The following is a 57,671-nucleotide window of genomic DNA, read 5'->3' as shown; positions in this document are numbered from 1 at the left end:
GGCCAAAATCCTTCGGTGGCACGGGCAGAGGTTTCAGACCCGACTTGCGACAAAGAGCTTCGCTTTGCAAGGCGCTGGGGGTTCACGCGCTATGTGAAAACCAACATGCTGGATTGGCGCGCAACCCATCCAAAAGATGTGCCGCATGATCCTGCAATCGCCTGCAGCCCCGATAATCTGCCAGCCATCCTGCGCGACGCAGCGCGCGCCCATGAGATTCTGCTGGCCTTTGGCAAACTTCACAAGCGGCACGCCCAGATCGTCGAACGCACGTTACGGGCGCTGCGCGAAACGGGTAAGCCCCTTAGCTGTCTCAAGCTCAACAAGGACGGCTCTGCCCAGCATCCGCTTTACATCCGCAACGATACCGAAAGGTTTCCATTTCCCGACGCGCTGATACCCTAAAGCATTGTGTTGTAGTTAATTATTCCGCAGTGCTACCAATTAAGCCGCAAAAGGGCTGACAGTAGCGGCTGTTAGGTGGAATCAGCTAGTAATTGACGGTTAGGGCCGATTGGGGAGACCGCTTTCGCCACCATCTTTGAAGGGAAGAGATGCTTATTTGGCGCTCGGGCGGGAAGCTTTTGGCGACATCTGACACCACTTCCTTATAGGTCTTATGCTCAATCCGGGCCAGAACAAAGGCCTGCAATTCGGGGTCCGTGTTCAGGCGTGACGGTGTGCCGCGCCGGTGCATATCACGGTGCTGATCCGCGATTAAAGGGCTGTTTAATGCCCCTTCAACAGTCCCTTCAAGGGTCATTAAAAGGCGGTCGCTTGCGGCCTTTGCGCGGTCCAGCATTTGCGCGGTTTGCTGCGCTTGGATAATGGCGGTGCGTAAGTCACTCATTCGGACCGTCCTTCTGTGTCGCCCTCAACCAGCCTCGCACTGATACATCCGTTGTGCGCAGGGTGCGGGCGATATGCGCGATGGAATGGCCCTGCCAATCCAGCATTTGCGCCAACCACTTCTTTGCCAGCGGAACGCGTCGCTGCAAGCGATGATCTTGTGCCGCAAGGGCGCGGGCGTTGTCCAAGCCGATCACGGCTTCCACTTGGCCCTTTCCCTTTGGGTTTTGGGCAAGGTGCAGTTCCGCCCCGCCAAAGGCCAGAAGGAACGTGACGGCAAGATCAACCCCCAGAATTTCAACATAGACGGCAACTTGGGCGGTCGGTTTTGGCATTGGTCTTGCAGGTAGGTTCATGAGCAGCCTTTCCGTATTTGTCGAAAACGCCCCGGCCTGACGGGGACACATCAGGCCGGGGCGCTGTTTGCCGCGCGCACAGGAGAAGCCGCGCGGCTTAAGAGCGGGTTCATCACGCCCGCCCCAACCTCATGAATTGAGTGAACCCGGTTTCAGGCCAAGCTGGGAACAAATCGCCGCCGCTTCATTCGAGTCGTTGCCCATGGCCGCAATCGTTTCAAACGGCGCACGCGGCAGCGGTTTGAAGAAGTTGGCAAAGGGCCGGGGTGACTTTGCCAGGAAGGTGCGGAAACTATCCGGATCCTCCTTTGCAAGCGATGTGGCCCAACCGCGCATTGCGGGTGTCAGATAGCCATCATCAAAGGCCTTTTCTACCAGGTCATGTGCTGCCTGCTCATTCATCGTGGCAATGCGGCTGTTGCGGTCTTGCAGCAGCTCGGCCACGGCCTCGACGGGAACGAATTTGCGCGGGTCCGGTGTCGCCTCGGCAGCGGTAGAGAGCTTGGGCGCAAGCGCTTCAATTACATCGTCTTCGCTGGCATCCGGGCCAAGGCCAAGCAGCTTGGCCAGGCGCTGGGGAAAGCCTGTAGGGTTCTGGTCTTTTGTGGTAGGTGCATCGGGCGGCATTGTGTCTTCCTCACTGGCAAGAGCTTTAAGGTGAAGGGCGGGCCGATGAACAAGGCCCGCGCCTTTGAGCCGCATGACTTGGCCCGCTTTGTTGTGCAGAATGGACGGGCTTAGATAGCGGTATTCCTTGCGCCGGATCATGTCGCGCGCGGTTGCCGTCCATTCGACTTTGCCCCACAGGCCGCTCTCATTGGCAGCAAGTGCCGTGATCCATCCCGCAGCCGGAACCGGCCCATTGAGATTGGCTTCTGCTCTGTCGGATTGGTGCTCATAGTCAATCGGCAGGTCAGCCCCGTTTTCTTCAAAGGCCAGAATGACGGCGGCAGGATCCCCAAGATCAAATTTGCGCCCGTCCCGCGCGACGGTGGGACCATTCGGCAGAAGGTGAACCCACTCCGGCGCGTCACCTTCAGGTGGTAAGGCCCCGCCCATTGGCAAAGCAACGTCGCAGGTTGCCAGTTTCAAACCGTTCATCACGCGCCCCGCGTCACAGCTTCGTCAAAGCGAACCCAAACGCCCCAATCGTCCAGCGCCTCGACAAATCCCGCAGGCGACCGGGTGCCAGTGCCATCGCTTGCGGCAACGGTCTGATCATTCACAATGTAGCAGAGCTTGCCCATATCGGCCTGATCAATCAAATCCGCGCCAAGATTGGCAAAGAGGAAAATACCAGGACGATATTTGACTTGGGCCGCGCCATTGGCCCCGCCCGTGTTGTCTACCGCCTCTTCGGCACGGCCAACGCCTGTGCAGCCGGTTGCGGTTGCCCCTTTCACCAGGAAGCCCGCGGCGTTGCGCATAAGCAGCGCCCCGGTAAAGATGCGGGTGGATGCGGCCACGCCGTCCACCTTGAAATCCCCATCACGTTTCGGGGTATTGCGATCTTTGGTCAAAGCCGACATTCTCAAGAACCTTTCAGAGATCAGGCAACGTAAGGGGTAACGATAAGCTCAACGGTGTTCTTCCAAGGGTTGGAGCCGCCGCCGTTATTGGTTTCGGTGTTCAGTAAGTGGAGCGCAAAGTTTTCCAATTCGGGCGGTACAACCATGACAGTCGGCTTCACGCCAAGAATGCGCCCACCATCGCTTTTAAAGCTCATCATGGCAGCACGGGCGTTCATATAGGCCGCCTCGGTCAAGGGTTGCTTTGAACCAAAGGCAAGTTGCCACAGGCCAAAGCCCGCATTCACCCGCGCCCGGACCCCATAGACATACTCATCATTCATGAAAACGTGGCTGTCGTTGGGGTCGACAATCGACTGAAATTCATATTTCTCGCGCTCTTGCCAGATAATGGGCCGAACGCCTCGCGACAGGTCCAGCAAGAACCATGCCGGGTCTGTGCCGTCTTGCATGTTGCTGACGCTGACAGGGTCCGCGCCGGGCGTCAGTTCAATCGGGTGATCTTCGTCAAAGAAATTCTTCCCGTCAAAACAGTTTGCCTCGAAGCCTCTTTTGAGAAGGTCGAAGATCAGCTCGTCGGGATGAGTGGCGGCATCGCGGCCCATTTCGGAAAACATCGGGGCAAAGATGCCAAGACGATCATCCGCAATATCATTACGCGGCACGGCAACGGTCAATTCAAAGTTGATGTTCTTGATCGTGAAACCATGCGCCTTGAGGTTGTTAATATGGCGCGGGCCAATCCATTCGCGAATGCGCGGGAACTGCCCAAGCCAGCCATAGCTTTCATCACGGCTGGAACTGGGAACCATCATCGCGACCTTGCTGGCATGAGATTCGGCTGCAAGCTGCGCTTCATTGTAGATGGTCTGAAATCCTTTGAAGGCAAGGTTCAGGGTTTGGCCGTTGATGATCATTGAAAGATGCCTTTTCCGGGGTGACGCGCAATCGCGCTAACTCTGGGAAAAGGTCTAACATCGCGGGAAAAGCCAAATTACCCACAAGCGTTTGTGGGTGGAGGTGGGGCGGTACAGACGGCAAGGCCCCGCACCCGGTTTCCCGGAAACCCTGCATTGCGCTCCGATCAATTGATCGTGCTACGGCCGCGAGAATATTACCGTGTCACGCCTGCCCAACAATTTTGCATCAGACTTTAAGGGGTCGCAAGCCTGTTTTGTCAGGGACGTTGCTTCTACTCCACCCAATTTCGATTATTAAACGGGTATGCGGCGAATTTAAACGGGTTGAGCAGTTTTTATAGGGTAAGGGGGCCAAGGCGCTGCAAGCGGCCTCTACGGGCAAAATTCAGGGCAATGAAAAAGGGCGGCACAATCGCGCCGCCCTCTTGCCGTTCTTTGTGTCCTGTCACGCCGCGCGTAGTTTCATGGCCTTCAAGGCCGTGATCACTTTTGGCGCGGTGTCTTTCTTCAAAAATCGCAGGCTGGAAACCTTGAAGCAGCGCTCAAGCCATTTATTCAGCTCATCCTGTCCCGGATAGGCCCTATGGGTGTATTCGGCCCAAAGATTGCGGATCAGCTCAATCTGGGCAAAGGACGCCATGCCGGGGCGTTGCCCATAAGACGGGCCTTTGGCCTGCAATGGCTCGAAGCCGCAATATTCAAAATAGCCAAATAGCGCCTCAAACCCGGTCTTGTCCAAATCTGTCGACGTGGTGACGCCCCCGATCTGGGCCAAGGCGGAACGGTAAGTATCATCGCTCCATCCAAGCGTCTTGACGGCAACTTTGATCAGGCCGATTTGTCTGCGTGAAATCGTCATGCTGCGTCCTCCTGTTGGGGGTGCTGGTAGGATTTGGCTTTGCGAAGACTGTCGCCCAGCCGCGTCATGGCTTCGCCCTCATGTTCCGCCGCGCTCATCATCGCGCGCCGCGCAAGCTCCAGCACAGCCAAGACGCCGGGTGCCTCTGGGTCCAGATGCCGAGACGCAAGCCCGGTGTGCAAAAGCTCAAAGACGTGGGCCGCTTGGGTGAACAGATGTTCTACTTCGCTTGTCACGACTTCGGCCTGATTTGCCTCTTGCTCTGTCAGGGTCAAGGTAACGTCAGCGCTGGCGCTGCGCGTGGCCCTGATCTGTTTCAAGCGTACCGTCATATCGTGTGCATTCGCCTTTGTACCGAAAATATGGCCAAAGATATCGCCGTGGTTATAGTTGAACTGGTCGCGTATCAGATCAGCCGCCGCGTCCAAGGGCGCGCCGATGGTCGCGGTATAGGCCTCAAACAGGTCCAGCAGCTCGTCGAACGAAACAGGGTTCCGGGTAAGTAAATCGCGGCGCTGCATCATTTGGCCCCCATCATCATGCGGATGATCTGACGCAGTAGCGCCAAATTGACTGGTTCATCTTTAGCCGATTGACGTGATCGCCTTGCCGCTGTCGCTAATGTTCGAAGATTCCCAGTGGCCGCACCAAGTTCTTTCAGTTCTTCGATCAAGTCAGATTGCGTTGGAAATAATGAAGTCGCCAATGCCGCGACCTCTTTCTTATTCGGGCGTGGCAGTTGGACATTGTGAGTGACTCGCGACATCAGCGGGCGGAAGCTCGCAACCCGCAGATTGCCTCCCTTACCCATGAACATTTCATTACCGACTAAGACGCACCCGAAAGCCGGGGTGCTTGCGTCGCCCAAGCGGGCTTGGTCCCCACGGTCCCAGAGTGATCGGATTGTTTCAAGGACAGCGGGTTTCAACTCTTGCGCTTCATCAACGATGAAAACAGTTTGCGGACCAATGTCGCGGAATGGATAGCCGCGAAGCAATTCGGCCATCGCCTCCACTCCGTCAGCAGTAGACCCGGTTTCTATTCTGTATTGAGCCAGCACAGCCCGTGTGAACGAGCTGATTGATCCACCCGTTGCCGGAGATACTGTGATACGCACCACCATTGCCCCGAGGGCTTCTAGTTCCTCTGTGATAAGGTCCAAGGCAAAGCTTTTGCCAATACCGGCTGGACCGCGCAGGATGCCTAGTCCAGCCCCTTCCAGAATATCTTGAGTGACGTCTCGCAAGATTGATCCTGTCACGGTTTCGATGTTATTAAGTTCCATGTGTGATGCCCCTTCTAAGGTCACGTTGCACTAGAGGGGCCAATGCGGTTGCCGCCGCTGGCCTCTCGCTTATTCCCGCGTTTTACGGCGAGATAATCTTCAATTTCTTTTCTATTTCGGGCGTCTTCTGCGTCCTCTGCTTCTACTTCCGTCATTGGGCCGCAAAGAACTCCAGCCTTGTCGATCGTCCCAAAGGTCCATTCATCGGGTGAGTTAAACACCACTGGCCCCGCGTCTGCGCTTTCAGTTAAAAGCCGCTGCACGTCCACGTTAGAGTCAGCCGTTGCAATGCGGCGCTTCATTTCGTCTTTTTGCAGCTTGACGGCGGTGCCTTTGCGTTTTGCCCCACCTCGGTCATTTAGGGCAAATTTTTCTGAATGTAGCCAATGGATTACGCCTTCGTGGAAACAAATCACTGGCCCTTCTGGATCACGCATTGGCACGAGGAACTCTACTTGCTTCGCTCCGGTCAGCTTTGCTAGGACGTCGCCTTGATAAACGCGGTTGTCGAACTCGACGCCGCCCTGTCTAATGTCGCGTTCAATCGACTTGCTGAACACAAGATCAAACAGTTCGCTGGACGGCTTCTGCGCTGTCCAGCCCGTTTGCTCGATCTTGGCGTTCATCATCCCCTTCGGTGACAACCCGCCAAGGTTGCCGTGTTGCGCCGTGCCGTTGAATTGATCAACCGCCTGATATATATCGGAAATCAACCGTCTTGGCCCATGCGGATACGGATCCACGAGCTTACCCTTGGACTTTGTAGGCGAGTTCATCCTGTCGCCGCCAATGTAACCCGGAAGTGCGCTCAAAAACCGCTTTTCAAGTATACCAAAAGCACCCTCAATCCGACCCTTGCCCTCTGGTGAATAGGGCCGGGATTTAATCACACCAAGCCCTGACATTTCTGACATAGCGCAGAACCTCATCACGGCTTCTGCTAAAGCTTTGTATTCGCTACCATTATCAATCATAAACTCGCTGGGAATTCCGCCCCAAGGGCAGGTCATTACATCATAAAGAGATTTTGCCACATCTTGCTGCGTGACCCCTTGCCCTGCCCCCAAGATGACAATGGTTGCCCAAAGGTAATGACTGGAACCATCCATCCATCCTATGATTGCGACTCGGATCGTCAAACGTCCCGTTTTCGCCGCCTCCTTAGCGGACATCACAAGGTTAGGAATACCCGACTGGATGGCGTCTTTGATATTCATGTCTACTTTATGAACATCGCCCATCAGAACTTCCATTGGCCGTTCCGTCAGATCGCGCAATATCCTGTGCTCATGCTTGTCCGAAAAGTGTTTGTGATCAGATTGAAAGTCGCGCGCTGCCTTCATTTCGACAAAGCGGGAGACCCACGCATCAGTTAGCGCGCACAGCGTGGCAAGCTTCTTTTTTGGCATGTTAATTCCCGCCTCAACCGCCAGTCTTTGCAGTTCTGTTGATGCCAATCGGCGCGTGTCACGATCTGACCGCTTTCCTAAAATCAAGCCTCGCGCTATACGCTCTAGCTCGGCTGCAATGCTTTCCTGCACATCATCTGGCAATCCACATTCATTCTGCCATCGCCGAGTGATCAGCACCCGCTTTTTGCCTCGGTCGCAGCGTGCCTTAGGCAAAAGTGAAGCAGTGCCCCCACTTTCGCAAGCCTGCACCCAATCCCGCAATGTTCGCTCACTAAACACCGACCAATTAGACCCAATTTGATGACGCTGTTCTGCCGCCGCACGAAACGCCGCCGCCCGTCCGGAAGACCCTTTAGGATGCGCAAGAATAGGCGTGATAACCCGTTGTTTATCGACCGCAGCAGTAACTCGGATGTTGTCTGGCCTAGATTTAATTGGTGTTTGAAGGTTTGTTGAAGACAGGCTTTCCGGCAAATTTAACAAGGCTAAGAGTTGGGACGAAGCCTTCGTAAGATCAATGCCCCATGCTACGCCCGATGCCCCTCCGCGTTGGCCTGATAGGGTGACAACGGGCAGAGCATGGCCGCGCCAACGCTTGCTCTTTACCGCCGAGGCCAGCACTTTTCGTGCCGCTCTATCAGTAATTCCGGCCAATTCTGCAAACTCACCGACGTCAACACTGAAGTCAGAAAAGGCAACTCTGATGCTGAACATATGGCATTCATCGTCTATTTCTCACTTGTTGCAAGCAACCTAAAAAAGGCATACACTAATTATGTAATACCGTAAAAGATTACGGTATGCAATATCTATATGAGGATATGCGCATGACTGATGCCAAACAAGTCTACTTTCAGGAACTCGACATCTCGGATCGTTTGCGTTTCCTAATGACTTCCGAAAAGCTGACGGTCGGCGAATTGGCGACGGCGGCGGGAGTATCCAAGAGTGCAATGGAAAAATATTTGTCTGGGCCAAGCTCGCCGCGCGCGACCGCGTTGGCATCTCTTGCGGCAAACCTTGGCCTAAGTTTGGAATGGTTGTTCTTTGGCTATTCGGATAACGACCGACAGCGGATTGGTAACCTTGCAATGAACGCGCTTTTTCAGTTGATGCAGGACATCAAGCAGGAAGGTCCTTTTCGCGATGAGTTTGCTAGATTCGAGTTTGGCACGCGCGACTACACGACATTTGCCCTTACGGTTGCGAATGAACGAGCGGAAGAATTAGGTCAAAAGTTATGGGATGCAAGACGCAAATCCATGCGCGAATATGCTAATGGTTTGCGGCAAGTCGCCCTTCCTGCAATACCGCTTTGGCCGGAAAATCCCGAAAAGGATTGACGGCATCAATGCGAAAAACAGGTTCCGCAATCAGTTCCGCAACATAAACACGCTTCAATAAAATCAATACCTTACCGCACACCTTACCTGTCGGTAAATATTCCGCACTGGTATTTCTATCACCAGTTAAATATACACGTAATTTCAAAAGAGTAAGGGAATTTGAACGCGGTCTAATCGCGGTTTAATTCCCGATATGGATTGCAGAATAATTTGCGGCGGTTCAGCATGCAGCCCAAAAACTGGGTCGCGGCCTCCTGCGCATACGCCCCTGCCCCGGCAGCCTTGGGGTGGATATGTACGCATCACCCACGGGCTAACAGATTGAGGGCCACGCCCATGCATTTTCATTGCCGCCGCCAAATCCCTGACGATCACATTGATCGGGCCAGCAAAGCCCTGACGGATAGCTGCCGCGCAGTCTATTGTATCGGCAGTTTTTATTGACCCCTACTTGCGGCCCCGTTTTTCTGGAAATCCAGGCAACCCGCCGCGTCTGGCGTTCGATGTGGGCCGGGGGCCCTAACCGGCCCCGATCAACATCCCGACCCCCAGCACCAAGGCCCCGCCCAGCACCACTTGAAATGTCGCGCGCATGAAGGGTGTTTCCATAAAGCGGTTTTGAATCCACACGATCGCCCATAGCTCCACGAATACAATTGCAATCGCAATCACAGTGGCCGTCCAGAAATCCGGGATCAGATAGGGCAAGGCATGGCCAAGCCCGCCCAAGGTCGTCATCACCCCTGCCGAAATTCCGCGTTTCCACGGCGAGCCCCGCCCCGAAAGCTGCCCGTCATCCGATGCGGCCTCGGTAAACCCCATCGAGATCCCTGCCCCGATGGCTGCAGCAAGCCCCACAAGCAGGGTCGTGTGGTTGTCATAGGTCGCAAAGGCAACCGCAAAAATCGGCGCAAGGGTTGAAACGGAGCCATCCATCAACCCCGCCAGCCCCGGCTGTACCCAGGTCAGCACCAATTGCCGATGCGCGGTGCGATCTTCCTCGCTGCGGGCGTCAACGCCCAGATGTTCGGCCTCCAATGCAAAGGCGCGGTTTTCATGTGCAGCTTCGGCGGCGGCCAGATCGCCCAGCAATTTGCGGGTTGCCGCATCGGTGGTCTTGGCGGCCGCGCGCAGATAGAAATCATGCGCGTCCTTTTCCATCGCGGCCGCCTCACCCCGGATTTTCTCCAGCCCAAGGTTTTCTGTCAGCCACACCGGGCGGCGGGCGTAAAACCCGGCGACATGTTCGCGGCGGATCAGCGGGATCACCTTGCCGAACCGCGTCAGGTGCAGGTCAATCAACCGGGTTCGGTGCTCATCCTCTTCCTCGGCCATGCCGTCAAACACTGCCGCCGAATTCGGGAAATCACTGCGCAGCGTTTCTGCGTAGCTGCGATAAATACGGGCATCATCCTCCTCAGAGGATATGGCCAGCGCCAAAATCTCTTGCTCGCTTAGATCGGAAAAGCGGCGGCGATTTGAAAAACCGGGGATCATAGACACCTCTAACTTAGAACAGTTCTAACTTATGGCACAACGATAGCAAGCGCAATCCCAGGCTGCGACAAAATTTCCGAACTAAACAGTACAGTTTACTCTTGCGCGCCGCTGCGATTCGCGGCATGAATAACTGAACTGATCGGTTCAGTTGAAAAAATGGAAACAGGAAAATGAATGCTCTGCGTATCGCACTTGTCCTTGGTTTGATGGCCGCCCCGGCCTTTGCCCAAAGCTTTGACCTTCCGCGCCTCACATGGCCCACACAACCCGACGCGCCCGTTACCCAAGGCTGCGCAACGCCGGCCCAGCAGGGCAAAACAGTGCCTTGCCCCGGCAAATAACCCGCCCGATGCTTGCTTGCCCCGATCGCTCTGGTCTATGCTTCCCCCAATCAGGGAGGCATGGACATGGGCGCGCCACCGCAGGCCCCCCGTAAGGGGCGTAAATATGATGACGTGCTGGCTGGCGCGCGCGAGGTTTTTCTGGCGCAAGGCTTTGAAGGGGCCAGCGTTGATGATATCGCCCGCGCGTCGGGTGTATCCAAGGCTACGCTTTACAGCTATTTCCCGGATAAACGTCTGATGTTTCTGGAGGTGGCAAAGGCAGAGTGTTGCCGTCAGGTCTTGGGTGCCGAAAGCAAAATCTCGCCGCATGTCAAATTGCAGCAGGCGCTGTTAATCGCCGCCGTGACCTTGGTAGAATTTTTCACCTCTGATTTCTATCTGAGGATGTTTCGTGTTGTGGTGGCGGAAAGTGAACGCTTTCCGGAACTGGGCCGTCAGTTTTATGAAACCGGCCCCGCCATGGCCCGTGATCGCATGGTCGAATATCTGAAAGAAGCCGAAGCACGCGGCGAGGTTCAGATTGAAGATAAGGCGCTTGCTGCCGATATGTTTGGCGAAATGTGCCGCGCCGATCTGTTTAATCGCCTGCTGTTTGGCATCTCTGATACGGTCAGCCAGGCGCAAAAAGATCGTATCGCCAACGGTGCGGTTGCGATGTTTCTTGCACGGTATCGCCCGGAAAAACCCTGCCACGTTTCGCCTTGAACCCGGCTCATAGATCGCAGCCTGAAATAAAGGATTTCAACGCGTTATGTGATAGGTGTCTTTCAAGTCAAAGACGAAATGCGATGGCACAACTTTGGGCGATTTATCTATTCTGACAGCTGTTTGCAGCACGGCGTCACAGCGCAAACCGCAACGGGTCGAGCCGCAAGATCAGGTTCGGGTCAGGGCAAATCTGTGACCACACATTCCACAGCCCGGCATGCCCAACGCCAAAAAAGTTACCCTTTGTCTGTTCCAGCAAAGAGGCCATGATCTGAAAATGCAGATGCGCGGCCCAGCCGCCGTTTTCATGCCAATCGCCCAGATGCGCGATAAGCTGGCCGGGGGTAACCGTGTCACCCACCTGCAAAAGACTGGGCAAGCTGCCGCCCAAATGGCCGTAAAGCGTGAAAAACGGCACCGGCCCCTCATGTTCCAAAATCAGCGTATGGCCGTAATCCAGCGGGTCGGCGTTATAGGTCAGATGCCGCACCTTGCCTGCAAAGGGGGCATGAACCGGGGTGCCGGCGGGCGCAAACACGTCAATCCCCAGATGGACGGTGCGGCGCTCAACGCTGGCCTGGTCGGCGAATTGATCGGTTGCATAGACCGAGCGGTTTTCGCCATAAAGCCCGATGCCATAGGGCACGCCCTGCGCGGTGAACCACGCATCAAACGCGCGGTCCGAAAAGGCGGGCATATCGGGGCGCTGCCCTGATGTCGGCAGGGGAATGCTGCGGCTTGCGTTGATTTCCGGCATAAACACCGGCGCAGGCGTTGCTGTCGCAAGATGCGCGACAATCTCGCTGGCGCCTGGCACCGCTTCGTGCCCGGCACCCACCCGCAAAATCGCCCGCAACAGCCCTTGATCGACAGACCGAAGCCGCGCCGCCACTTCTGCATCGCAGGCTGCCAGCAGCGGAGCCAGCTCTGTTACACCCTCGGCGGCGGCCTGGTACAACAGCGCATAAAGGTCTGGCTGCCCGGAAAGCCGGGCGGCGATGGCGGTGTAATCGGGCATGCAATCAGTCCTTTGGTTTGGCCCGTCGGGCCGGAATGGCGGGGCAGGCAAAGCCCGGAAGCGGCGGAAAGCCATCTTGGCAGGTGCTGCGGCTTTGCAAATTCTGAATAGGTTTGACGCCCGCTGCAAGCAGTTTCCCCGTTCCGGCGGCACAAAGCAATTCGCCCTGAACCTCGCATAGCTATCGCTGTCTGAAGTCAGGGGTTTCAACGCGTTATGTGATTGGCTGTGTTTCAAGCCAAAACTGAAACGCTATGGGCCGCCAGATGGACGCGCATCGTTTCACAGGAAATGCGCCCGGGCCGTCACTGTTTGGCTGTCTGGTCGGGCGGGGACACATCTCGGTAGGTCCAGCGCCGACCGTCTGTATTGATGATATAGCCGCGAATGACCAGTTCGCGCAGGGCGCGGTGATAGGTAGGCTGGCTCATCGATTCAATCAGCCCATGCTGGCGCAACTCTGCCGATGGCACGGCCCGCCCATTGCCAGAAAGCGCCCTGATTGCATAAAGGATGTCGCGTTCAAAACGTGAAAGCCCATCAAGGCCCAGCTCGCCCTCCATACGCGCCAGAAGTTCGCGCAATTGTGCAAGACGTTCAAGTTTAGTCGTCATACATACGCCACAGGTTTCGGGCCCCACACAGGCAAAAAGGGCAGATCATATTTGTACGACAAGGATTACAAACCCTGAAGTCACACACTTTCTGTGTGCGCAATCCCAATGATGTATGCCCCGGCAAGGGTCTCTGGCGCATGGTCAAGATAACCCTTTTCTACCAAGGATCTAAGCGCCCGATGGTAAGTTGGGTGTGTCATTGTCGCAACAAGTGGGTGCGCGCGGATGGCCTCGGAACGCGCTGACGCCCGCCCCTCAGTCAGCCTGCGAACGGCGTAAAGCACGTCGCGCTCCTTGTTTGACAAGACTTCTAGGCCAACCTCAACCTCCATAGCGCGCAAAAGCTGCCTGACTTCTATAGCATAGTCCAGCAATTGCGACATAACTTATTATTCCCCCAGCACTATTATTAACCACCTTGCCCCAAAACCCACCGGCACCAAACTATCAAGTGTGCCAGGGTGAAATTACGACGTCATATGACATAGCGAGCCCTTTTACGGTTAGCCGAAGCTGAATATGATTGCAAGACTTTAGCCATCATAGCGCCTTTATCCCTATGGATTGCGCGTTCGCTCAGTCGGTTTGGCCCCCACCCCGTTTGGTCGCGCGGCATCTAACCGCTGCGCGTGCCGTTTCCCGGCGACAAGGCCCAAACCGTTTTGTTCAGGCCTCACTCATTTCATGTCGTAGGCCTAAAGTGTTTCGCCTTGAAGCCTTCCTTCATATCGCTGCCTGAAATCAAAGGCTTCAACGCGGAATGTGCCGGGCCTTGTTTCAAGTCAAAGGCGAAACGCTGTAGGCGCCGGGCTATTTGGTCGATTCGGTATAATTCGCCGCCATGAATGCGCGCACATGGGGGCCGTATTCGGGGTGGCGCAGCGCATGTGCAAGGGTTGCTTCGATATAGCCAAGCTTGGAACCGCAGTCATACCGGCATCCGTTGTATCGAAACGCATCAACACCCGTTGTTTCGATCAAGGCGCGAATTCCATCGGTCAACTGGATTTCGCCGCCACGCCCCGGCGTCTGGTCTTTCAGAACCTGCATGATGGAACCGTCCAGAATATACCGGCCGACAACAGCAAGATTAGAGGGGGCCTCATCCGGGGTCGGTTTTTCAACCATGCTGCGCACGCGCGACGACTGCCCCACCAAGGGCAGATCGGCATCGACAATCCCATAGCTACCGGTTTCCGATGGGTCAACCGACTGCACCGCGACAAGGGGGCGCCCGGTTTGTTGATAGGCCGCAACCATCTGCGACAGAACAGGCGTCTCGCCTTCCAAAAGGTCATCTGCCAGCAATACGGCAAAGGGTTCATCGGGCTCGATCAGCGGCGCGGCGCAAGCAACGGCATGGCCAAGCCCCAGGGCCTCGGCCTGGCGCAAATAGATGGCACAGGCCGATTTCGGGATGATCGTGCTCAGATAATCCGCCATTTCCGATTTTCCCTTGGCGCGCAGAATGGCATCCAGTTCGGGATTGGAATCAAAGTGATCTGCAATGGCGCGCTTGGTGCGGCCGATCACAAGAATAAGATGTGTGATGCCCGCATCCAGCGCCTCTTCGACGGCGAATTGAATCAACGGCTTGTCGATGATAGGCAACATTTCTTTTGGCTGCGCCTTGGTCGCGGGCAAAAAGCGGGTGCCCAGACCCGCCACGGGAAAGATGGCTTTGCGTACTGGTTTCATAGTCTGGCCTTTCAGTTGGTTCAAATAGTTGCGGGCGTTGCTATTGCGAGGCAGCCATGCCGCGTCTGGTTTCATCGGTTGCAAGCTGGCGGTGTAGCGCCGAGAACAGCCCCTTTGCCGTGCCGCGTTCGCCGAGTTCCAGATAGCTATAGGCCCGCAAAATTGCCAAATCCCGACGCAGCGTGCCTTGCAGCCCCTCCAGCGCGTCAAAAAAGGCAATCGCCCGTTTGAACTCTTGGCGTTGATAGGCCCGTACACCGCGCTGATCAAGAATTATCGCCTCGATATCCTGGCGCTGTTCGGCGGTGAAGGGCGTTGCAGCCGATAGCCGGGCCGCGTCTTCGGTCATGCCAAGTTTGGTATAGGCCAACGCCATCCCGAACCGGGCATCGCGCACAACAGTTGCATCGCGCATGCCAGACGCTACTGCGCCAAACAGGGCCAGCGCCTCCATCGTGCGATCAAGGTTATAGACGCACCAGGCGCGTTCATAGGCAACCTCTAGCGATTTTGGGCGAACCGATTTTGCGACGCAATCAGTAAAGCTGCCTGCCTTGGCCGCAGCACGAACTGCGGACAGGCGGCCATCGCCTGACCGGGCCAGCACGCCCAGCCCGGTTGCCACGGGCGGAACGACAGCCATCGGCACGGCTACCGATGCCGCGGGGGCTGGCGCAGGCCGAGACGGCGTGGGGGGCGCCGCAGACGCTTTTGGTGGCGCTGCCGGCGTTGGGGCCGCCGGGACTGTTGGTGAGGCTGTCGGTGAAACGCTACTTTGATTCAACAGCTTTGCACCCAGGGCATTCAGCGCAGCGGCTTGATTTGGAAACCTTTGGCGCGCGGCGTTCAGCAAAACCGAAAACTCGGCATCCGACGCGGCCAGACGGGCCTTTTCCAAGGTCGACGTTACATCTGCAAAGGCCGGGCAGGTTGCGACGACCGCGCGGTAGGTGCCCAAGGCCGCCGCCGGATTGCCAGCACTGATCTGAAGTTCGGCCAAGCGCCAGGCGTTGTTGATCCGGTTGCACCGCAGCAGCTCTGAATTGGCGCGTATCAGGTCAAGCGCTTGCCCCAGATTGCCTTGCGAAAGTGTGGTATCAAGGGCGATCTGATCCTCGGTCGTGCGCAAGAGGCGCTGCAATTCATCGGGGGGGGACCAACTCGGAAAACTGCTTTGGGCGGCGGCAATCGCGGCCCGCGCGCCGGCGACATCCCCGGCCTCGATACGCCGATAGATTTGGTCCAGCTGTGGGCCGCCGCCTGTCGCGCGCAGGGTCGAAAGATCGGCAGGGGGGGTCCATTGCGGAAACTGCGCCCGCAAGCGCCGCAGTTCCGCGTCGGTCGCAGCGGTGTCGCTGGCGTCAAAATAATAAAGCAAGGCGCGCAGATCATCTGCGCCGGGCGCCGTCTGCGCCCACGCCAAAGGTGCGGGTAAAAGCATGAGCAATGCGAGTGCGACCCTCAGGCACAAGGGTAACCACAAATCGCAGCATATTCTGCGGGTCAAAGTGGCAGACATCCGGGGTATCCTTCCAATTCGGCCAACAGGGCCATAAGATGCAACGTGGCCGGGTAATACGGCTGCCCTGCAGTAAATGGGGGTATTGCTGCGCCATCCATACCACCTGCCGCCACACAATCGACCAAGGCCGCAACAGCCGCATAGCCAGGGTCGCTGCTGGATTCCAGCGTCACGCCGGACAGGCGATCAATCACGGTTGGTATGCCCGACCCCGATAACGCCGCGCGGCCCGCCTGCAGGGCCGCCGCATGCCGCCGCACAGCCGGATGGGCTGGGTTGCCTGACCAGAGCAGGAACAAGGGAACGCGCAGCGCCTCATAGCCTGTGCGATCTGAAAATTCAGAGGCAATCTCAGGGCCTGAAGGCCCCAGCGCAAACCAGTCGGGCATTGTTCCAACAGCTGCAAGCTGGGCCATCGCCCCTTCGGCGTCGTCGGCCGCGCGGCGCAGAGCGTCAACGCCCGTCGCTGCAGCAACCTGCCGCAAGGCAAGGGGCATCGCGTAAGACAGGTTCACGATCAGGCTGCCCTCGCGCCGGTACCCGTCGGCAGCAGGCAATAACGCTGTTCTGCCGCTGCCATCGGGCCAAGGTGCCAGGCAAAGCCGGGCCAGATCCTGCGCTATCTCTGTAGCGCGCCGCGCGTAGGAGTCGTCGCCAAATCGTTCTGCGGCCAAACCCAGCGCCCAGGCAAAGAACAAGTCGCCATCGCTTGCGTTGTTCAGGTCGGGCACCCGCACAGGCGCATCGGGCAACCAACGCCAGGCCAAAAGACTGTCTTGGCGCAGCCCAAGATTGATCTGCGTCCAGGCCAGAATACGCGAGAAACTTTCGGCGTCGCCCAGCGCCACCGCCAGTGTCAGACCATAGGCCTGACTTTCGGAATGGCTGGCCCCGCCTTGCGCCGTGTCGATCACCCGCCCCTCGGGCGACAGAAAGGCCGTCTTCCACAGCGACCAGGCCGCATCAAGCGGATGCGCAGACGGGTCACTTGCCAAAAGCAGCCCGGATGCACCCGCCCTTCCGGCTGTTGCAAACAAGGATGTCGCGGCAAGCATGAATTTGCGTCGGTTCATTGTTTGCGCCTTCCACGGGTCGTCATGACAAAGATGATCGCAATCACGATGGTTACGGCTGCCAGCCCCAGAATGGCCAGCATGAACAAGACCGGCGACCAGGACGCATAGGTTCCAAGGATGAACCGGGTGTTTTGCAAGGTAAGCGGCTCTAACAGGGTTGGGGGTGTTGCTGCCGGTTGCCAACTTTGCCAATTCCCGTCTTCATCAAGGACCGCCAGCCGCCCGGCGGGGCCCTGCGCGGTTTTGCGCGCGACCAAAAGGGCAGCGATGGCATCCGCCTCGGTCACGTTGGGGGCCAGCACCAACCACAGATCAAAGGGCGCTTCCGGGTTTGGCTGGATAAGCACCATCTGGCCGGTCAGGCCCAAGGTCCAAGCCTGCAACGCCACATCGCCGGGGCGTATGATTCCCTTCAGAAAGGGGCCAACACCAGATAGCCACCGCGTCAGCCGCCCAAAATCGACCAGCGGCACGGATACGGGGGGTGCCGCCTCTGGGTCAACGGTGGCAGGCATGATCACGGCTTCGACAAGGCCGCGGGGCAGATCAAAATCAACCGGGCGGATCATGTTGACATCCGCCGCCGATACCAGCCGCACGTTCAGCGTGGTCTGCGCCCCAACACCCGACGCAGCTTGCAGCGGGGTGAACGCTATGGGCAAAAACGGCAGATCGGCCGTGCCGCCCCCAACGCCACCACCCATGCCACGCGATACCTGCGCGCCAGTGGCGGTGGACAAGGCCAGATCAATCCCCGGAAACTGCATGCTGGGCGTAGGGGGAACAAGCAATGTCGATGCCCCGCCGATGCTTAGCACCGGGCCATCGTTGCCAACGCAAGGCAAATCCGGGGGATCACCCGGAATGATCGCCTCAAGCGTCAAGGCATTGACGCCGGGATGCAGCAGCGACGCCTTGAACCCAATGGTCAAGGGCGGCTGCGCATCGCCACCGCTGATATCCAAAGGCAGCAGCCGCACCGTTGTGCCGTTTACCTTGACAAACAGCAGCGCCCCCTTGGCCAGCCGGTTTGCAAAACTGTAGGCCAGTGTAAAGCGGCTGGTTTGCGGCCCAAGCACCAGCCAATCCGAAGGCAACCGAAAGGCAATGTCATGCCGAATGTAATGCCCACGATCTGCGGTGTCGTTGCGGCCAAGGTCGTGCAGCGCGGTGGGCACGCCGGGCTCAAGCGCGGCGACATCCGGCATGGCCTGCGCCATCGGCGGCAAGATGGCCGCCAGATCGGCCCCCGAATCAGGCAGCCGAACCCGCAGCACCGCCACGCCGTCACCACCAGTGACAAGATCAGCCGCCGCTGTATCGCCCGGCAACACCGTCACCCGCAAAAGATCCGGCGCGCCCGCCGCTGTCGGCGCATAGGCCGAGACGACACTCACGCTGCGCCCCAACGCGCCCATCATATGCCCCGCAAGCTGGTTCAAAGCCTGTGATGCCAAGTTTGGTGCCGCGCGCAGGCCAAGCCCTTTTGGCAGCGCCGATTGCGCAACCATCAAATGCGGCACATCTGCGATTTCAGGGACATAAGCGGCAGGCAAGATCAGCCCGCTGTTTGCGGTATCAACCTCAACCCACAGGGCAAAACTTGCCTCGGGCCCGCAATAGATGCGGTGGTACAGGTGGCTTTCTATCCGCACACGGTTTTCGCCGGGCTTCAACAGGCCGCTTTCCAGCACCACCGGCGTAAAACCATCAAAGGAATCCGCGCGAATTGGCGGCAATGCCTCGTCGTTGATGATAACCGTCACAAAGGAACGCTCTGGCAGGGCGTGGATGCTGGTGCGCAAGGAAAGCTGAAAGCCGGTGGCTGCCACAGAGGGCGGCAAATAAAGGGTCGTATCTACCGCCGCCGATTCGCCTGAAAGACGCATGATCGGGGTGCTGCCCAGCGGGCCAACAAGCGGCATACGCCGCTCGGCTGGCGGGGCAGGTGCGGCGCTCTCGGCACGGCGCTCGCTAAAGGCCAAAAGCGCGCTTGGGTCGGGCACCCCCGACGGCATCTCTGACGGCCCCCCTGACGGCAGCTCATCTTCGAAATGCGGCAAGGTGATCGTGGGCGACTCTGGTGTTTGCGCAGCGGCGGGCAGTGCCGCAAAGGCAGCGCACAGCACCCAGAACCCTATTGCCCGTGCCCCTTTCATGCCGGCACCTTCAACGGTGTAAGCTCTGCCTGCTCGCCAAACGGATCGTCTTTGTCGATATCTTCCAGATATACCCGATCAAGATCCTCTGCTTCCAATCCAAAGGCCAATAGATGCGCAGGTTTTGGCTTGTCATCCTCTCTCATGGCCCAGCGGGCGCGGCGGGCCGGTTCACGCGCAAAGTCTGCCAACAGGCGCGGCAAGCGGGTAACCAATAGCAACATTACATAGCCAAAGCCGAACAAAAGCCCGCGAGGGCGCCGTGACCGCGCCCGTATCTTCTCCCATATCTCGCTGTCACCAAAAATCAGAAAGGCAATAGCCTCACGGGTGGCGATGGGTTGATCCGGGTGCAAGATGATGCCCAAAAGCGTGCCCGATGCGGTGCGCCGCACGCTGCGAACCGACCCAAGCACCGCCGTTTCAAGATGGGGGGCATCGGGGAAAAACGGCGTAAAGGAACATGACTGCCCCACCATCAAGGCCGCGTTGGTGTTTTCGGTCGCCTCAACCAGAATCTGAACGCCATTGGTAGAGGCATCAAGAATTGTGGCAGGAACATCCGACAGCCCCTTGCCCAACCGCAAAGTCGACGGAACCCGGATACTGACACGCGGCGACACCCGGCGCTGCTGCTTTTCCGAAACAGAGCACCAGGCGATTGCCACCAGAATCAAATTGAACACCGCCCAGCCGCCAACCACCACCAGCACCGGCCGGTCGCCCGGAAACATTACCCACCGCAAACCCAACGCCACGACCCCGGCCAGCATAAGGCAAAACAGCATCGTCAGCGGGCCATGAATTGGCGAGATGTAATTCTCGGCCAAAGTTTCGTCCTTGGCCGTCACATTGAACTTGGCCGCGCGGGGCCGCAAGAACGTCTTGATCACCGCGCCCGCCAGATAGGGGGTCTGCGCGATTTCATAGATTTCCGAGATAAGCGGCCAGCGTACCCGCGCATAAAGCCCATTTTGCACCAGAAACACGGTGGCAAGATAGCTGAGCATATAGGCCAGAACTTCGTCATAGGTTGATACGAAAATTTCGGTGCCGAAAAACAGATAGACAAGCGGGGCCAGCAAAAAGATCATCCGTATCAATGGGAAAAGCCAAAAGCTCATTGAATTGATGTAACAAAGCCGCTGCGAGATGCGAAGCCCGCGACGGAACAGCGGGTTTTTCAGCAACAACATCTGCATCATGCCGGTGGCCCAACGCCCGCGTTGCTCGATAAACGACGAAAAGGTTTCGGGTTGCAGGCCCGCGATCATGGCACGGTCAATATACAGGCTTTTCCAGCCTGCGGCGTGCATTTCAAGCGCGGTTTCGGCGTCTTCGGTGATCGTCTCGCCGGCGAAGCCACCGACGCTGTCCAATGCCGCCCGCCGCAAAACCGCCGCCGAGCCGCAAAAGAACGCCCCGCCCCAACGGTCAAGCCCGCGGTGGATCTGGCTATAGAACATCTCGTTCTCGGGGGGGCACATGATCGAAAGGCCAAGGTTGCGCTGAATCGGGTCGTTGTTGATGAAGAAATGCGGGGTCTGAACCAGAAACAGCTTGGGGTCTTCGACCATATAGCCGACCGTCCGGGCCAGAAAATCACGGCTGGGCACATGGTCGGCATCAAACACAACCACAAGATCGCCCGACAGCTTTTCCAGTGCCGCGCTCATATTACCCGCTTTGGCATGTTCATTGCGTGCCCGCGTCGAATAGCGCACACCCAGTTCGCGGCAAAGGGCCTGCAGGGTGCTACGGCGGGCCCGAGACTGGGCGGCAAGGGTTGCATCCGGGGAATTGCAGCGCTGATCCGTACCGCCATCATCGCACAGCACCACCGTCACCAGATGGCGCGGATAGATCATGTTCTTGGCGGCGGCCAAGGTGACGCTCAGCATTTCGGGGGGCTCATTATAGGATGGAATCAACACATCCACGGTCGGCAGATTTTCGGGGGCCACCTTTGCCGGAAATTGACGGCGGGTCGGGTCGGCGCTGACAAAGGCATTCAGAAAGAAAATCAGGATCGAATAGGTTTCGACCGCAAACAACAGCAGCGCAGAGATAAAGGAAGCCGTGATACCTGGGTCAGGCAAGGTTTCGAGCAATCGCCAGATCCAATAGCGCATGACAATCACGCTGGCCGTGCCCAGCATGAAAAAGCGCACGATAAGATTGGTTGCAAATGGCTTCAATGCCACGACAATCGTAACGGCAACCAACCCCAGCAACGCCTGCGCCGTTGTGGATGTCGGCACCGACGCCAACACCAATACTGGCACCATGACAACCGCCCACAACACCAGCATCGGTGTGTTGGACGTGCCCGCGCCCCGCAGGCGGCCGGGCATCATGGCACCACTGCCACACAACAAGGCAAGACCGCGCGCGCCTTCACAGCGTCGGTCCCGCCAATGGCGACATCAGCCTTGGCCCGCTTGGGTTACCCCCTACCGAGGAGCCAATCCGATCTGCCAGAATAGGTGCCAGCGCCAATTCTATCGGGCCAAGCACGCAATTTCTCAGCATGACGTCAAGGGATTTGGCGCGGGCTGGCAAGATACGGCTGCCAAGGCCCAGCCTGCGAATAGCCAAGACACAATTGGTCTGCGCCCCGCTGCGATATTCCAGCCAGAAATAGGTGCCCAAAGCATCCGAACCGCTGCGCAGGTCGCTGTCAGAGACGCGCGAGAATGGCGAAGGTGCGCCGCCGACGCGCTCGACAAATGATTTCAGTTGAAAAGCCGGAAGATCGGCACCGCCCTGAGACCCCGCCAGCATCAACAGAAAATTATCGCCCTTCAGGGTAGTGTCATTCACAAGGCCAAGGATCTGCTCATCCTCTCGGCCCAGATCGCGCTGGATGCCCACCAGCGCCAGCGGCTCTCGTACCCAATAGGCCGAGGTGGAAACCGCCACATGCGGCACGCTGGACCGCGGCGCAGGCACGCCTTCGCCAAGGCTAAGGGTGCCCGGATCACAGGCGACAAGCCCCGTCATGGCAAGCGCTGCACAAACGGCAGCAGCCGACCGTAGGTTGCGGTCAAACCAAGAGGCGGGCCAGAAAGGGGATGCTTTGTTTTCCATCCCTAATTTGTATCATTTTGATTATATTTGTAAACTGAGGACAGCAGGCTGGAAATAATGGTTCGAATTTTGAAGCAAAAAAACAACATGTATCAAGCCGCTGCCGCTGCGACCACCACAGATTACTGTATCATCCTGATCACTTTTTATTCAGAAAATCAGGCGAAATACCGCAAAAATACCAAGCCAGAGCGCCAGCCCCACCACGATTGCAGATCCTATCCACCAGCCAGCCGATGCCTGCATCTCCTCGCAGTCTTGCGCAGGAGGTGTCAAAGCTCTGGGATAGGACAAGCCACCAACGGGGCGATTCCGCACCATGGCTTGCATTGATTGGCGCAGGATTGCAGCTTGTACGACCGCGAAAAACTCTGGCGATGAGGCCGCTTGTGGCAACCGCCCGTCGCATAGCGACATACGCTCTGCCGTGGGGTCACGCGCCATCCCCGCATCGTCCAGCAAGATGATCGGCACATGCGGGGCGCTGTTCTTTATGCGCATGCACAGATCAAGCGTCGAATCGGTATCGCCCGCAAAATCGGCGTCTATCAGGCAATAGTCAAACCGGGTGGCATTTGTCACGCACCACGCCTGATCCGCCTCATCGGGGTCTGGCACCACAGCGATGGCACCTGCGCGGCGGACCCTTGCCTGAAAATGCGCCCGGTCCCGCGCTTCATGGCACAATATCAGCGCGGAAGAGCCAGAGGCAGTGCGCGGCAACAGGCCTGATGCAGGATCGGCGGCGGGCGCGCTGGGGGTGGTGACAACCTCCGCCTCGGGGGGGCGGCGACCTGTGGCTGGGGCATCTGCGTGAAAACCAGATGGGGCGCCGGGGGTTGCGAGGTCTGTCTCTTGAGCCATGATCGCAACTCCCTACCGCCGCGCGCCTGAAATGCCGCCCCTCACTTTAATTCAATATGATATTTTATGCCTGCCGCGTCAGGATTGCATCTCTGGCTGCGTGGCGCTTAGATACTTGACGTGGTTTTCCAAAGCCGCTTCAAGACCCAACCGGAAAGCCGTAAGCGTTACCGGGTTCTTAAGCGTTGCATCGCAAATCATCATCCGCGCCGAGGAAAAGTCGTTGCGGCGAACCTGTGAGGATAACATGATGATCGGCGCATTCGGCGCCTGACGACGCAGGGCAAAACCGAAATCCACAACATCATCAGCATCGCCTATGTCGTCAGCATCGAAGATAACAAAGCTTTGCCCGCTATCTTGCCGTTGCAGCCATTGCAGGGCAGAGTCGCCGTGCTGGACATTGAAACCCAAACCGCCAAACTGATCCACCCAGATACTGAATTGCCGCAACTCGGGGCTGCCACGGCCCACAATCAGAACAGTTCGCCCCGCAAGCGAGGGCAGGCCATAGACACTGTGCCCAGGATCAACAGGGCGGGCGGCATGCGGTTGGGTTGCTGCGCCTGCGCTGATACCATCTGTGCCTTTACGTTCTTCCGTAGCCATCGCTGCCCTCGATTCATACAGAAAATGCTTACATTTTCCTTAACCGTTTCTACCTAGGCGAGCATATATCTTTGAGACAATAAAAGTCAAATTGATATTTTTTAGAGTCAACTCATTTTGCAAGCACGCTTTTATGGTCAGATCGCACCTGCCCAGCCAGGTAGCGCGCTTCGAATTCGTCCGGATCTCGGGGTCGGCCGCTTTTGAATCCCTGAACGTGGTCGCATCCTTCGGCATAAAGCCAGGTCATCTGCGCCAGCGTTTCAACACCCTCGGCCACGCTCTTTATCCCCATCGCGCGGGCCATGGCAATTATCGCACGCACAATCGCCTCACTACCCGAGGGTGATATCCCGCTGCCGACGGTATTCAGAAAGCTGCGGTCGATCTTGACCTCGTCGATCGTCAGGCGCTGAAGATAGGTAAAGGATGAATGCCCGGTGCCGAAGTCGTCAACCGAAAGCGAGATGCCCAAAGCGTGTATACGGCTGATGTTGTCCATCGCCATATCGGTCATACTGACCAGGCTGCCTTCGGTAATTTCGATCGTCACCAATTCGGGTGGAATACGGTAATAGGCCAGCAAGCGTGCCAGACGGTCCGCCAGCACTGGGTTTTCAAATGTCTGCGCCGAGAGGTTAAGGCTTGCCGCCGGCATATAGCCCGCCTCAATCCATTGGCCCAATTGCGCCGTAAACATGACGATCACCAAAAAGTCGATGTCCAGAATGATGGCGGATGCTTCGGCCACAGGGATGAATTCGGCCGGGCTAACCTCACCCAATACTGGCGATGTCCAGCGTAAAAGCGCCTCGGCACCGACAAGCTGCTGCGATGGGCCCAATGAGAACTTGGGCTGAAATACCAGCCGGAAATGGTCTTCCTTCAGGCTGTGGCGCAAGGCCTGCAATATTTCGCTGCGCCGAATGACCTTGTTGCCTTGTTCCGCGGTGAAAAGCTGATGCCGGTTTCGGCCTGCCCCCTTGGCAACATACATCGCCTGATCGGCATTTTTGATCAGGGTATCCACGTCTTTGCCATCTTCGGGATACAGGCTGATTCCCACGCTTGCCGTCGTATAAAGCCGCATGTCATTGACCAGCATTGGCGGTGCAATCACATTTCGCAGACCCCTCGCAAAGCATTCAGCGGCATCGGCACCAGCGTTTGGCAACAAAACAGTGAACTCATCGCCACCGCTGCGCGACAGCGTGGCCCCCGCAGGAACAAAATCCGAGATCCGCTTTGCGACCTGAAGCAACACCGCGTCACCGACCGAATGGCCAAAACTGTCATTGATTGATTTAAAATTATCCAGATCAAAGGCGACGATGGCAAGCCGTGTGTTGTCTGGGTTTGCGGCCCTGATGTGATCAAGGAAGATCCGCTTGAAGTGCCGCCGATTCGCAAGCCCGGTCGCATCGTCGTGATTGGCCTGATGCCGCGCATGCGTGATCGAGTGGCGCAACGCCTCTTGTGTGATCACAAGCTCGGTGATGTCGGTAAAGGCACAAAGCACCTGTGTCTCTTTGCCAACTTCCGAGACCGTCGCCGCGTTCACGGAAAGGATACGGCGATCACCCCTGCGGTCGGTCACTGTGCAGCGCATATCGCGAACCGGCTTGCCAGTCCGCAAAACCATGTCAAGCGGCGTCTCTTCTTTGCCATCCTGCGCATGTTCAAACCGTGCCGAGTCGATGGTTCGTGCCATCGCGGCCATATCGTCCGGATCACAATTCAAGACGCGCGCTGCTTCGGCATTGGCAAAGGTTGGTGTGCCATCAACCCCAAAGGCAACCACCGCCGAGATACTGGTTTCCATGATCGCAGCCAGAAAATCACGCTCTTTTTGCAAGGATTTTGCCAACGCTTTTTCTTCGGTCGTTACCGTTTCCACCGAAACATAACCAAGGCTGGTGCCATCCATCTCTGGCAAGGGGTGAATGCTGAAACTGATGGAATACGGCTTTCCCCAGCGATCATAATTGATGTTTTCGCCCACATAAGCCGCACCGATTGCCATCGCCGCCCTAACATTTTTTTCAATCTCGGTGTTGCTTGCAGGGCCAGTTACCAACTCGCCAAAGTATTTCCCCACAATCTCGGACAAGGCATAGCCGGTTTGCCGTTCGAATGCTGGGTTGGCCCAGACAATGCGGGTGAACTCGTCAACCACAATGACAAGATTGGTCATGATCTCGGCGATCTTGCCCAATTGCCGCAGTTGCACTTGCGAGTCGATTCGCGCCGTCACATCACGCACAACCAGCAGGTAGCCGGGCTGGTTGCCGGGCTGGGCCGGCGGGCAGATAGAGCCTGAAAGCTCGTACCAACGGGGGCCGTCGGGCGTTTGCAATTGATAGGTAAAGCCGTTGATACGGCCCATTTCCGATATCTCTTTCAGAACGCGGCGAAAACCAGCGGCCTTATCGGCAGGAAAGACATCTTCAAGCAGCCGCCCGATCAGTTTTGTCTGGTCAAGATAGAATCGTTCTGGCTCGACCGCATGCGCGTTGACGTATCTGCCATCAGCATCAAGTTCGAGCAGCATTTCGGGCATCGCGTTCAAGATGGCGGCCAGCCGTTCCGCCGACAAGCGCAAGGAGATTTGCGTCTGTGCCACAGCAGTTTCGGCATCGCGGCGCAACATGACCGAGCCAATGGCGTTGGCGATGGCCTGCAATAGATAGACAATATATGTATTGAACACGACAGGTGCCTTGACCGCATCAAACCCGGCAAAGCCGATCAGCCTGTTGTCAAAGGTCATGGGAACCACCACCAGCGAGTGGATTCCCTGCATCATCAGCAGGGATCGCAAGGGGTCGCCCTCGTCAAGCGCGGCGACATCGGGGACGTGAATTGCTTTGCTGGCTTCAAGATCCGGGCGCCACGCCGCCAAAATATCAGCCGGCATATCTTGCAGCTGCGCAATCATCGGCTCAATCCCGTCGGCCACCCATTCATGCGTATTATCAAGTCGTTCCCGTGGATTCAGCCGAAACACATAGGCACGGTCAACGCCGCAAAACTGACCAATCTCGCCCAAGCCTTCGGTGATCGTCGCGTCGATCGTGTCCATAGCACCGTGCAAAAGACGCTGAAGCACGGCAGAAAAAAGCACATGGCCTTCTGTCAGGCGTTTTTCCGAGACAGGGACTTCTATTTCAGAAGATATCACTGACATGGAAGGCTTCCTTTCTTAGGCGCATCGGCACAGGGACCCTTTGGCAGGTGCAACGCGTACGGGGCAGCTTGGACACGCGCGCACAAAATAAACAAGCTCAACTGCTGCCCTCATTTGAAACGACGAGGCGCAGCAGCTCACTGCGCGAAACGGTACGGCCCCGCCCCGCCAATTTAGCCTGATACAACCGATCATCGGCACATTTCATCACCGCATCCAAATCTGCGCCATCGTTCGGCCACTGGGCAAGGCCCGCCGAAAAGCCGACTTGCTCGGGCTCACGAACCCGGACGAATTTGCCGTCTTCCAGCGAGGCGCGAATGGAGTCGATAAACTCTTCGATCTCGGGCAATGTGGCCTTGGGGAATATTATAAGAAACTCTTCTCCGCCCACGCGAAAGACGGGCAGGCCGGGCCGCACATGTACCCGCAAGGCGCGGGCAAAATCGCGCAACACCCGATCGCCCGCCGCATGGCCAAAGCGATCATTGATCGACTTGAAGTGATCAATATCAATCAGCGCAACAACCATGCCACTATCGCCTGACTGGGCCTTTAGCTGCGCAAAGGTGTCATAAAGGCCGCGCCGATTATGCAGCCCTGTCAACGGGTCCAGCAATATCTGGCGCTGCAAATCATCGCGCAAGGCCTCTATCTCGGCAACGCGGCGGGCGTTTTGCAAAAGCGCTTCCTCCAAAGAGGTATTTTTCTTGGCCATATCGGTTACATCATTCAGCATTATGACCAGCCCGGTTGCCGTGTTCTGCGATTTCAGGGCCTGGGTCATCGGCGTTACCTGAATCGATAAATGCCGCCCCATGATATCGAGATTGGCAGGAAAGTTTTTTGGTTGTGGTGCTTGTCCAGGAACCATTGCCGCGCCTATCTGGGGCCATTTACACAGCGGTGTACCAAGTTTTCCTGCCGGAAAAAGAGCTTCTGCCGACTCATTCATGCCAACAACGTCACCTTTGCCATCGACGACAAGAACCGGATTACGGGCATTCAAAAACAAGAGATCGCTGGCAATGGCGGCGACATCAAAAAGCCGATTGGCAAAAATCATCTGCGTAAACAGGAAAAGCACGACCGAAAAGGCAAAAGGCGTCGGATCAAAGCCAAACACCGTAATCCCAAAAACAACATATGAAAGATTGGCGACCATAGGCACGCCATTCACGAATATCATCATCAGGAAATAGGGCCGGTGCGCCTTGCTTGACCGGAACGCCCCCAGAACGACAACAAAGGTCGAAATCGCCAAGAATATATATAGATAGGCTGCCGCAGCATAGAAAAGCGGCCCATGGTCGTAAACCCCTACCAAATCGCCGTCCACCATTTCAAGGCGCGTCAGCGGGCCGTAGAACAGGCCATGCAGCGGATTCGTCCAGGCCGCCGCCGAAACCAGCAACGGGCCCATGACCAGCGCCCAGCATTCGGCTCGGGATTTGCCGTCTGGTACGCTGAAGGCATAATGCCGCAGAAAAATCGCCCAGGCTGTTGGAACGAATGCGATCCCCGGCCACGCCATCATCGCCCAGTAAACCTTGCATTCCAAGGTTTCCGACTGGATTTCGCCCAGAACTGCCAGCAACCAGATTATCATTCCGACATGAGCAAGCAAAAAGCCACGCTTGCCCGGAAAGTTTTGAAACCTGCGCACCCACAGGGCGATGAGAGAGATACCGATCAGCAGCGCCAGCACGGCAAAGCCTCCCGGCTCTAGCGCTGCGAAGCTGTAACACATTGACATCGCGTGACCTCTCGCTCATCCGCGAACCGCGCGGCCGGGGTACTGTATCTAACGAAACACACATATCTCAAGAAACACATTGCGAAATCAGCTCTGGCACCACCGGCTAAGGATTGCCAGCCAACTCCGCTGCGCTAAATAACTTATCATAAAGATATTTTTTTCTCAGGTCAAACCATAGAGTGGCCGCGACACCTGCCACACGCTCTGCATCCTTATGATCGCCAAGAATTGACTTTATGTTATCAGGTTTGTAGCCTTGAATCCAGTCTACCCAAGCGTTAGGTGAAGGCCAGATCAGCAACTTTCAAGTGTAATCCTTGACGTCAGCAACAACTGGCCGATTTTGGGGGCAGCAGCATTTTAAGCATACCCTACAATTAAGTAGGTGATATACTAAGGACGGATTGTAATGAATTTTACGGTAACACCTTGTAATAAAATAACTTTTGAAAAACTTGTGCTGATGCGCGGAAAACATGGCAAATGATTTCAGGACGGGCAATTCAAAGAAAACAACACTTGATAATGGCACTGGGCAGGGTTGCCGGCCTTCGCCCACAGGCACAGGGCAGTGGCTTTGAGGAGTTACAGACGCGATGAGACGTGATGATGATGAACGGGGTCGGCTTGCTGCGCTTAAACGATATGATATTCTTGATACCGGCCCGGAAGAAGAATTTGACCTGGCAACAGAACTTGCGCGCTCTATCTTTGCTGTTCCGATGGCAGCGATTGTCTTGATTGATGGGCGCCGACAGTGGTTCAAATCGCGTCCGGGCATTTTGATGAGCCATACCTCTCGTGAGACAGCGTTCTGTGATCATACAATCCGCAAGGATACGGTGCTGGTGGTTGAAGATGCGACCAAAGACCCGCGTTTTCTGAACAACCCGTTTGTGACCGGTGAGGCCGGGATACGCAGCTATATGGGCGCACCCCTTATCACACCGGACGGCTACAATCTTGGCGCGTTTTGTGTGCTGGACACCATGCCGCGCGATTTCAGCGATGTGGACAGAGAGGTGATCACAAACCTCGGCAAGCTGACGATGGCCCATATGGAAATGCGCCTGATTGCCAGCGAAGATGCACAAACCGGCGCCGCCTCGACCCGCGGGTTCATGAAGGCGCTGGATCAGGAATTGGAAAAGCATAAACGCCACCATACCAAATCAACGCTTGCGATCTTTGATATCGACAATCTTGGTGCGATTGCCGCGGCACATGGGGTTACGTTTTCAGATTCGGTTGTTACCGCTGCGGCGCATGCCGTGCTCAAGGGATTGCGCAAAAGCGATACGCTCGGGCGACTTGGCGAGGATGAGTTCGGCATCTTGCTGGCCGGAACCGATGACACGGATGCCTATGTCGCCGCCGAGAGGTTCCGCAAAGAGATTGAATCCTGCCGGATTCCCGAAAATCTGCGCGTTGCCTTTACGGCCAGCTTTGGCATCTTGCCGGTTTCGTCCCGTTTCGAGTCGGCGCGCGATTGGCTGACATCCGCTCAGGCCTTGGTCGGGTTGGCCAAGGACGCCGGGCGCAACCGCAGCGTGACCGAAATGCGCGGCCCTAGCGAACTGTCTTCACGCCTTCGCAGCAGGATGAACTAACGCCATCCTGCCCCCGCTTCTTTGGCGCTTTTGGGTTACGACGTTGGTTCTGTTGTCGGGTTTACCATTGCGTCAATCAGGGTTGTCATGTGCAGCGTGCCGATGGTCTGGTCTTGGGCGTTGATGATGCGGGCGTGGCTGGCAGCGGTTTTGTTCATGCTGCGGATCGCCTCCTCGATCAGGGTACCGACGCGGATAGGCACGGTATCGGCACTGGCGGCCGCGCCCGGCTGCATGATGGTTTCAACCTGAATCACGCGCCCTCGGTTCACCTCGCGCACAAAGCGGGCGATGTAATCATCCGCCGGTTTCAGCACGATGTCCTGGCCGGTGCCTTGCTGCACCACCTCGCCATTGCGCAACACGGCGATGCGATCACCCAGCCGCAAAGCCTCATCCAGATCATGGGTGATGAACACGATCGTCTTGCGAATTTCCTTTTGCAGATCAAGCAAGATACCCTGCATATCCATGCGGATCATCGGGTCCAGCGCCGAAAACGCCTCATCCATCAGTAGGATCGGCGCGTCATTGGTCAGCGCGCGGGCAAGGCCAACGCGCTGCTGCATCCCGCCCGAAAGCTGGTTGGGGTAATTCTGCTCAAACCCGTTCAGGCCCACACGCTCGATCCAGTGCATCGCCGTCTCAATCTGTCTGGCGTGTGCAATCCCCTGTACTTCCAGCCCGTAAACCGTGTTTTCCAGCACATTGCGATGCGGCAGCAAGGCAAATTTCTGAAACACCATCGCGGTCTGATGGCGGCGGAACTGGCGCAAACTGGCCTGATCCATCTTGACCACATCGACACCTTCCACCAGCACCTCGCCGACAGTCGGGTCGATCAGCCGATTGATATGGCGGATCAGCGTTGATTTACCCGACCCCGACAGCCCCATTATCACCTGAATAGAGCCGGCCGGCATCGTGATGTTGATATCGCGCAGGCCAAGCACATGTTGGTGTTTCTGGTTCAATTCCTCTTTGGTCATGCCGCCGCGCACCGCGTCAATATAAGCTTTTGGATTTGCACCGAATATCTTGTAAAGGTTGCGGATTTCTATCCCGCCCTGCTGTGCGCCATCAACCATGGACCACCTCCAGATGCTTTTGGAGCCGCTTGCCATAGGCCTGGCTTACCCGGTCAAAAATAATCGCGATCCCGACGATGGCAAGCCCGTTGAACATGCCCAGCGTGAAATACTGGTTGGAAATCGCCTTCAGCACCGGCTGCCCCAGCCCTTGCACCCCGATCATAGAGGCAATGACCACCATCGCCAGCGCCATCATGATGGTTTGGTTGATCCCCGCCATGATTGTCGGCAGTGCCAGGGGCATTTGCACCTTTCGCAGCTTTTGCCAGCTGGAGGAGCCAAAAGCATCTGCCGCCTCCAGCATGTCAGGGTCAACCAGCCGGATTCCCAGATTGGTCAGGCGGATAATCGGCGGAATGGCATAGATGACCACGGCAATCAGCCCCGGCACCTTGCCGATGCCAAGCAGCATCACCACAGGGATCAGGTAGACGAAACTTGGCATGGTTTGCATCACGTCAAGAATCGGGTTGATGATTTTGCGCATCACATCCGATTTCGCCATCGCAATGCCAATCGGTATGCCGACCACAATCGACAGAACGGTACAGACAAAGATCATCGAGATCGTCTTCATCGTATCATCCCACATGCCGAAATAGCCGATCAGCAGCAGCGTCAGCACCGATCCCGCGACGATTTTCCAGTTGCGGCTGGCAAACCATGCAATCGCGCCAACCACCAGCAAGATGATCGGCCAGGGCGTCTGGGTCATTACCCGTTCCGAAAAGATAAGAAAATGTTGGAGAGGGTTGAAAAACGCTTCGATTGAATCGCCATAGCCGCGGGTGAAGCTTTTGAAGCTTTCGTCGATCATCTTTTTCAAGGCCCGCAGGGCATCATCATCCATATGCGGGAAGCTGGTCAGCCAATCCATACTGTCTCCGGGGTCGCTGCGTAAAAAGGAAGGGCGGCGGATAGGCCCGCCGCCCTGCGTGTTCCTGCCCTTAATTCAGGGCGGATTTAACCTTTTCGGCCGCTTCGGGGGAAACCCACTGAACCCACAAATCCTCATTGTTCTTGAGGAAATAGCTGGCCGCCTCTTTTCCGGTTGCCTGATTGTCGGTCATCCAGGCCAAAAGCTTGTTAACGGTGGCGTTGGACCAGGAACGCGATTTGAAATAATCCATCACCGGCGCACCGGCGCGCTCTGCAAACGCGGTGGTCACCAGGGTTTCAACGCTATCCTTGGGCCAGGCGTTCGGCTTTGGATCGGTGCAATCCGCCACTGTGTTGCAGCGCGCCCATTCCTCTTTGTCAAAATCGACGCCGTATTCAAGGTTTACCATCTCGTATTTGCCCAGAATGCTGGTCGGGGCCCAATAATAGCCCATCCAGCCTTCCTGGCGCTCATAAGCCTTGGCGATAGAGCCATCAAGCCCCGCCGCCGACCCGGTATCAACCAGAACAAAGCCCTTGTCAGCCGCGCCATAGGCTTTGAAATATTGCCCGGTCACGACCGTACCGCCCCAGCCCTGCGGGCCGTTATAGACAGCGCCTTTGCTGGCATCCTCGGGCGCCGGGAACAGCTCCGGATGCGCCAGCGCGTCTTCTATCGTCTTGATTTCGGGGTTTGCATCCGCGATGTATTTCGGGATGAACCAGCCCTGCACCGCCCCATCCGACAGCGCCGGGCCGGTCGAAATGATCTTGCCATCGTTGATGCCGCCGTTGACAACATCGGGAAGCAGATCAACCCACCCTTCAGGCGCCACATCCGGCTGACCTTTTTCGATCATCGAGGTCAGCGTTGGCACCGTATCCCCCACGATGATGTCAGCGCTGCACCCATAGCCGTTTTCAAGTATGAACTTGTCAACCGAAGCCAGCGCCTCGGCCGATTGCCAATTCATGCTGGCAATCACCACCGACCCACAATCTTGCGCAAGCGCAACACCCGCCCCACCCGCTACAACCACTGCAGCCAAAGCCGCAGACATCAAACCTTGTTTCATGTTCCCTCCTCCAAGGGGCGTTAGCCCCGAATCAAATAAGCCACACAGCCTGTTATACTGTAAGAACTTGGCATTAAGAGTTCCAACAAAACTGTCAAAAACGACGCCTTATCGCAAAAAAATCGACGTTTTCAGCCCAAAACCCACATCGAAAAAATCATAAAACCGTAACTACTAGCCTTGTCAGGCAAAATCGAACCCATCGCTGGTACAGCCAAGCGCCCAAATTTGGGCCGATCACACCTGCCTCACCCAATGCGGCAAGGCGGTCAAACATCGTGAATATCCATTTGGCAAAGGACTTCAAGTGCGACCCCGGATTGCCCCTCATTGCAACAGCGTCTTGTGCCTTGTATTTCTTTCGATTGGCCTGAATTACCCTTGCAGCCGCGCCTGCCCCAGCGTCAAACAATGGTTTCGGGCTGGAGCGACGCCTTGCCTTGCGCCTTGCGCCAGACTTCTGGCGTGATGCCCCGCGCGGATTTGAATGCGCGGATCAGATGCGACACATCGACAAATCCGCAGTCTTGTGCCACTTGCGTCACCGTTCGCGCACTGCGAGACAGTAAAAGTTCGGCATGGGCAATGCGAATCGCCATGCCCGCTTGCGACGGGGTAAGGCGCAGCGCATCGGCAAAATGCCGTTCCAGTTTGCGACGGCTGACCTTTAGCCGTTCGGCAAGTGCCGTCACTGTGGGTGGGGTATCCAGCATCTGTTGCATCGTCAACAGCGCGCGTTTGACCAGGGGGTCAGCGGTTGAAAGCTCTAGCGGCAGGCCGGGTTGCGGGCGCTCGGCGGCCATTGCCTCATCTATCATCATGATGGCCAGGCTTTTCTTGGCGGCGGCACGGCCGATATGCCGATCAACCAAGAATGCCGCCAGATGCGCCGAACTGGTGCCGCCCGAACAGGTCAGCCGATCACGGTCGACCACAAATATCTGATCCGATACCGGGGAAATACCGTCGAACTGTTCCAAAAAGTCATTATGGTGAAACCAACTGACACAGCAGCGATAACCTTGCAAAAGGCCGGCACGGTGCAGAACAAATGCGCCGGTGCAAACCCCGACCAATGAAACCCCGGCCAGCGCGGCCCGCCGCAGAAATTCCGAATGGGCCGGATCAAGATACTCAAGCTCTTGCATCAAACCACCGACGACGACGATATAGTCAAAGCGCGCGGGGTCGCCCAACCGCTCCTCGGGCTGCACCGCGATGCCGCTGCTTGAAATCACAGGGTCTGTCGTGGTTGAAAGCACCCGCCAGCCGCACAGAATGGGGCGTGAACCATCCCCCTCATCCGCCGCCAGACGCAGCACATCGACGAAATTTGCAAGGGCACACAGCGTAAAACGCCGAGTCAGAATAAACCCTACCCGCAGGCGCGGAACCGAAGCGGCCGGCATGGCAATCTCCTCTCACAGATGGCGCAATTGTAACGTCAGTTTGACGCATTCATACAGTGAAAAACCGCCCATCCTGCAATGATATTTTTTCCTGCCAAAATTACCCCCCGAAAGGCCCCGTGATGACCCATTTCTCTGCCCTGTCGCTGCTGAAGAATGCCCTGACGGGCAACAAGAACTGGGCCGAGCAATGGCCCGATGCCCAGCCCAAGAAGGAATATGATGTCATCATCGTCGGCGCGGGCGGGCATGGGTTGGGGGCGGCTTATTATCTGGCCAAGGAACACGGAATTACCAATGTTGCGGTGATCGAAAAGGGCTGGCTGGGGGGCGGGAATACCGGGCGCAACACCACGATCATCCGCTCCAACTATCTTTATGATGAAAGCGCAAAGCTGTATGATCACGCGCTGGACCTGTGGGACAACCTTTCAACCGAGCTGAACTATAACATCATGTATTCCAAGCGCGGCGTGATGATGCTGGCGCATAACGTGCATGACGTGCAGTCGTTTCAACGCCATATCCATTCCAACCGCTTGAACGGCGTTGACAATCGCTGGCTGTCCACAGCCGAGGCCAAGGCGTTTTGCCCGCCGCTGAACGTATCGCCCGATGCGCGTTATCCGGTGATGGGGGCAGCCTTGCAGATGCGCGCAGGTACGGCGCGGCACGATGCGGTGGCCTGGGGCTATGCACGCGCTGCGGCCAAGCGCGGCGTCGATATCATCCAGAACTGCCCGGTGATCTCCATTCGGCGCGGTGCGGATGGTTCGGTGGAAGGAGTGGAAACCGCAAAGGGATTTATCCGCGCCAAAAAGGTCGCGGTGTCGGCGGCGGGGCATACAAGCGTTATCATGCAAACGGCGGGTGTGAAAATGCCGCTGGAAAGCTATCCGTTGCAGGCGCTGGTATCCGAGCCGATCAAGCCGATTTTCCCTTGTGTCGTGATGTCGAACACGGTTCACGCCTATATCAGCCAGTCTGATAAGGGTGAGCTGGTGATCGGGTCAGGCACTGACCAATATGTCAGCTATTCCCAGCGCGGCGGGCTGCCACTGATTGAACATACTGTCGCCGCGATCTGCGAAGTTTTCCCGATCTTCAACCGGATGCGGATGCTGCGCAAATGGGGCGGCATCGTGGATGTAACGCCAGACCGTTCGGCCATCTTGGGCAAGACCCCGGTCAAGGGGCTATACGTCAACTGCGGCTGGGGCACGGGCGGGTTCAAGGCCACACCGGGGGCGGCACATTTGCTGGCCTGGACCGTGGCCAAAGACGCGCCGCACAAGCTGAACGCGCCCTTTACATTGGAACGCTTCACCACCGGCCGTCTGATCGACGAAGCCGCCGCCGCCGCCGTTGCGCATTAAGGAATTTGACATGCTTTTGATCCACTGCCCCTATTGCGATGACACCCTGCCCGAATTGGAATTCGCCTATGCAGGCGAGGCGCATATCGCGCGGCCCAAAGATCCGTCCAAGCTGTCGGACGAGGAATGGCGTGATTTTCTGTTCATCCGGTCAAACCCGCGCGGCGTTCATGCCGAACGCTGGCGCCATATCAACGGCTGCGGGCGGTTTTTCAACGCGCTGCGCGACACCGTTTCCGACCGTTTCCTGACCACCTATCCCGCCGGGCACCCCCGCCCTGACGCAACCAAGCCGGAGGCCGTAAAATGAACCCGTTTCGCATCAAGGGCCGTGGCCGCGTCAACCAGGATCGGCCTGTCCGTTTCACCTTTGACGGCAAGACCTTTATCGGGTTCGAGGGGGATACCGTTGCCTCGGCCCTGCTGGCCAATGGCGCGCATCTGATGGGGCGCGGCTTCAAATACCACCGCCCGCGTGGTGTGGTAACAGCAGGGTCCGAAGAACCGAACGCGCTGATCGGCACCACGCGCGGGCCCGGCCGGTTTGAACCGAACACCCGCGCCACCATGCAAGAAATTTACAATGGGCTGACGACCGAAAGCCAAAACAAATGGCCAAGCCTGCAGTTCGATGTGGGCGCGATCAACGACCGGCTTTACATGCTGTTTTCGGCGGGATTTTACTATAAAACCTTCATGTGGCCCAAGTCGTTTTGGGATAAGGTGTACGAGCCCTTTATTCGCCGCGCTGCAGGCCTTGGCCGCGCCCCGACCGAGCTTGACCCCGATCATTACGCCAGCCGTTATCTGCACTGTGATGTGCTGATCGTGGGTTCTGGCCCTTCGGGCCTTGCCGCCGCCCTTACAGCTGCGCGCAGCGGCGCATCGGTCGTGGTGGTCGATGAGCAATCCGAGATGGGCGGCACTTTGCTGTCTGAACCCTCCGTCGGGATTGATGGCGACAACGCCTGGGGCTGGCTGGCTGCAACGCTGGCGGAACTTGACGCATTGCCCAATGTGCGGCTGATGAACCGCACCACGGCGATCGGATATTATCACCAGAACATGGTGGGCCTGTGCCAAAAGCTGACCGATCATCTGGCAAATGTGCCCGCCGATGCGCCGCGTGAACGGCTTTGGCGAGTGCGGGCGGGGCAGGTTATTCTGGCGCAAGGTGCTATTGAGCGCCCGATGGTGTTTGACGGCAACGACCGCCCCGGCGTGATGATGGCAGGCGCGGCGCAGACCTTTTTGCACCGTTTTGGCGTCAAGGTGGGCGACCGCCCTGCTATCCTGACCAGCCACGATTCTGCGTGGTACACCGCCTTTGATCTGGCCGATGCGGGCTGCAAGGTGGCGGCGATTGTTGACACCCGCACCGATATTCCGCCCGCGCTGATGCAGGCCGCCATGGCCCGGAACATCGAAACCCTGACCGGCCACACCGCCACCGCGACGGGCGGGCGGTTGCGGGTGAAATCCATCCGCGTCAATCCGGTGCGGGGTGGAACTGTGGGGGCCGCGCGCACAATCGCTTGTGATGCGGTGCTGATGTGCGGCGGTTGGACGCCATCGCTCCACCTGTTCAGCCACACCAAAGGCTCGCTTGACTGGGACGCCAAGGCCAAGGCCTATCTGCCCGGCCATAAAACCGAGGCTGTGCATATTGCCGGCGCAGGGCGTGGGCTATGGGGGATTGCCACCGCTTTGGAGGATGGGGCCAAAGCGGGCGCGGATGCGCTGCGCGATCTGGGCCGCAAGGCGGGGGCCGCCACCTATAGCGTGGCGGGCGACCGTACCGGCACCGGCGTCACGCAAAAGGACCTGCCAACCGACCGCAGCCCCGGCAGCGCCAAGGCCTTTGTCGACTTTCAAAACGACGTGACCGCCAAGGATATCCGGCTGGCGGTGCGCGAAGGTATGCGCTCGATTGAACATGTCAAACGCTATACCACCAACGGCATGGCCACGGATCAGGGCAAATTGTCGAACATGAACGGGCTGGCGATTGCATCCGATGCGCTTGGCAAGGACATCCCGCAAGTTGGCCTGACCACCTTCCGCCCGCCCTATACGCCAACCACGTTTGGCGCGCTTGCCGGCTATCACAAGGGAAGCCATTTCGAGGTGACCCGCAAGACGCCGATTGACGGTTGGGCAGCGGAACATGGTGCCGCTTTTGAGCCTGTCGCGCTGTGGCGGCGCGCGTGGTATTTCCCGAAAACGGGTGAGGATATGCATGCGGCGGTCAACCGCGAATGCCGCGCCACCCGCGCCAGCCTCGGCATCTTTGATGCCTCTACCCTTGGCAAGATCGAGGTGTCCGGCCCCGATGCGGTGGAATTCATGAACCGCATGTATACCAACCCCTGGGCCAAGCTGGCACCGGGCCGCTGCCGCTATGGCCTGCTGCTGGGCGAGGATGGGTTTATCCGCGACGATGGCGTGATTGGCCGGATGCGCGACGATCTGTTCCATGTCACCACCACCACCGGCGGTGCCGCCCGCGTGCTGAACATGATGGAAGATTACCTGCAAACCGAATGGCCCGAGCTACAAGTCTGGCTGACCTCGACCACCGAGGAATGGGCGACCATCGCGATCAACGGCCCCAACGCGCGCAAACTGCTGGCACCTTTGGTTGAGGGGCAGGATATGTCGGATGCCGCCTTTCCGCATATGTCGGTGGCCGAATGTACGGTCGCAGGATTTCCGTCGCGCCTGTTCCGCATCAGCTTTACCGGCGAATTGGGGTATGAGGTGAACGTGCCCGCCCGCCACGGTCGCGCGCTGTGGGAAAAACTGATGGAGGCGGGCAAGCCTTATGACATCTGCCCCTATGGCACCGAAACCATGCATATTTTGCGCGCCGAAAAGGGCTATATCATCATCGGTCAGGATACCGACGGCACGGTCACGCCCGAAGATGCGGGCATCGGCTGGGCGATTGGCAAGGCGAAACCCGATTTCGTCGGCAAACGGTCACTGGCGCGGCCTGATATTGTGGCCAAGGGACGCAAGCAACTGGTCGGCCTGCTCACCGAAAACCCCAAGGACGTGCTGATTGAGGGCGCGCAGATCGTGCTGGACCCAAAGCAGCCCAAACCGATGAAGATGATCGGCCATGTGACCAGCTCTTATTGGTCCGAGGCGCTGGGGCGGTCGATTGCCATGGCACTGGTCGAGGGCGGCTTTGACCGGATGGGCGACACGCTGCACATCCCTACCGCAGATGGCGGATCGCTTGCGGCAAAGGTCACGGGGTGCGTGTTCTACGACCCCGCCGGCGAGCGGTTGAAAGTTGAATGAGGAGGATGCCAGAATGAACGCCCCAGTAAAATCGTTTGACGCGGTTTCGGTTGCCGTTATGCCCCCCGTGGCGCGCCTTAACCTGCGGATTGCGCCTGCCAACCTTGGCGCTGCCTCAAAAGCCTTTGGCCTGCCGCTTCCGGGCAAGATCGGGCAAGGCGCGGCCAAAGGCGACCGTGCCGCATGGTGCCTTGGCCCCGACGAATGGCTGTTGCACGCGCCCGAAGCTGAACAAGCGGTCATCGTCGCCGCTTTCACCACAGCGCGGGCCAAGACGCCGCACAGCCTGACGGTGATCTCGGACCGCGAAGTCACGATTGCCATCACCGGCCCGCGCGCGCAGGAATTTCTGTCGGTTGCCTGCCCGCTGGATCTGTCACGCATGACCCCCGGCACCGCCAAGCGCACGCTGTTTGACACAGCACAGGTTGTGCTGATCCGCGACGCCGAGGATGCCTTTCGCATTGAGGTGTGGCGGTCGTTCTTTCCACATGTGTCCGAGCTGTTGGAAATCGTCCAGCGCGAATTTGCCTGCGGTCTGTGACCCTTCAGCCTCTCCTACATGTCATAGCGCGCCTCTCGGGCGCGCTATGACCGTTTTTGCAGATAGCCGCTACAGCAAAGGCCGGAAAAACGCCGCTTTTATCGCGGCGCCTTCGCCATTTTGATCTTAGCGTGCAGCCTTGCGCGCAAGAAAGCTCAGCGCGGCAAACAACCCTATCGACAGGCCCAGCAGCATCGTGGCCGCTGCCATGATCGTCGGGTTGATCTGGTCGCGGATGCCCGAGAACATCTGCACCGGCAAGGTGCGTTGCTCGGCCGCAGTCATGAACAGGGCCACCACCACCTCATCAAACGAGGTGGCAAAGGCAAAGATCGCCCCCGAAATCACGCCCGGCAGAATGTTGGGCAACGTCACCCGAAAGAACGCCGACAGGCCAGACGCCCCGAGGCTATGCGCGGCGCGCGTCAGGTTGGTGTCATAGGTTGACAGGGTGGCGGTCACGGTGATCACCACAAAGGGCGTCGCAAGGGCCGTATGGGCAAAGACAAGGCCCGCGCGCGTATTGGTCAGCCCGAACTGGCCAAAGAACAGATAGCTGCCCACCGCCACGATCACGATCGGCACGATCATCGGTGAAATCAACAGCGCCATCACCACCCGCCGCGCCGGAAAATCGGGCCGCGCAATGCCCAGCGCCGCAAGGGTGCCCAGCGTGGTTGCCAGCACAGTGGTCAGCACCGCCGCAACGCCTGAGTTGAAGATCGCATTCATCCAGCGCGGATTGCCGAACAGATCGGCATACCAGCGCAGCGAATATTCGCGCACCGGCAAGGTAAAGAACGGATCTTGCGAGAATGACAGCGGCACGATGATGAACAAGGGCGCAATCAGAAACAACATCACGGTCACGGCAAAGACCACGACAAGAATGCGCAAGAAACGCTCGGACGGGGTTGCATAAGATGGAAGCCACATGATGATTTATCCCAGCTTGAACTTGTCAGCGCCGACAAGGCGCAGGAACAGGCCGTAAATGGCCAGCGTGACGATCAGCAAAACCACCCCCAGCGCTGCGGCCAGGCCCCAGTTCAGATCGCGGTTGATATAGGTCGAGATGAAATTCGACACCATCTGATCTTGCGGCCCACCCACCAAGGCGGGGGTGATGTAGTAACCCAGGGACAGGATGAACGTCATCAGACAGCCCGCCACCACACCCGGCACCGTTTGCGGTGCATAAATCCGCCAGAACGCCGAAGTTGGCCCTGCCCCCAGCGACCGCGCGGCGCGCAATTGCGTGGGCTGGATAGACCGCATCACCGAATAGATCGGCAAAATGGTGAATGGCAGTTGGATATGCGTCATCGCTGTGACCGTGCCGACGCGGGTAAAGATAAGCTGTACCTTTTCCGCCGTCAGATGCAGCGTCAGCAAGATGGAATTGATCACCCCATCCGATTGCAGCAACACGACCCAGGCCGTTGTTCGGACCAAAAGCGAGGTCCAAAGCGGCAGCAGCACCATAAGCATCATGATGCCCGCAATGGCCTTTGGCGCGATGGTCAGCACATAGGCCACCGGATAGCCCAGCAGCAAGGTGAAGGCAGTCACCATTCCCGCCACCAAAAGCGTGCGGCCAAGGATCGTCAGAAATACCGCCTGATCCGGGGCTACACGTTCCAGCCCGCCGCCTGGCGATTGCTTCAGATCCACCGCTGTCAGCAGATAATAGGGCGTCAGCCCCGCGCCATTGCGCTTGATCACCGCCCAAGTGTTCGGATCAACCCAGATCGGGTCATCTTGCAAGAACTTGTCGCGGTAAGGGCCGGCCTCCAGCGCCGCAGCCATCCGCGCCGCCGACAGCATCTTGCTGCGCATACCCGAGATTTCATAGTTCAGCCGTTTGCCGACAAGTGCCGCAGTGCGCTCGCTGTTGGCCAGTTTCAGATCATCCGCAAGGGCGGCAAAGACCAGCTCATCAGGGGTGGATTTCCCATCCCAACTGTCCAACGCTTCAAGCGTATGGGGCAAAACAGTTTGCGTTTCGGGGTTATCAACGGCGGTGACCAACAGATACAGAATTGGCGCAACAAAGGCCAAGGCCAGAAAGGCCACCAGCGGCAGCGCCAGCGCAAAAGCCGCGCGACGGGCCGGGCGTGCGGCACGGCGCACCGCCACAAAGGTACGGATACGGTCAATGTCTACAGCTTTGATGTCGGTCATGGCTTACCCCTCCAACAGGCGGCAGTCGGCGGGCATGCAGGCCAGATGCACCGTCTCGCCCGTCTGGAAACTGCGCGACTGTGCCACGGGAATACGGGCAGTGACGATCTGACCGCCAAAGGCCTGCACCGAAAGCCGCATGTGGTCGCCAAGGAAAAACACATCGGTGGCAGTCCCTGAAAAGAGGTTGGCACCATGTGGGGTGTGATCACCCGCCAACATGATGTTTTCGGGCCGTACCGACAGGGTCAGGTCTGCACCAACCGGCGGGGCGCCCACAGCCTTCAGCGCTGCGCCATCGGCCATCTTGACCACGGCAAGGCCTGACTCGATTCCCGCAAAGCTGCATGGCATGGTGTTGTTTTCGCCAATGAACCCTGCCACAAAGCGGTTTTCCGGCGCGTTATACAGCGTCTTGGGGTCGGCAAGCTGCTGGATACGGCCATCATGAAAAACGGCAATCCGGTCTGACATGGTCAGCGCCTCGGATTGGTCATGCGTCACATAGACCATGGTAATGCCAAGGCTGGTTTGCAGATGCTTGATTTCAAGCTGCATCCGTTCGCGCAACTGCTTGTCCAGCGCGCCAAGCGGTTCGTCCATCAGCACAAGCGACGGTTCAAACACCAGCGCGCGGGCCAAGGCGACCCGCTGTTGCTGACCGCCCGACAATTGCGCAGGCTTGCGCTCGCCCATCGCCTCCAGGCTGACGCGGCCAAGCGCGCGCTTGACCTTTTCGCGTGCGGCGTGGCCCTTGATCCCACGATAGCGCAATGGGAAGGCAACATTTTCCGCCACCGTCATATGCGGAAACAGCGCATAGTTCTGAAACACAAAACCGATGTTGCGCTTTTCTGGTGGCAGGCGTTCAACCGGCTTGCCATCCAGCAAGATATGTCCCAGCGTCGGGCGTTCAAACCCGCCCAGCATCATCAGCGTTGTGGTTTTGCCAGAGCCTGACGGCCCGAGCATGGTCAGAAATTCACCCTTGGCGACATCCAGGTTAAGGTCTTTGACCACATATTGGATACCGTCGTAGGATTTCTTGACTTGGGAAAAGCGGACGAGCGCATCCCCCGGATTGCCGGTCGCGGAACTGCGGTCTTGCAAGGCGGTCATGATGCGCTCTCCTTTGTCAAACGGGGCTTATTGTGCCAGCCAGGTTGTGAACCGCTTGCGGATCTCATCACCATTATCGGCCCAGAAGGCGTTATCCAGCGTCAGGGCCACGGTCAGGTTTTCCGGGCTGGTCGGCAGGTTTGCCGCATCTTCGGGGGTGACGAAGGGCGCGGCAGATGTGCGCACCGGACCATAAGGAATGTATTTGGTGGTGGCTGCAAGTACCTCCGGCTCTACCGCGTATTTGATGAAATCCATCGAGGCGGCGATATTCCTGGCACCCTTCGGGATTGCCCAGAAATTCGAGTCAAGGATCTGGTTGTCCCAGACAATCTTGAAATTCTGGCCTTCCTTGTTGGCATTGAAGATACGGCCGTTCCACGCGCTTGTCATCACCACCTCACCCGAGGCCAAAAGCTGTGGGGCTTGCGCACCTGCTTCCCACCACACGATACTGTCCTTGATGCTGTCCAGTTTGGCAAAGGCGCGGTCCAGCCCATCAGGCGTGCCAAGCACCTCATAGACCTGATCCACCGGCACCCCATCAGCCAGCAGCGCAAATTCCAGATTGGTTGCCGGGTTCTTCCACAGCCCGCGCTTGCCAGGGAATTTCGCGGTATCAAACAGGTCGGCCAGCATTGTCGGCCCGTTTTCCAGCGTCGCGGCATTATAGGCCAGTGAGGTGGAATAAACGATTGTCCCCACGCCACATTCCGATGTGGTGCCCGAAATCCAATCGGCCTTGTCGCCGATCTGTGTCCAGTCGATGATTTCAAAAATGCCCTCGTCACAACCTTGCAGCAGGGTCGGTGCATCGACATCCACCACGTCGATCGTGGTATTGCCGGACGAAATCATCGCCGCGATCTTGGCAATCTCGCCGCCGTATTCCTGTTCATCTACTTTGATGCCGGTTTTGGCGGTATAGGTCTCGAATACCGCCTTGCGCTGCGCTTCCTGATAGGCGCCGCCAAAGCTCATGACCGAGATCGAGTCTTGCGCGAATGCCGGAACCGCCGTCAGTGACAGCGCCCCCAGAACCGAAACCGTCAGCGCACGGCGCGTCATTGTGAATTTCATGTGATATCCTCCCTTTGATTTATAATCCCGCTTGGCAGATATGCGTGGCAGGGTATTTGCAGTCTGACAGCGGCTTTGACGAAAGACGCCGTGCCGGTTCATTCTTCAGAACCACGTTTTTCAAACCGGACTCCTCTTTCCTGTTTTGCAGCGCGGCTTTGCCGGTTTCGAAAGGCCTTGCGCCCCAACCTGCAAAGGCCGGGGCGCAAGAGGTGGGATTCAGTTCTTGACGATCAGATGATCGGGGCCATAGGCGAAACCGGTGATATTGGTGTTGCCCTTGTTATTGTCCTTGGTGATGACCAGAATGTCATGCTCGCGGTAGCCACCTGCGCCGGGCAGATGGTTTGGCACGGTGATCATCGGCTCCATTGATACGACCATGCCTTCTTCCAGAACCGTATCGCAATCTTCGCGCAGTTCCAGACCGGCCTCGCGGCCATAGTAGTGGCACAGCACGCCGAAGGAATGGCCATAGCCAAAGCTGCGGTATTGCAGCAGGTTTTCGGCGGCATACATCTCGTTCAATTCCTTGGCGATGTCGCTGCACTTGGCACCCGGCACCAGCAATTCCTTGCCGCGGTCATGCACCGCGCAGTTGATGTTCCACAGGCGGATATGCTCGTCGCTGGCTTCCTCGGAAAACAGCGTTCGCTCCAGCGCCACATAATAACCGGCAACCATCGGGAAGCAGTTCAGCGACAGAATATCGCCTTTTTCGATCTTGCGGCTGGTCACAGGGTTATGCGCGCCATCGGTGTTGATGCCTGACTGGAACCAGGTCCAGGTGTCCAGCAATTCGCCATGCGGCCAAACCTTGGCAATCTCACGCACCATGGTTGCGGTGGAATGCAGGGCCACTTCATGCTCGGGCACACCTACGCCAATCGCCTCGACGCAGGCCGCGCCGCCAATGTCGGCAATCCGGGTCATCTTGGTGATATGGGCGATTTCCTCGGGTGATTTGATCATTCGCAGACGCATCGAGGCGGCGGCGATATCAACAAACTCCATATGCGGGAATTCGGATTTCAGCAGGTTCAGCGTGTCGATGTTGATGTGATCAAACTCAATCCCCAACCGCTTGACGCCGCCGGTCAACCCGCGAATGGCATGAAAATAATTGTCTTTCTGCCAGTCGGTATAGGTGACGTTCCTGCCGCCAAAGGTCCGGCGCCAAGGCTGGCCGCCATCAATGCCCGCGCTGATCGAGGTGGCGATGTTATGATCGACCAAAAAGCCATAGCGGCGGCCAAAATAACAGAACAGAAAGTCAGAATAATAGTTGATGCAGTGATAGCTGGTGAACAGCGCCGCATCAATTCCGGCTTGTGCCATATGGCCCCGGATCGCATCCAATCGCCGCTGCATCTCGCTGTCCGAAAATGTCGGAACGGCCTTTTCGCCGTTGTCCACATAGTTCTGCAACCGCTCACGTTCCATCGAATCCTCCACTGATTTGGGTGGGCCGATATTGGCCCGGTTGCGCATGATCACGCCTGTATTCCGGCCTCTTGTCAAAAGACCATTTTTCACGTTATCATTAATTTTTCTCATGCTTTGGGGCTTCCAATGTCGACACCCCCCCTTAATGCCTTGCGCGCCTTTGAGGCGGTTGCGCGCTTGGGGTCGTTTCGCGCGGCCGCAGAGGCGCTGTTTGTCACGCAATCTGCCATCAGCCACCAAATCCGCAATGTCGAGAATTGGCTGGGAAAACCGCTGTTTGAACGTGAAGGCAACCGGACCCGGCTTTTGCCGCATGGGGCAGAGCTTGCCCACAGTCTGGCGGCATCATTGGCCGAGATCGAAGCCGCCTGTGACCGGGCCCGCAACACCAGTCAGGCGCTTGTTATTGCAGCAATCCCGTCCGTGGCGATGTGCTGGCTGATCCCCCGCCTGAACCGTTTCCGCACCGCCCATCCAGACATCGAAATCCGGATTGTTTACGCAATGCATGGGCGTGAGATCAACTTTCACGATGTCCACCTGGCTTTCGTCTTTGCCAAAGATCCACCAACGGGGCCTATGATAACGGCGCATCTCTATCTGGCAGGGCAAAGCGTGCCGGTGTGCAGCCCGTCATGTCTGGCCCGCCTTGGGCGCCTGCCACAGACTGTCACAGACTTTCTGGCCTTGGGTCTTTTGCATGACGGCACGCCCAAGGGATGGAGCAACTGGCTGTCGGGGCTGACCGGCAGCGCACCAGACCCGACCAAAGCGCGCGGTTTTGATGGCACAAGTTTTGAAGATTTCAACCTGCTTCGCGCCGCCGCCCTGTCGGGGCAAGGTGCAGCCCTTTGTCCAAAAGCCATGATTCAACCTGATCTGGACTCAGGCGGGCTGGTGCAAATTTCAGATCGAATGCTGGACGAAGGGTACAACTACTACCTGCTGTTGTCGCCTTCACCGGCCCCGACCATCAACCGTCAGGCGCGGGCATTTCTGGATTGGGCGATGGCAGAACGGGAAAAAGGCCCGCAGCTTGGCTGATTGAAAGCGTTTTGCCTTGAAACCTTCCTCACCTATCGCGGCCTGAAATCAAGGGTTTCAACGCGTTATGTGATAGACCTTGTTTCAAGCCAAAAGCGAATCGCCGTGGCTAAAGCATCCGCCGCGCAGGTGGCCAAAGATCTGCCCCAACAGCCGGTTCAAGATAGTCTGCAAATCGCCTTCTTCGGGGGTGACAGGCCCTGGCTTGGCCGCCACTTCAGTCAGGGTCGCCCACCAGAACGAAGGGTGCCCAATACGCTGGATGCGACCAGGCTGCGTTTTTCGGGGTGTCGATCATTGACAAGATGGCCTCGCGCTGGGCCTGAGCCGCTTGCAGTTCCGGGTTTGCATCGCGGCGCTTGAAAATATCGGTCATCATCCTGACGGCAGACTGGCTTTCCACTGGCCAATGCGACACCAGCAACGAACGCGCACCAGCATAGGTGAAGGCGCGCGCAAGACCAGACAGGGCCTGCCCGCCCGGCTCATCGCCCACAGCCGTATTGCACGCCGACAAAACCACCCAATCCGCGTTCAATTTTAGCTGTGAAATCTCGCTTGCGGTCAAAAGCCCATCTTCGCCCTGCCCCCCAGTCAGGGCCAATGCCGGCTCACCCAAAACAGCGGTGCCGACGACATCGCCCGACACAAGGCCATGCGTTGCAAAATACAAGATATCGTAATCGCCAAGCGCCGTCTGCTTCAGCCCCGCCTCAGAGGCCAGCGGGCCGACCCGCTGCGCCTCGGGCCCGGCCTTGACGGCGGCAGCGACCTGCGACAGCTCGGTCTCGGTCTCGGGCAAAGGGCTTAGCGTGCCGCGCAGGGTTTGGCCGCCCAACCCGGCCAGCGTTTCGCCGGTTTCAGTATAGACCGGATTGGCAAAGCCCAACAGCGGCGCGCCATGGCGCAGGGTATTTTTTGCAAGGCTTGCCAGCTTCAGCGAAAAAACCGACGGCAAAACCGTGATCGCAAAATCACGCACCAACCAACTGGCCGTTTGATCGGTGACGCTTTCATCCGTCGGCTTCGTGATAAGCAAATGCGGCGGGATTGCCGCCATAGGGCCACGCAAATCGGCGTAAAGATGTTTGCGCTTGCCGTTGATCGCAAACACCTGACCGATAGACGCGTCATAAAGCCAATCGGCGGCCTTGAAATCAAATTGCGCGGTGGCGGGTGCTTTGGGCTGATCAAGGGCAATGGCCCCACGCAGCCCCAGCTTCAACGAAATACCGGCGCGGATATCGGCAACCGCCGCCGCATAATCTGAGGCGCCATAGGGCAAAATGGCAAAGGAGAGTCCAGCTTCGGTCACGGCCATCGCAAAAGCGGGCGACTCTTCATGGTCGCCAAAATCAACGATAACCAGCGCGCCCTCGGTTCCCAGGATGGTTTGCACCTCGGGCACAGTCAGCACGCCGCCCCCGGTCAGATCAGCAAGGCTGGTGCGGGTTCTGTACAGCGCGGTTTCAGCACCGCTGCGCAAGACCGCATTATCGGCAATCTGCCGCCGCAACACCCCTTCTTGGGCTGTGTCACGCTCGGCCTGCGGCTTGGATATTGCGTCGAAAAGCTGCGCCTCAAGGGATTTCTGGAAATTGTAGCTGTCTGTAATCTGGCGAAAGCTGTTGGCATCCTCGGAATCATTCAACGCAAATCGGGTGGCAAGCTGTAGCGTAGCAAAGCCCGCAGCCGAGGAGCTAGCCTTTTGGACGACGCGAAACAGCTCGGCTGCGGCGGTTTCATAGGGCATCTGATTTGCCTCTGCGGCCCGGACAAGATATTTTATCAAAATATCCCGGCTGGCAAAGCCTGCCGTTTCCGCCCGCAGCGCAAATTCAGCCGCAGCGGCATAGTTTCCGGCATCGCCCGCCATCGCCGCATATTCCAGCAAGGGGCGGCCCAAGACGGGATGCGAGGGCGAAAGCTGCTGTTCCTTGACCGCGATTGACTGCGCCATCAGGGCCAAAGCCTTATCAAGCCCCGCCCTGCCCGGCTCGACCCAAGTGTAAAGCAAGGCTTCCAACTCATAGGTATCAGCGTGAAACAGGCTGTCGGGGCCATAGGTAACCGTCGCGGCCGCCCGCATATCGCCCAGCAAGGCCTTTACCTCGGCATAGCCCCTGACCTTCAGCAGGGCATTGCCAAAAAACAACTGCTGGCTCAGCACGCGCGGGTGATTGCGCCCCCAATAATCAACCAGCATCGGAATGGCTTTGCGAAAGGCAGCGACCGATTCAGGGAATTTTTCCAGGTCGTAATAGGTTGCCGCAATCTGCGCGGTGATATTGCTGCGCTGATTAAGGTTTTCAACGCTTTTCACGGCTTCATAGGCGGTTGCAAGCCGTTCATACAGCGCCAGCGATTGGGCAACATAACCCAGCGCCTGATAGGTTCGGGCAAGGTTGAAGCTGAAGATCAGGGTGGTATCGTGATCCGGGCCAAAAAGCGCTTCGGCTGCCGTAACCGCCTCGATGTGCAGCGGCAGTGCCTTATCGGCACTGCCGGTATCGCCAAGCAAATTGGCATAAGCGACCGAAACCTTGATCCGTATCGGCGCGTATTCGGTGAAATTCTTTGTGGCCCTTGCGTGAAGGGTTTCAAGCAAGGCCAGGGCCGCGCCGCTGTCCTTGACCCCAAGCATCATATTCGAAAGCGTTATGCCCGCATGCAGGGTATTTTGCGCCTCTGGGCCAAACTCGGTGACGGTTTTGTCATAGACCTTTCTGGCCTGTGCCAACGCGCCCTGAACATCGCCTGTACGGTAGATATCCCAACTGAACTGATCATCCTTGGCAAATTCCGCTTCCGAATAGGCAAGGGCCGGCAAAGTCATCAAAAACAGTGACAAACAGAATGCAATCGACCGCTTGGTCAAAACCTTCATCCGCAGGCTTCCCACAAGAAAAACAAAGCAATGCGTTACATTAGATTTTCCGGCACCCTGTAGCAACAGTTCTGATTGCGCCGGTGCCGTTGATGGGGGAACTGGCCCCCATCAACGCTGCCCGATTTACTCGGCGTCGGAATCCCAGCCTGAAATAGCCTTGGCCTCCAAAAACTCTTCCAAGCCCCAATGGCCACCTTCACGCGCCCGCCCCGAGGCCTTGACACCGCCAAACGGTGCCCCCGCCCCACGGCTTGTACCATTCATTTCCACCATACCGGACCGAAGCTTGCGCGCCAGCCGGTTGCGGCGGGAACCGTCAGAGGATTGGACGTAGTTTGTCAGCCCATATGGCGTATCATTGGCAATGCGCAGGGCCTCCTCCTCGCTATCAAACGGGATGATTGACAGCACGGGGCCAAAGATTTCCTCGCGTTCAATCGTCATGCCCGGCTTTACATCTGCGAACACTGTCGGGCGCACATAGAATCCTTTGTTCATGCCCTCGGGCAGGCCGGGACCGCCTGCAACCAGCCGCGCGCCTTCGTCAATGCCCTTCTGGATATAGCCCTGAATCTGATCCCATTGGCGACGGTTCACCACCGGGCCGATATGGCGACCTTCCTCAGCTGCCGGGCCAACCTTGATGCTGCTGGCGGTTTCGGCGGCAATCTCAACCGCTTTGTCATAGATACTGCGTTCCACCAGCATCCGGCTAGGGGCGTTGCACGACTGGCCCGAGTTGTTCATCATATGCAGCACGCCGCGCTTTACCGCCTTTTCATCGGCATCGGCAAAAATCAGGTTCGCGCCTTTGCCGCCCAGCTCCAACGTCACGCGTTTCATCGTTTCAGCCGCCGCGATCGAAATCGCCCGCCCCGCGCGGGTGGACCCGGTAAAGGAAATCATTTCAATATCCGGGTGGCTGGAAAGCTGGGTGCCAACACCCATGCCGTCGCCGTTCACAAGGTTGAACACGCCCGCAGGCACGCCTGCGTCATGGCAAAACTCGGCGAACAGCATCGACGACAGCGGGCTTTCCTCGGACGGTTTCAGCACGCAGGTACACCCCGCCAACAGCGCCGGAATCACCTTGAGCGTGACTTGGTTCATCGGCCAGTTCCAGGGCGTAATCAGCCCGACCACGCCAATCGGCTCCATCGAGATCCGGTCATTCGGGGCATGGGGGCCAAGCGGGCGAATCCATTCCATTTCGTCGAATGCGGTCAGGAAATCTTCGGTATGCCCCGGCAAGCAGGGGGCCTGGCTGCTGCGGGCCAGATCAATCGGTGCGCCCATTTCAACGCTGATGGCTTGCGCCATTTCCTCGGCCCGCGCCTCATATTGCGCGAGAATGCCGACAACCACGGCACGGCGTTCGGCGGGCGTCGTTACCGACCATGTTTCAAACGCGGTTTTGGCTGCGGCCACTGCGGCATCGGTATCGGCCTGCGACCCAAGCGAGATTACGGCGCAAACCTCCTCGGTTGAGGGGTTGATGACATCGCAATCGCGCGGTGTAGCGGGGGCGACCCATTGGCCGTTGATATAAAATTGGCGTTTATCGAGCATGCAAGCCTCCTGAATGTCTTTGCCATACCGTGGCACCGGAACGACAAACCTGCAAGACCGGCATTGATGCCAAGGCCACTTGCCGCGCCCTGCCGCCAGCCGCCGCCGATGAACTTTTTTGTGGCGGCCGAACCGCCAAGGGGTGCAAAATCGGTATCAAAGGCATATGTCAGAGGCAACAAGACCCAAGATGGAGAATAACATGTCTGTTCGTATCAATGATATCGCCCCTGACTTTACCGCTGAAAGCACCGCCGGCACGATCAAGTTTCATGACTGGATCGGCGACAACTATGCGATCATCTTCAGCCACCCGCGCGATTTTACGCCGGTCTGCACCACGGAATTTGGCGCGGTGGCGCAATTGGCCCCGGAATTTGCCAAGCGCAAGACCAAGGTGATGGGTGTTTCGGTTGATTCGGTCGAAGAGCATGTGAAGTGGAAAAACGATATCGCCGCCGTTGCCGGGGTGCCTGCCGATTTTCCGATCATTGATGATACCTCGCTGACCGTTTCCAAAGCCTTCGATATGCTGCCCGCTGATTACTATCTGCCGGGCGCAGACCGCACACCTGCCAATACCGCGACCGTGCGCAGCGTCTATATCATCGGGCCGGACAAGAAGATCCGCCTGAGCATGACCTACCCGATGTCGGTCGGCCGCAATTTTGCCGAGATCATTCGCGCGCTCGACGCTGTACAGGCCACCGATGGCGCGCCAATCGCCACCCCTGCCAACTGGCTGCCGGGTGAAGATGTGATCGTGTCGATGTCGCTTGACAACAAGGCCGCCGAGGCAAAATTCGGCGCGCTCGACATCAAGCTGCCTTACCTGCGCTATGCCAAAGCGCCGAAGTAACGGCCTGTGCGGCCCTCGGGAAACCGGGGGCCGTTTGTTTTGCGCAAGTTCCGCTTTCCTTCCTTGCCGAATCCGCCTATACGCTGCCGGTCCCGCCTTGCGCGGGGTGCCAAGGGCCTTGCTGGACGACATCCCGGCCTGCGCCGTCACATTCAACTATGGAGAACCCGATGTCGATTACGCCAGAACTGAAAGCCCAACTGATCAAAGAATACGCCACCAAAGAAGGTGACACCGGCTCGCCCGAAGTACAGGTTGCCATCTTGACCTCGCGCATCACCACTTTGACCGAGCATTTCAAAGGCCACAAGAAAGACAACCACTCGCGCCGTGGTTTGCTGATGATGGTTGCCCAGCGCCGCAAGCTGCTGGATTATACCAAAAGCAAAAACGAAGAGCGTTACCAGTCGCTGATCAAGCGTCTCGGCATCCGCCGCTAACGCCCTTACGATTTTTTCGGATTTAAGCGCCCGTAGCACCTTGCTGCGGGCGTTTTGCGTTGTTCTGTTAAGAGAATGGCTTGCCTGCGCTTTCTCGCTGGGGGAACGAAAGCCATCCTTTGGCGTTATACCCACACGTCAATTCAAAGGAGATTCTGCATGACCGACCTTAAAGGCGAATTCTGGGAGCGGATGGAAGATGTACGGACCGCAATGCTTGGCATAAAAGGCGTGGGGCGGCTGGTAGCGATGTCACCGCGCACCGATGACGACGCGCCGGGGGCGATCTGGTTCATCACGGCCAAAGGCACTGATCTTGCCAAAGGTACTGTCTCGGGGCCCTGTGCGGCGCAACTGGTGGTGGCCGATGATGCTGCCGGGCTTTACGCCGATGTCGAGGGCACATTGGCCCATTCCACCGACCGCGAGGCGCTGGACGAGACATGGAGCTTTGTTGCCGACTCGTGGTTTGAGGGTGGAAAGGCCGACCCCGATGTCTGCCTGTTGCGGTTCACCCCACGACAGGCCGAAGTTTCCGTAACCACGACCAGCAGCCTGAGCTTCTTTTATGAGATGGCAAAGGCACGGTTGGCCGATGAAAAGCCGGATCTGGGCGCGCAAGGAACTGTTCGGTTTTGAATGGCCGGGGTTCGGTCAGATAAGGCGTTTCGGGAAGTATTTGATACCTCGCCAATGCCCCAACGGCGCGTCACGCGGCAGGGTATTGGCGATTCAGGTTTTTGCCGAAACGCCGTAGGGTCACCACCACCAGCGCCCCTTTTTGGGCGCTCTACCTTGCCGCGCTCAGCGCCTTGCTGGTTTCTGCCGTTGCCAAAGCGCTGTGCAGCGTTTCAAACTGGGCGCGGGCGCGGGCGCGGTCACCAAGGTTCAGATAGGCATAGCCACGCATGATCGCCAGATCACGGCGCAACGTGCCTTGCAGCTGCTCCAATGCATCAAAGTAATCAATCGAGGCGGCGTAATCCTTGGCCTGATAAGACGCGACACCGCGTTGATCAAGAATGATGATTTCAACTTCGCGCCGTTGGTCAGTGGTAAGGTTGGTGCGGGCCGCGGTTTGCGCCGCGTCTTCGGTCATGCCCCGCTTGAGAAGCGAAAGGGTCAAGCCGAAAAGCGCATCTCGGGTTACAGTGCCGCCAAGCCCGGCCTGCGCTGCGGCAGAAAAATAGGCAATGGATTCAAGCGGGCGATCATAGTTATAGGCGCACCACGCCCGTTCATATGCCAGATCAAGCGATCCGGGGCGGGCTGAAACGGCAAGGCAATCCCCAAAGCGACCCGCCTCTTTTGCTGCGCGCGCACGTCCCAGACGCGAATCGCCGCTATGGGGCAGGGATGCCAGCGCGGGTGCGGCATTGGACGCGACGCGCTGCTGCGGCGCGGGTTGCTCTGGGATATTTTCTGCGGGGACTTTTGGCGCGGTCTTTGGCGGTGCAGCAACAGGCGCCGATTTTGCAGCAACCTCTGCCACGGGTGCCGCACGACCAGAGCCGCGGCCAGCCAAAAGACGCTGGTTAAGCCCATTGAAGGTCGTCGCATGGGCGGGAAAGCGTTGTTTGGCAAGATCGGTCAGCGCTGTCAGCTGCGCATCCGAGGTGACCGCTTCGGCCTTTTCGATTGTCGCAACCACATCTGGAATGGCCGTGCAGGTTCGCACTGTCTGGGTATAGGCCGCCAACGCCCGAGAGGGGTCGCCAGAGGCTGTTTGCAGCTCTGCCAGGTTCCAGGCGTTATTGATCCGGTCACAGCGGAACAGTTCCGGAACCCGCTTGCCGATCCGCACCGCCTCGGCGGCGTTGCGGGTGTTTACGGCGCGGTCAAAGGCCACTTGCGCCTCGATCAGTTCAATCTGGCGTGCCAGATCTGTGGGAACCTGCCATGAAGGAAAGCGCGCCTTGGTGGTTTGCAGCACGCGGCGAACCCCCTCAATATCGCCACGCGCAAGCCGGGCATAGATATCGGCAACCTCTTTGGTGGGCTGCGTTATCAGCAAGCTGGTCAGATCGGCTGGCGGCGTCCAGCCTGGAAACTCGGCCTGCAGGCGGCGAACTTCGGCATCAATCGCACCCGCTTCCTTGTTTTCCACATAAAATCGCAAGGCGCGCAGGTCTTCGTTGCCCGGCATGGATTGCGCAAAGGCGGCACCGTTCAGGCACAGCGCACCAACCAACAGAACCGCAAGTGCTTTGGGGCGGGAAAGGGTAAAGATCTGTTTCATATCGGCACACACTCGGGCGCGGCGGTGATCTGCGCGATCAGCGCCATCAGATGAAGGGTTGCGGGGTAGTAAGCTTGGTCGACCGTTCGATACACAGGAATGGCAGACCCCGCAGTGCTGGCGGTATTACAATCCACCAAGGCTGCCAATGCCGCATATCCGACATGATGGCTGGTTTCAATGACGGCCCCTGATGCCCGATCAAACACTGTCACATTGTTGCCCATATCAGGGTCGCCCAGGGCCCCGGCGCGACGATAGGCAGCGGCCTGGGCGGCAACTGCGGCATGATTGGTGTTGCCAGACCAGATCAAGAACAGTGGCACGCGCATTGCTTCGTATCCGTTGCGGTCAGACTGGTCACGCGGCAGGAACAGACCCTGTGGGCCGACCCCGATCCAATCCGGCATCGGGCCTTCTTGTGACAAGGCCTGCATAATCACGTCCCCATCTGCGGCACAGGTCGCAAGGGCGCGGGCGCCGGTAGCGCGGGCAACTTCGCGCATCGCAAGCGGCATATAATAGGACAGGTTGATGATAACCCCCTCCTCATGCACAAAACCTTGCGCGGCAGGCAGCATCAGCATCCGCCCCGAGCCATCCGGGGCCAAAACCACGCATTGCGCCACAAGATCGGCCGCAATTGCACGGGCACGGTCCATCAGGGCCGGGTAGCCTTCTCGTTGTGCCCGAAGCACCAGCGCCCACGCATAGAACAGATCGCCGTCGCTTGCATTATTCAGGTCCGGCACGCCACCATTGCCTTCGGGCAGCCAACGCCACGCCAGCAAGGAATCCGAGCGGATCGCCAGATTGGCCTCGGTCCAATCAAAAATCAGATCAAACGCTGCGTAATCGCCAAAGATGGCGGCCAAGAGCAGGCCATAGCCCTGGCTTTCGGAATGGCTGGCCCCCTGCTGCATCGTATCCACCACGCGACCATCGTCGGACAGGTAGGCGGCCTTCCACGCGGCCCAAGGGACATTCAGCGGGTTACGCTCTGTGCTGAACTCGGCAAACGGGTCGGCTGTTTGTGCAACAACTGCCATCGGGCCCAAACCGGAACATACAGCTGCAAGGCATGCCATCTGGCGCAAGGCGTTTCTACGGTTCATCGTTTGCGCTTTCCTCGTGTTGTAATAAGAAATATCAGCGCCAGACAGCCCGACACAAGCGTCAGCGCCAGCAGCAAGGCCCCGAAAAAAAGCGGTGACCAAGACGCGTAATTGCCCGCAACGGTGCGAAAGTTGGCCACTGTCAGCGGTTCTTGCAGGGCCGGGGGCGGGCGTGAGCTGTGCCAGTTCTGCCATGTTCCATCTGCCGTCAGAATAGAAAACCGGCCCCGCGGCCCCTCGGCCGACAGCCGCGCCTGCGCCAAAACGGCCGCCAGGCGCAGAGGGTCGCTTTGCGGGCGCACCATTAGCCAAACCGCGTTTGGCGCAGCATTTCGTGGAATGAACAGTGCCGCCTCGGCCTCGCGGCCTATCAGCCAGCTTGTCAACGGGCCGTCATCGGGTATCGCGATCTGCCTGAGCTGCGTCAGGGTGGTTTGAACAAAGGCCCGTCCGCGCGCCAGAATTCCGGGTGCCAACACATCCGGGGCCAGCGCGCTGGTCGAGGTTGTTTCATCTGCCACCGCCGCTGTTGCGTTGGACGGAGCGCCCGAAAGCGCCGGAAAAAGGCGCAACAAATCACGGCGGCTTACGCCCAGGTCGCTCAGGCTCAGGGTTTCTTCTGCCGCTTCGAACGTCACGTTCAGGCTGGCACCCTCCAGACGCTCGGTTTGTGCGACAGGGCGCAGCGCGGCCGCCAGTATGGCCGGAAGATTCGTGGCCCCACGCTCTGCCAATACGGCTGAAGACCCTGCGATTTGATCACTGCGCAAGACCGTCAGGGTGCGGGCGATATCGGCCATCTGCATTCGCGGCGACGGCGGAACCAGCAGCGTAGAGTCATCACCGATTTGTAAAAGTGCGGCAGAGGTCGGCGGGCAGGGCAAACCAGGGGGGTCACCAGGCACAATGGTAACAAACGTCAGCACATTGGCGCCCGGACGCAGCAAACGAGCCCGAAAATCGACATCCAGTGTCGGCAATTCATTGCCGCCATCGCGGTCCAGCGGCAGCATCCGAATGGTGGTTCCATTCATCTTGACCAGCATCAGCGCGCCCTGCGCCAGCCCCTCTATAAAGCTGTAGTTCAGCTGCAGCATGGCCTTTTGCGAGGCAAGCAAAAGCCAATCATCAGGCAGCCGAAAGGTGACCTTTTGTTCCGTGTAACGGTTGAAAGCCTGGGTTTGCACAAAGCCAAGGTCCCGCAGTGGCGTCACCAATCCGGGCGAGAGAAGCGCGTTATTTGCGACGGGCGCAGGCAGGGGCAAAATCCCCTCCAGATCCGGCAAAGCACCGTCAAAACCCATCGTCAGCAGCAAAACCACAGTGCCATCCCCGGCACGACGGATATCAACGCTGGGCTGTGGACCATAAATTACCGTGATCCGCGCCAGCGGTGCCGGGCCGTCGGCCACACCGTAAGGCTGTTCGGATGCCAGCAATACCGGTCCGCCGCCGCGCAACCCCATCAGGCGCTGTGTCAGCACTTCAAGCACCCGCTCATCTGCCATGTCAGCCGTCAGCCGTACAGGAAGATGGCCCGCCATGGCCAGTTGCGCGCGCAACGCCATCAGCATACCGCCTGCATCCATCGGCAGGTCACCACGCGCAATACGGACGCCGCTGGTGTTGGTGTCGATCTCGGTCCAGACGTCAAAGGTCGCATCAGGGCCACAAAAAATGCGGTT

The 57,671-nt window shown here is 57.9% G+C and carries 48 protein-coding genes (2 of these 48 only partly in view); 12 read left to right on the top strand and 36 right to left on the bottom strand.

Going from position 1 to position 57,671, the window contains the following annotated elements; genetic code table 11:
- Nucleotides 1–405, top strand: the 3' portion of a protein-coding gene (locus VDP61_RS02930; RefSeq protein ID WP_323005439.1) for a DUF1643 domain-containing protein. 192 nt of this gene lie to the left of the window's left edge; only the last 405 of its 597 coding nucleotides appear in the window; the start codon falls outside the window, past its left edge; it ends in the stop codon at nt 403–405.
- 85 nt (nt 406–490) lie between these two features.
- Here VDP61_RS02930 and VDP61_RS02925 read toward each other — a convergent pair whose 3' ends face one another.
- The 9 genes from VDP61_RS02925 to VDP61_RS02885 all read right to left on the bottom strand — a co-directional run bounded on the left by VDP61_RS02925 (nt 491) and on the right by VDP61_RS02885 (nt 7,924).
- The gene (locus VDP61_RS02925; RefSeq protein ID WP_323005438.1) at nt 491–850 is read right to left on the bottom strand and encodes a hypothetical protein; all 360 of its coding nucleotides are present in this window, start codon (nt 848–850) and stop codon (nt 491–493) included.
- On the bottom strand, nt 843–1,205 hold the full coding sequence (locus tag VDP61_RS02920; protein ID WP_323005437.1) for a helix-turn-helix domain-containing protein: 363 nt from the start codon (nt 1,203–1,205) through the stop codon (nt 843–845). Before VDP61_RS02920 ends, VDP61_RS02925 begins: the two co-directional genes overlap by 8 nt.
- A 129-nt stretch (nt 1,206–1,334) precedes the next feature.
- On the bottom strand, nt 1,335–2,306 hold the full coding sequence (locus VDP61_RS02915; RefSeq protein WP_323005436.1) for a phage protease: 972 nt from the start codon (nt 2,304–2,306) through the stop codon (nt 1,335–1,337).
- Nucleotides 2,306–2,734, bottom strand: a complete 429-nt coding sequence (locus tag VDP61_RS02910; protein ID WP_323005435.1) for a hypothetical protein — start codon at nt 2,732–2,734, stop codon at nt 2,306–2,308. The genes VDP61_RS02915 and VDP61_RS02910 overlap by 1 nt, the downstream gene beginning before the upstream one ends.
- Nucleotides 2,735–2,754: 20 nt before the next feature.
- Nucleotides 2,755–3,651, bottom strand: a complete 897-nt coding sequence (locus VDP61_RS02905; protein WP_323005434.1) for a Mu-like prophage major head subunit gpT family protein — start codon at nt 3,649–3,651, stop codon at nt 2,755–2,757.
- Between the two features lie 448 nt (nt 3,652–4,099).
- Complete coding sequence (locus VDP61_RS02900; protein WP_323005433.1) at nt 4,100–4,513, bottom strand: regulatory protein GemA; 414 nt, start codon at nt 4,511–4,513, stop codon at nt 4,100–4,102.
- Nucleotides 4,510–5,037 (bottom strand): hypothetical protein, encoded by a 528-nt coding sequence (locus tag VDP61_RS02895; protein WP_323005432.1) that lies wholly within the window; start codon nt 5,035–5,037, stop codon nt 4,510–4,512. Before VDP61_RS02895 ends, VDP61_RS02900 begins: the two co-directional genes overlap by 4 nt.
- On the bottom strand, nt 5,034–5,798 hold the full coding sequence (locus tag VDP61_RS02890; protein ID WP_323005431.1) for an ATP-binding protein: 765 nt from the start codon (nt 5,796–5,798) through the stop codon (nt 5,034–5,036). The genes VDP61_RS02895 and VDP61_RS02890 overlap by 4 nt, the downstream gene beginning before the upstream one ends.
- Before the next feature lie 20 nt (nt 5,799–5,818).
- Complete coding sequence (locus tag VDP61_RS02885; protein WP_323005430.1) at nt 5,819–7,924, bottom strand: Mu transposase C-terminal domain-containing protein; 2,106 nt, start codon at nt 7,922–7,924, stop codon at nt 5,819–5,821.
- Between the two features lie 113 nt (nt 7,925–8,037).
- On the opposite strand from VDP61_RS02885, the gene VDP61_RS02880 reads away from it, so the two are divergent.
- Entirely contained in the window at nt 8,038–8,553 is a 516-nt protein-coding gene (locus tag VDP61_RS02880) for a helix-turn-helix transcriptional regulator (RefSeq protein WP_323005429.1), read from the top strand.
- A 522-nt stretch (nt 8,554–9,075) separates the two neighbouring features.
- Here the strand turns inward: VDP61_RS02880 and mbfA are convergent.
- On the bottom strand, nt 9,076–10,053 hold the full coding sequence (gene mbfA, locus VDP61_RS02875) for an iron exporter MbfA (RefSeq protein WP_323005428.1): 978 nt from the start codon (nt 10,051–10,053) through the stop codon (nt 9,076–9,078).
- Between the two features lie 410 nt (nt 10,054–10,463).
- On the opposite strand from mbfA, the gene VDP61_RS02870 reads away from it, so the two are divergent.
- The gene (locus VDP61_RS02870) at nt 10,464–11,105 is read left to right on the top strand and encodes a TetR/AcrR family transcriptional regulator (protein WP_323005427.1); all 642 of its coding nucleotides are present in this window, start codon (nt 10,464–10,466) and stop codon (nt 11,103–11,105) included.
- Nucleotides 11,106–11,241: 136 nt separating this feature from the next.
- Here the strand turns inward: VDP61_RS02870 and VDP61_RS02865 are convergent, their stop codons facing one another.
- From VDP61_RS02865 to VDP61_RS02810, 12 genes are all read right to left on the bottom strand, one after another.
- Nucleotides 11,242–12,126, bottom strand: a complete 885-nt coding sequence (locus VDP61_RS02865) for a peptidoglycan DD-metalloendopeptidase family protein (protein WP_323005426.1) — start codon at nt 12,124–12,126, stop codon at nt 11,242–11,244.
- A gap of 305 nt (nt 12,127–12,431) precedes the next feature.
- Nucleotides 12,432–12,740 (bottom strand): hypothetical protein, encoded by a 309-nt coding sequence (locus VDP61_RS02860; RefSeq protein ID WP_323005425.1) that lies wholly within the window; start codon nt 12,738–12,740, stop codon nt 12,432–12,434.
- Between the two features lie 813 nt (nt 12,741–13,553).
- Nucleotides 13,554–14,441: a UTP--glucose-1-phosphate uridylyltransferase GalU gene (gene galU / locus VDP61_RS02855; protein ID WP_323005424.1), complete on the bottom strand. Its 888-nt coding sequence runs from the start codon at nt 14,439–14,441 to the stop codon at nt 13,554–13,556.
- A gap of 40 nt (nt 14,442–14,481) precedes the next feature.
- Nucleotides 14,482–15,882, bottom strand: a complete 1,401-nt coding sequence (locus VDP61_RS02850) for a hypothetical protein (RefSeq protein ID WP_323005423.1) — start codon at nt 15,880–15,882, stop codon at nt 14,482–14,484.
- Between the two features lie 62 nt (nt 15,883–15,944).
- On the bottom strand, nt 15,945–17,036 hold the full coding sequence (locus tag VDP61_RS02845) for a glycosyl hydrolase family 8 (RefSeq protein WP_323005422.1): 1,092 nt from the start codon (nt 17,034–17,036) through the stop codon (nt 15,945–15,947).
- Nucleotides 17,033–19,198 carry a cellulose biosynthesis cyclic di-GMP-binding regulatory protein BcsB gene (locus VDP61_RS02840; RefSeq protein WP_323005421.1) on the bottom strand — a complete coding sequence of 722 codons (2,166 nt, stop codon included), beginning with the start codon at nt 19,196–19,198 and terminating at the stop codon, nt 17,033–17,035. The genes VDP61_RS02845 and VDP61_RS02840 overlap by 4 nt, the downstream gene beginning before the upstream one ends.
- A complete protein-coding gene (bcsA, locus tag VDP61_RS02835) occupies nt 19,195–21,555 on the bottom strand; it encodes a UDP-forming cellulose synthase catalytic subunit (RefSeq protein ID WP_323005420.1) in 2,361 nt (786 codons plus the stop codon). Before bcsA ends, VDP61_RS02840 begins: the two co-directional genes overlap by 4 nt.
- 40 nt (nt 21,556–21,595) lie before the next feature.
- A complete protein-coding gene (locus VDP61_RS02830; RefSeq protein ID WP_323005419.1) occupies nt 21,596–22,201 on the bottom strand; it encodes a hypothetical protein in 606 nt (201 codons plus the stop codon).
- Between the two features lie 237 nt (nt 22,202–22,438).
- The gene (locus tag VDP61_RS02825) at nt 22,439–23,152 is read right to left on the bottom strand and encodes a hypothetical protein (protein ID WP_323005418.1); all 714 of its coding nucleotides are present in this window, start codon (nt 23,150–23,152) and stop codon (nt 22,439–22,441) included.
- 78 nt (nt 23,153–23,230) lie between these two features.
- Nucleotides 23,231–23,761 (bottom strand): hypothetical protein, encoded by a 531-nt coding sequence (locus tag VDP61_RS02820; RefSeq protein WP_323005417.1) that lies wholly within the window; start codon nt 23,759–23,761, stop codon nt 23,231–23,233.
- 112 nt (nt 23,762–23,873) lie between these two features.
- On the bottom strand, nt 23,874–26,948 hold the full coding sequence (locus VDP61_RS02815; RefSeq protein WP_323005416.1) for an EAL domain-containing protein: 3,075 nt from the start codon (nt 26,946–26,948) through the stop codon (nt 23,874–23,876).
- 97 nt (nt 26,949–27,045) lie between these two features.
- On the bottom strand, nt 27,046–28,704 hold the full coding sequence (locus VDP61_RS02810) for a histidine kinase N-terminal 7TM domain-containing protein (RefSeq protein ID WP_323005415.1): 1,659 nt from the start codon (nt 28,702–28,704) through the stop codon (nt 27,046–27,048).
- 599 nt (nt 28,705–29,303) lie between these two features.
- Here VDP61_RS02810 and VDP61_RS02805 point away from each other — a divergent pair.
- Nucleotides 29,304–30,317, top strand: a complete 1,014-nt coding sequence (locus VDP61_RS02805) for a sensor domain-containing diguanylate cyclase (protein ID WP_323005414.1) — start codon at nt 29,304–29,306, stop codon at nt 30,315–30,317.
- Nucleotides 30,318–30,352: 35 nt separating this feature from the next.
- On the opposite strand, the gene VDP61_RS02800 is transcribed toward VDP61_RS02805, so the two are convergent.
- From VDP61_RS02800 to VDP61_RS02785, 4 genes are all read right to left on the bottom strand, one after another.
- Nucleotides 30,353–31,405 carry a glycine betaine/L-proline ABC transporter ATP-binding protein gene (locus tag VDP61_RS02800; RefSeq protein WP_323005413.1) on the bottom strand — a complete coding sequence of 351 codons (1,053 nt, stop codon included), beginning with the start codon at nt 31,403–31,405 and terminating at the stop codon, nt 30,353–30,355.
- Nucleotides 31,398–32,285, bottom strand: a complete 888-nt coding sequence (locus VDP61_RS02795) for a proline/glycine betaine ABC transporter permease (RefSeq protein WP_323005412.1) — start codon at nt 32,283–32,285, stop codon at nt 31,398–31,400. The genes VDP61_RS02800 and VDP61_RS02795 overlap by 8 nt, the downstream gene beginning before the upstream one ends.
- A gap of 70 nt (nt 32,286–32,355) precedes the next feature.
- Nucleotides 32,356–33,363: an ABC transporter substrate-binding protein gene (locus tag VDP61_RS02790; protein ID WP_323005411.1), complete on the bottom strand. Its 1,008-nt coding sequence runs from the start codon at nt 33,361–33,363 to the stop codon at nt 32,356–32,358.
- 404 nt (nt 33,364–33,767) lie between these two features.
- Entirely contained in the window at nt 33,768–34,772 is a 1,005-nt protein-coding gene (locus VDP61_RS02785) for a GlxA family transcriptional regulator (RefSeq protein ID WP_323005410.1), read from the bottom strand.
- Nucleotides 34,773–34,894: 122 nt separating this feature from the next.
- Between VDP61_RS02785 and VDP61_RS02780 the strand changes: the two genes are divergently transcribed.
- Genes VDP61_RS02780 through VDP61_RS02765 form a run of 4 tightly spaced genes read left to right on the top strand, consistent with a single transcriptional unit; the run spans nt 34,895 to nt 40,001 of the window.
- Nucleotides 34,895–36,148 carry a sarcosine oxidase subunit beta family protein gene (locus VDP61_RS02780; protein WP_323005409.1) on the top strand — a complete coding sequence of 418 codons (1,254 nt, stop codon included), beginning with the start codon at nt 34,895–34,897 and terminating at the stop codon, nt 36,146–36,148.
- A 10-nt stretch (nt 36,149–36,158) separates the two neighbouring features.
- Nucleotides 36,159–36,458, top strand: coding sequence for a sarcosine oxidase subunit delta (locus VDP61_RS02775; RefSeq protein WP_323005408.1), 300 nt, complete (start codon nt 36,159–36,161; stop codon nt 36,456–36,458).
- Nucleotides 36,455–39,457 (top strand): sarcosine oxidase subunit alpha, encoded by a 3,003-nt coding sequence (locus VDP61_RS02770; protein ID WP_323005407.1) that lies wholly within the window; start codon nt 36,455–36,457, stop codon nt 39,455–39,457. Before VDP61_RS02775 ends, VDP61_RS02770 begins: the two co-directional genes overlap by 4 nt.
- A 13-nt stretch (nt 39,458–39,470) precedes the next feature.
- The gene (locus VDP61_RS02765; RefSeq protein ID WP_323005406.1) at nt 39,471–40,001 is read left to right on the top strand and encodes a sarcosine oxidase subunit gamma; all 531 of its coding nucleotides are present in this window, start codon (nt 39,471–39,473) and stop codon (nt 39,999–40,001) included.
- Nucleotides 40,002–40,127: 126 nt separating this feature from the next.
- Here VDP61_RS02765 and VDP61_RS02760 read toward each other — a convergent pair whose 3' ends face one another.
- The 5 genes from VDP61_RS02760 to VDP61_RS02740 form a co-directional block, all read right to left on the bottom strand.
- A complete protein-coding gene (locus VDP61_RS02760) occupies nt 40,128–40,937 on the bottom strand; it encodes an ABC transporter permease (protein ID WP_323005405.1) in 810 nt (269 codons plus the stop codon).
- Between the two features lie 6 nt (nt 40,938–40,943).
- Nucleotides 40,944–42,185: an ABC transporter permease gene (locus VDP61_RS02755; protein WP_323005404.1), complete on the bottom strand. Its 1,242-nt coding sequence runs from the start codon at nt 42,183–42,185 to the stop codon at nt 40,944–40,946.
- A gap of 3 nt (nt 42,186–42,188) precedes the next feature.
- Nucleotides 42,189–43,304: an ABC transporter ATP-binding protein gene (locus VDP61_RS02750; RefSeq protein ID WP_323005403.1), complete on the bottom strand. Its 1,116-nt coding sequence runs from the start codon at nt 43,302–43,304 to the stop codon at nt 42,189–42,191.
- Nucleotides 43,305–43,331: 27 nt separating this feature from the next.
- Entirely contained in the window at nt 43,332–44,384 is a 1,053-nt protein-coding gene (locus tag VDP61_RS02745; protein WP_323005402.1) for an ABC transporter substrate-binding protein, read from the bottom strand.
- Between the two features lie 219 nt (nt 44,385–44,603).
- Nucleotides 44,604–45,827, bottom strand: coding sequence for an aminopeptidase P family protein (locus VDP61_RS02740; protein ID WP_323005479.1), 1,224 nt, complete (start codon nt 45,825–45,827; stop codon nt 44,604–44,606).
- A gap of 129 nt (nt 45,828–45,956) precedes the next feature.
- Here VDP61_RS02740 and VDP61_RS02735 point away from each other — a divergent pair, with 129 nt between their 5' ends.
- Nucleotides 45,957–46,874, top strand: a complete 918-nt coding sequence (locus tag VDP61_RS02735; protein ID WP_323005401.1) for a LysR family transcriptional regulator — start codon at nt 45,957–45,959, stop codon at nt 46,872–46,874.
- A gap of 217 nt (nt 46,875–47,091) precedes the next feature.
- Here the strand turns inward: VDP61_RS02735 and VDP61_RS02730 are convergent, their stop codons facing one another.
- Nucleotides 47,092–49,761 carry a CHAT domain-containing tetratricopeptide repeat protein gene (locus VDP61_RS02730; protein WP_323005400.1) on the bottom strand — a complete coding sequence of 890 codons (2,670 nt, stop codon included), beginning with the start codon at nt 49,759–49,761 and terminating at the stop codon, nt 47,092–47,094.
- A 126-nt stretch (nt 49,762–49,887) separates the two neighbouring features.
- Entirely contained in the window at nt 49,888–51,333 is a 1,446-nt protein-coding gene (locus tag VDP61_RS02725; protein ID WP_323005399.1) for an aldehyde dehydrogenase family protein, read from the bottom strand.
- Between the two features lie 202 nt (nt 51,334–51,535).
- On the opposite strand from VDP61_RS02725, the gene VDP61_RS02720 reads away from it, so the two are divergent.
- The 3 genes from VDP61_RS02720 to VDP61_RS02710 all read left to right on the top strand — a co-directional run bounded on the left by VDP61_RS02720 (nt 51,536) and on the right by VDP61_RS02710 (nt 53,271).
- Nucleotides 51,536–52,192, top strand: coding sequence for a peroxiredoxin (locus VDP61_RS02720; RefSeq protein ID WP_323005398.1), 657 nt, complete (start codon nt 51,536–51,538; stop codon nt 52,190–52,192).
- A 170-nt stretch (nt 52,193–52,362) separates the two neighbouring features.
- The gene (gene rpsO / locus VDP61_RS02715; RefSeq protein WP_323005397.1) at nt 52,363–52,632 is read left to right on the top strand and encodes a 30S ribosomal protein S15; all 270 of its coding nucleotides are present in this window, start codon (nt 52,363–52,365) and stop codon (nt 52,630–52,632) included.
- A gap of 159 nt (nt 52,633–52,791) precedes the next feature.
- On the top strand, nt 52,792–53,271 hold the full coding sequence (locus tag VDP61_RS02710; RefSeq protein ID WP_323005396.1) for a pyridoxamine 5'-phosphate oxidase family protein: 480 nt from the start codon (nt 52,792–52,794) through the stop codon (nt 53,269–53,271).
- Between the two features lie 151 nt (nt 53,272–53,422).
- Here VDP61_RS02710 and VDP61_RS02705 read toward each other — a convergent pair whose 3' ends face one another.
- The 3 genes in view from VDP61_RS02705 to VDP61_RS02695 are tightly spaced (each overlapping or abutting the next) and all read right to left on the bottom strand, a layout consistent with a single transcriptional unit that may run on beyond the window.
- A complete protein-coding gene (locus VDP61_RS02705) occupies nt 53,423–54,871 on the bottom strand; it encodes a hypothetical protein (RefSeq protein WP_323005395.1) in 1,449 nt (482 codons plus the stop codon).
- Nucleotides 54,868–55,986 carry a glycosyl hydrolase family 8 gene (locus tag VDP61_RS02700; RefSeq protein WP_323005394.1) on the bottom strand — a complete coding sequence of 373 codons (1,119 nt, stop codon included), beginning with the start codon at nt 55,984–55,986 and terminating at the stop codon, nt 54,868–54,870. Before VDP61_RS02700 ends, VDP61_RS02705 begins: the two co-directional genes overlap by 4 nt.
- Nucleotides 55,983–57,671, bottom strand: the 3' portion of a protein-coding gene (locus VDP61_RS02695) for a cellulose biosynthesis cyclic di-GMP-binding regulatory protein BcsB (protein WP_323005393.1). Its footprint extends 606 nt past the window's final position; the window shows 1,689 of its 2,295 coding nt (coding positions 607–2,295); the start codon falls outside the window, past its right edge; the stop codon is at nt 55,983–55,985. Before VDP61_RS02695 ends, VDP61_RS02700 begins: the two co-directional genes overlap by 4 nt.

The sequence above is a fragment of the Pseudorhodobacter sp. genome, from assembly GCF_034675685.1.
In the GTDB taxonomy this organism is placed as follows: domain Bacteria; phylum Pseudomonadota; class Alphaproteobacteria; order Rhodobacterales; family Rhodobacteraceae; genus Pseudorhodobacter.
The sequence above is the reverse complement of the archived record's forward strand: the minus strand, read 5'-3'. Positions and strand labels throughout refer to the sequence as shown.

Excerpts from the sequence above, each read along its gene's own strand:
- VDP61_RS02860 (WP_323005425.1), bottom strand. The coding sequence starts at position 12,740 with ATGACGACTAAACTTGAACGTCTTGCACAATTGCGCGAACTTCTGGCG.
- VDP61_RS02760 (WP_323005405.1), bottom strand. The coding sequence starts at position 40,937 with ATGTGGCTTCCATCTTATGCAACCCCGTCCGAGCGTTTCTTGCGCATT.
- VDP61_RS02710 (WP_323005396.1), top strand. The coding sequence starts at position 52,792 with ATGACCGACCTTAAAGGCGAATTCTGGGAGCGGATGGAAGATGTACGG.
- galU (WP_323005424.1), bottom strand. The coding sequence starts at position 14,441 with ATGAAACCAGTACGCAAAGCCATCTTTCCCGTGGCGGGTCTGGGCACC.
- VDP61_RS02720 (WP_323005398.1), top strand. The coding sequence starts at position 51,536 with ATGTCTGTTCGTATCAATGATATCGCCCCTGACTTTACCGCTGAAAGC.
- VDP61_RS02830 (WP_323005419.1), bottom strand. The coding sequence starts at position 22,201 with ATGACGGGGCTTGTCGCCTGTGATCCGGGCACCCTTAGCCTTGGCGAA.
- VDP61_RS02705 (WP_323005395.1), bottom strand. The coding sequence starts at position 54,871 with ATGAAACAGATCTTTACCCTTTCCCGCCCCAAAGCACTTGCGGTTCTG.
- bcsA (WP_323005420.1), bottom strand. The coding sequence starts at position 21,555 with ATGATGCCCGGCCGCCTGCGGGGCGCGGGCACGTCCAACACACCGATG.
- VDP61_RS02740 (WP_323005479.1), bottom strand. The coding sequence starts at position 45,827 with ATGGAACGTGAGCGGTTGCAGAACTATGTGGACAACGGCGAAAAGGCC.
- mbfA (WP_323005428.1), bottom strand. The coding sequence starts at position 10,053 with ATGATCCCCGGTTTTTCAAATCGCCGCCGCTTTTCCGATCTAAGCGAG.
- VDP61_RS02920 (WP_323005437.1), bottom strand. The coding sequence starts at position 1,205 with ATGAACCTACCTGCAAGACCAATGCCAAAACCGACCGCCCAAGTTGCC.
- VDP61_RS02870 (WP_323005427.1), top strand. The coding sequence starts at position 10,464 with ATGGGCGCGCCACCGCAGGCCCCCCGTAAGGGGCGTAAATATGATGAC.
- VDP61_RS02925 (WP_323005438.1), bottom strand. The coding sequence starts at position 850 with ATGAGTGACTTACGCACCGCCATTATCCAAGCGCAGCAAACCGCGCAA.
- VDP61_RS02910 (WP_323005435.1), bottom strand. The coding sequence starts at position 2,734 with ATGTCGGCTTTGACCAAAGATCGCAATACCCCGAAACGTGATGGGGAT.
- VDP61_RS02765 (WP_323005406.1), top strand. The coding sequence starts at position 39,471 with ATGAACGCCCCAGTAAAATCGTTTGACGCGGTTTCGGTTGCCGTTATG.
- VDP61_RS02780 (WP_323005409.1), top strand. The coding sequence starts at position 34,895 with ATGACCCATTTCTCTGCCCTGTCGCTGCTGAAGAATGCCCTGACGGGC.
- VDP61_RS02735 (WP_323005401.1), top strand. The coding sequence starts at position 45,957 with ATGTCGACACCCCCCCTTAATGCCTTGCGCGCCTTTGAGGCGGTTGCG.
- VDP61_RS02815 (WP_323005416.1), bottom strand. The coding sequence starts at position 26,948 with ATGTCAGTGATATCTTCTGAAATAGAAGTCCCTGTCTCGGAAAAACGC.
- VDP61_RS02850 (WP_323005423.1), bottom strand. The coding sequence starts at position 15,882 with ATGCTTTTACCCGCACCTTTGGCGTGGGCGCAGACGGCGCCCGGCGCA.
- VDP61_RS02915 (WP_323005436.1), bottom strand. The coding sequence starts at position 2,306 with ATGAACGGTTTGAAACTGGCAACCTGCGACGTTGCTTTGCCAATGGGC.
- VDP61_RS02745 (WP_323005402.1), bottom strand. The coding sequence starts at position 44,384 with ATGAAATTCACAATGACGCGCCGTGCGCTGACGGTTTCGGTTCTGGGG.
- VDP61_RS02730 (WP_323005400.1), bottom strand. The coding sequence starts at position 49,761 with ATGAAGGTTTTGACCAAGCGGTCGATTGCATTCTGTTTGTCACTGTTT.
- VDP61_RS02810 (WP_323005415.1), bottom strand. The coding sequence starts at position 28,704 with ATGTCAATGTGTTACAGCTTCGCAGCGCTAGAGCCGGGAGGCTTTGCC.
- VDP61_RS02795 (WP_323005412.1), bottom strand. The coding sequence starts at position 32,285 with ATGGATTGGCTGACCAGCTTCCCGCATATGGATGATGATGCCCTGCGG.
- VDP61_RS02785 (WP_323005410.1), bottom strand. The coding sequence starts at position 34,772 with ATGCCGGCCGCTTCGGTTCCGCGCCTGCGGGTAGGGTTTATTCTGACT.
- VDP61_RS02775 (WP_323005408.1), top strand. The coding sequence starts at position 36,159 with ATGCTTTTGATCCACTGCCCCTATTGCGATGACACCCTGCCCGAATTG.
- VDP61_RS02770 (WP_323005407.1), top strand. The coding sequence starts at position 36,455 with ATGAACCCGTTTCGCATCAAGGGCCGTGGCCGCGTCAACCAGGATCGG.
- VDP61_RS02840 (WP_323005421.1), bottom strand. The coding sequence starts at position 19,198 with ATGAAAGGGGCACGGGCAATAGGGTTCTGGGTGCTGTGCGCTGCCTTT.
- VDP61_RS02880 (WP_323005429.1), top strand. The coding sequence starts at position 8,038 with ATGACTGATGCCAAACAAGTCTACTTTCAGGAACTCGACATCTCGGAT.
- VDP61_RS02750 (WP_323005403.1), bottom strand. The coding sequence starts at position 43,304 with ATGACCGCCTTGCAAGACCGCAGTTCCGCGACCGGCAATCCGGGGGAT.
- VDP61_RS02800 (WP_323005413.1), bottom strand. The coding sequence starts at position 31,405 with ATGGTTGATGGCGCACAGCAGGGCGGGATAGAAATCCGCAACCTTTAC.
- VDP61_RS02825 (WP_323005418.1), bottom strand. The coding sequence starts at position 23,152 with ATGGCTCAAGAGACAGACCTCGCAACCCCCGGCGCCCCATCTGGTTTT.
- VDP61_RS02820 (WP_323005417.1), bottom strand. The coding sequence starts at position 23,761 with ATGGCTACGGAAGAACGTAAAGGCACAGATGGTATCAGCGCAGGCGCA.
- VDP61_RS02700 (WP_323005394.1), bottom strand. The coding sequence starts at position 55,986 with ATGAACCGTAGAAACGCCTTGCGCCAGATGGCATGCCTTGCAGCTGTA.
- VDP61_RS02890 (WP_323005431.1), bottom strand. The coding sequence starts at position 5,798 with ATGGAACTTAATAACATCGAAACCGTGACAGGATCAATCTTGCGAGAC.
- VDP61_RS02725 (WP_323005399.1), bottom strand. The coding sequence starts at position 51,333 with ATGCTCGATAAACGCCAATTTTATATCAACGGCCAATGGGTCGCCCCC.
- VDP61_RS02900 (WP_323005433.1), bottom strand. The coding sequence starts at position 4,513 with ATGACGATTTCACGCAGACAAATCGGCCTGATCAAAGTTGCCGTCAAG.
- VDP61_RS02845 (WP_323005422.1), bottom strand. The coding sequence starts at position 17,036 with ATGAACCGACGCAAATTCATGCTTGCCGCGACATCCTTGTTTGCAACA.
- VDP61_RS02905 (WP_323005434.1), bottom strand. The coding sequence starts at position 3,651 with ATGATCATCAACGGCCAAACCCTGAACCTTGCCTTCAAAGGATTTCAG.
- VDP61_RS02755 (WP_323005404.1), bottom strand. The coding sequence starts at position 42,185 with ATGACCGACATCAAAGCTGTAGACATTGACCGTATCCGTACCTTTGTG.
- VDP61_RS02895 (WP_323005432.1), bottom strand. The coding sequence starts at position 5,037 with ATGATGCAGCGCCGCGATTTACTTACCCGGAACCCTGTTTCGTTCGAC.
- VDP61_RS02885 (WP_323005430.1), bottom strand. The coding sequence starts at position 7,924 with ATGTTCAGCATCAGAGTTGCCTTTTCTGACTTCAGTGTTGACGTCGGT.
- VDP61_RS02865 (WP_323005426.1), bottom strand. The coding sequence starts at position 12,126 with ATGCCCGATTACACCGCCATCGCCGCCCGGCTTTCCGGGCAGCCAGAC.
- rpsO (WP_323005397.1), top strand. The coding sequence starts at position 52,363 with ATGTCGATTACGCCAGAACTGAAAGCCCAACTGATCAAAGAATACGCC.
- VDP61_RS02790 (WP_323005411.1), bottom strand. The coding sequence starts at position 33,363 with ATGAAACAAGGTTTGATGTCTGCGGCTTTGGCTGCAGTGGTTGTAGCG.
- VDP61_RS02805 (WP_323005414.1), top strand. The coding sequence starts at position 29,304 with ATGAGACGTGATGATGATGAACGGGGTCGGCTTGCTGCGCTTAAACGA.